This window comes from Bradyrhizobium sp. AC87j1, from assembly GCF_002936975.1.
Taxonomy (GTDB): Bacteria; Pseudomonadota; Alphaproteobacteria; order Rhizobiales; family Xanthobacteraceae; genus Bradyrhizobium; species Bradyrhizobium shewense.
In genome coordinates, this window is record NZ_PTFE01000059.1 from 1 (window position 1) to 50,595 (window position 50,595).

At 60.7% G+C, this 50,595-nt stretch carries 41 protein-coding genes and 6 pseudogenes; 16 read left to right on the plus strand and 31 right to left on the minus strand.

Annotation, left to right across the window (positions count from 1 at the left end; translation table 11 throughout):
- Positions 1-108: 108 nt before the first annotated feature.
- Positions 109-1,293 (minus strand): D-alanyl-D-alanine-carboxypeptidase/endopeptidase AmpH, encoded by a 1,185-nt coding sequence (ampH, locus tag CV770_RS26155; protein WP_245453865.1) that lies wholly within the window; start codon positions 1,291-1,293, stop codon positions 109-111.
- Between the two features lie 255 nt (positions 1,294-1,548).
- Here ampH and CV770_RS26160 point away from each other — a divergent pair, with 255 nt between their 5' ends.
- The gene (locus CV770_RS26160) at positions 1,549-2,286 is read left to right on the plus strand and encodes a response regulator transcription factor (protein WP_245453866.1); all 738 of its coding nucleotides are present in this window, start codon (positions 1,549-1,551) and stop codon (positions 2,284-2,286) included.
- A gap of 66 nt (positions 2,287-2,352) precedes the next feature.
- On the opposite strand, the gene CV770_RS42205 is transcribed toward CV770_RS26160, so the two are convergent.
- Entirely contained in the window at positions 2,353-2,538 is a 186-nt protein-coding gene (locus CV770_RS42205; protein ID WP_161500029.1) for a hypothetical protein, read from the minus strand.
- A gap of 205 nt (positions 2,539-2,743) precedes the next feature.
- Here CV770_RS42205 and CV770_RS26165 point away from each other — a divergent pair, with 205 nt between their 5' ends.
- From CV770_RS26165 to CV770_RS43450, 3 genes and pseudogenes are all read left to right on the plus strand, one after another.
- Positions 2,744-4,138, plus strand: a complete 1,395-nt coding sequence (locus tag CV770_RS26165) for a sensor histidine kinase (protein ID WP_210203161.1) — start codon at positions 2,744-2,746, stop codon at positions 4,136-4,138.
- Between the two features lie 601 nt (positions 4,139-4,739).
- Positions 4,740-4,955 carry a hypothetical protein gene (locus CV770_RS26170; protein ID WP_104464404.1) on the plus strand — a complete coding sequence of 72 codons (216 nt, stop codon included), beginning with the start codon at positions 4,740-4,742 and terminating at the stop codon, positions 4,953-4,955.
- 690 nt (positions 4,956-5,645) lie between these two features.
- Positions 5,646-5,792: pseudogene (locus CV770_RS43450) on the plus strand (oxidoreductase); the annotation flags it as partial.
- Positions 5,793-5,820: 28 nt separating this feature from the next.
- On the opposite strand, the pseudogene paoC reads toward CV770_RS43450, so the two are convergent.
- The 5 genes and pseudogenes from paoC to CV770_RS26205 all read right to left on the minus strand — a co-directional run bounded on the left by paoC (position 5,821) and on the right by CV770_RS26205 (position 11,250).
- Positions 5,821-8,038 (minus strand): annotated as a pseudogene (paoC, locus tag CV770_RS26180) (aldehyde oxidoreductase molybdenum-binding subunit PaoC).
- Positions 8,035-8,412: pseudogene (locus tag CV770_RS26185) on the minus strand (FAD binding domain-containing protein); the annotation flags it as partial. The pseudogenes CV770_RS26185 and paoC, both read right to left, overlap by 4 nt.
- Positions 8,413-8,742: 330 nt before the next feature.
- Complete coding sequence (locus tag CV770_RS26195) at positions 8,743-9,618, minus strand: beta-keto acid cleavage family enzyme (protein ID WP_104464405.1); 876 nt, start codon at positions 9,616-9,618, stop codon at positions 8,743-8,745.
- Positions 9,619-9,640: 22 nt separating this feature from the next.
- Positions 9,641-10,174: a cupin domain-containing protein gene (locus CV770_RS26200; protein ID WP_104464406.1), complete on the minus strand. Its 534-nt coding sequence runs from the start codon at positions 10,172-10,174 to the stop codon at positions 9,641-9,643.
- A gap of 77 nt (positions 10,175-10,251) precedes the next feature.
- The gene (locus tag CV770_RS26205; RefSeq protein WP_104464407.1) at positions 10,252-11,250 is read right to left on the minus strand and encodes a fumarylacetoacetate hydrolase family protein; all 999 of its coding nucleotides are present in this window, start codon (positions 11,248-11,250) and stop codon (positions 10,252-10,254) included.
- A gap of 234 nt (positions 11,251-11,484) precedes the next feature.
- On the opposite strand from CV770_RS26205, the gene CV770_RS26210 reads away from it, so the two are divergent.
- Entirely contained in the window at positions 11,485-12,123 is a 639-nt protein-coding gene (locus tag CV770_RS26210) for a TetR/AcrR family transcriptional regulator (protein ID WP_283811370.1), read from the plus strand.
- Positions 12,124-12,140: 17 nt separating this feature from the next.
- Here CV770_RS26210 and CV770_RS26215 read toward each other — a convergent pair whose 3' ends face one another.
- The 11 genes from CV770_RS26215 to CV770_RS26270 form a co-directional block, all read right to left on the minus strand.
- On the minus strand, positions 12,141-12,626 hold the full coding sequence (locus CV770_RS26215) for a PaaI family thioesterase (RefSeq protein ID WP_104464409.1): 486 nt from the start codon (positions 12,624-12,626) through the stop codon (positions 12,141-12,143).
- 25 nt (positions 12,627-12,651) lie between these two features.
- Entirely contained in the window at positions 12,652-13,875 is a 1,224-nt protein-coding gene (locus tag CV770_RS26220; RefSeq protein WP_104464441.1) for an MFS transporter, read from the minus strand.
- A gap of 272 nt (positions 13,876-14,147) precedes the next feature.
- Positions 14,148-14,906, minus strand: coding sequence for a SphA family protein (locus CV770_RS26225; RefSeq protein ID WP_104464410.1), 759 nt, complete (start codon positions 14,904-14,906; stop codon positions 14,148-14,150).
- Between the two features lie 719 nt (positions 14,907-15,625).
- Positions 15,626-16,831: an MFS transporter gene (locus CV770_RS26235; RefSeq protein WP_146101352.1), complete on the minus strand. Its 1,206-nt coding sequence runs from the start codon at positions 16,829-16,831 to the stop codon at positions 15,626-15,628.
- A gap of 59 nt (positions 16,832-16,890) precedes the next feature.
- The gene (locus CV770_RS26240; RefSeq protein ID WP_104464413.1) at positions 16,891-18,024 is read right to left on the minus strand and encodes an FAD-dependent oxidoreductase; all 1,134 of its coding nucleotides are present in this window, start codon (positions 18,022-18,024) and stop codon (positions 16,891-16,893) included.
- A gap of 89 nt (positions 18,025-18,113) precedes the next feature.
- On the minus strand, positions 18,114-19,565 hold the full coding sequence (locus tag CV770_RS26245) for an NAD-dependent succinate-semialdehyde dehydrogenase (RefSeq protein WP_104464414.1): 1,452 nt from the start codon (positions 19,563-19,565) through the stop codon (positions 18,114-18,116).
- A 13-nt stretch (positions 19,566-19,578) separates the two neighbouring features.
- On the minus strand, positions 19,579-20,547 hold the full coding sequence (locus tag CV770_RS26250) for a dihydrodipicolinate synthase family protein (RefSeq protein WP_201760048.1): 969 nt from the start codon (positions 20,545-20,547) through the stop codon (positions 19,579-19,581).
- A gap of 123 nt (positions 20,548-20,670) precedes the next feature.
- Entirely contained in the window at positions 20,671-21,669 is a 999-nt protein-coding gene (locus CV770_RS26255) for an ornithine cyclodeaminase family protein (RefSeq protein ID WP_104464416.1), read from the minus strand.
- 165 nt (positions 21,670-21,834) lie between these two features.
- Positions 21,835-22,533, minus strand: a complete 699-nt coding sequence (locus CV770_RS26260) for a FadR/GntR family transcriptional regulator (protein ID WP_104464417.1) — start codon at positions 22,531-22,533, stop codon at positions 21,835-21,837.
- 75 nt (positions 22,534-22,608) lie between these two features.
- Entirely contained in the window at positions 22,609-23,010 is a 402-nt protein-coding gene (locus CV770_RS26265; protein WP_104464418.1) for a Rieske (2Fe-2S) protein, read from the minus strand.
- A 130-nt stretch (positions 23,011-23,140) separates the two neighbouring features.
- Positions 23,141-24,064: a VOC family protein gene (locus CV770_RS26270; protein WP_104464419.1), complete on the minus strand. Its 924-nt coding sequence runs from the start codon at positions 24,062-24,064 to the stop codon at positions 23,141-23,143.
- A 161-nt stretch (positions 24,065-24,225) separates the two neighbouring features.
- Here CV770_RS26270 and CV770_RS26275 point away from each other — a divergent pair, with 161 nt between their 5' ends.
- The 3 genes from CV770_RS26275 to CV770_RS26285 all read left to right on the plus strand — a co-directional run bounded on the left by CV770_RS26275 (position 24,226) and on the right by CV770_RS26285 (position 27,100).
- The gene (locus tag CV770_RS26275) at positions 24,226-25,131 is read left to right on the plus strand and encodes a LysR family transcriptional regulator (protein ID WP_245453867.1); all 906 of its coding nucleotides are present in this window, start codon (positions 24,226-24,228) and stop codon (positions 25,129-25,131) included.
- A gap of 86 nt (positions 25,132-25,217) precedes the next feature.
- The gene (locus CV770_RS26280; protein WP_104464421.1) at positions 25,218-26,096 is read left to right on the plus strand and encodes an ABC transporter substrate-binding protein; all 879 of its coding nucleotides are present in this window, start codon (positions 25,218-25,220) and stop codon (positions 26,094-26,096) included.
- Positions 26,093-27,100: a fumarylacetoacetate hydrolase family protein gene (locus tag CV770_RS26285; protein WP_104464422.1), complete on the plus strand. Its 1,008-nt coding sequence runs from the start codon at positions 26,093-26,095 to the stop codon at positions 27,098-27,100. Before CV770_RS26280 ends, CV770_RS26285 begins: the two co-directional genes overlap by 4 nt.
- A 98-nt stretch (positions 27,101-27,198) precedes the next feature.
- Here CV770_RS26285 and CV770_RS26290 read toward each other — a convergent pair whose 3' ends face one another.
- The 5 genes from CV770_RS26290 to CV770_RS26310 form a co-directional block, all read right to left on the minus strand.
- On the minus strand, positions 27,199-28,524 hold the full coding sequence (locus CV770_RS26290; RefSeq protein ID WP_104464423.1) for an MFS transporter: 1,326 nt from the start codon (positions 28,522-28,524) through the stop codon (positions 27,199-27,201).
- Positions 28,521-29,228 carry a TetR/AcrR family transcriptional regulator gene (locus CV770_RS26295; RefSeq protein WP_283811369.1) on the minus strand — a complete coding sequence of 236 codons (708 nt, stop codon included), beginning with the start codon at positions 29,226-29,228 and terminating at the stop codon, positions 28,521-28,523. Before CV770_RS26295 ends, CV770_RS26290 begins: the two co-directional genes overlap by 4 nt.
- Before the next feature lie 17 nt (positions 29,229-29,245).
- Positions 29,246-30,622: an MFS transporter gene (locus CV770_RS26300; protein WP_104464425.1), complete on the minus strand. Its 1,377-nt coding sequence runs from the start codon at positions 30,620-30,622 to the stop codon at positions 29,246-29,248.
- A 23-nt stretch (positions 30,623-30,645) separates the two neighbouring features.
- Positions 30,646-31,677: an amidohydrolase family protein gene (locus CV770_RS26305; protein ID WP_104464426.1), complete on the minus strand. Its 1,032-nt coding sequence runs from the start codon at positions 31,675-31,677 to the stop codon at positions 30,646-30,648.
- A gap of 935 nt (positions 31,678-32,612) precedes the next feature.
- Complete coding sequence (locus CV770_RS26310; RefSeq protein WP_161500031.1) at positions 32,613-33,416, minus strand: adenylate/guanylate cyclase domain-containing protein; 804 nt, start codon at positions 33,414-33,416, stop codon at positions 32,613-32,615.
- A gap of 723 nt (positions 33,417-34,139) precedes the next feature.
- Between CV770_RS26310 and CV770_RS26315 the strand changes: the two genes are divergently transcribed.
- Positions 34,140-34,934 (plus strand): GntR family transcriptional regulator, encoded by a 795-nt coding sequence (locus CV770_RS26315; RefSeq protein ID WP_104464428.1) that lies wholly within the window; start codon positions 34,140-34,142, stop codon positions 34,932-34,934.
- Between the two features lie 31 nt (positions 34,935-34,965).
- On the opposite strand, the gene CV770_RS44070 is transcribed toward CV770_RS26315, so the two are convergent.
- From CV770_RS44070 to CV770_RS26335, 4 genes are all read right to left on the minus strand, one after another.
- Complete coding sequence (locus CV770_RS44070; protein WP_349627982.1) at positions 34,966-35,442, minus strand: Bug family tripartite tricarboxylate transporter substrate binding protein; 477 nt, start codon at positions 35,440-35,442, stop codon at positions 34,966-34,968.
- Positions 35,443-35,444: 2 nt separating this feature from the next.
- A complete protein-coding gene (locus CV770_RS44075; protein WP_104464430.1) occupies positions 35,445-35,936 on the minus strand; it encodes a Bug family tripartite tricarboxylate transporter substrate binding protein in 492 nt (163 codons plus the stop codon).
- A gap of 115 nt (positions 35,937-36,051) precedes the next feature.
- Positions 36,052-37,434, minus strand: a complete 1,383-nt coding sequence (locus CV770_RS26330) for an amidohydrolase family protein (protein WP_104464431.1) — start codon at positions 37,432-37,434, stop codon at positions 36,052-36,054.
- Between the two features lie 130 nt (positions 37,435-37,564).
- Positions 37,565-39,040 (minus strand): aldehyde dehydrogenase, encoded by a 1,476-nt coding sequence (locus CV770_RS26335; RefSeq protein ID WP_104464442.1) that lies wholly within the window; start codon positions 39,038-39,040, stop codon positions 37,565-37,567.
- Positions 39,041-39,223: 183 nt separating this feature from the next.
- Between CV770_RS26335 and CV770_RS26340 the strand changes: the two genes are divergently transcribed.
- Both CV770_RS26340 and CV770_RS44260 read left to right on the plus strand, forming a co-directional pair.
- The gene (locus CV770_RS26340; protein ID WP_104464432.1) at positions 39,224-40,903 is read left to right on the plus strand and encodes a thiamine pyrophosphate-binding protein; all 1,680 of its coding nucleotides are present in this window, start codon (positions 39,224-39,226) and stop codon (positions 40,901-40,903) included.
- A gap of 83 nt (positions 40,904-40,986) precedes the next feature.
- Positions 40,987-42,073: pseudogene (locus CV770_RS44260) on the plus strand (TRAP transporter substrate-binding protein).
- Positions 42,074-42,133: 60 nt separating this feature from the next.
- On the opposite strand, the gene CV770_RS26350 reads toward CV770_RS44260, so the two are convergent.
- Entirely contained in the window at positions 42,134-43,072 is a 939-nt protein-coding gene (locus CV770_RS26350; protein WP_104464433.1) for a LysR family transcriptional regulator, read from the minus strand.
- Between the two features lie 132 nt (positions 43,073-43,204).
- On the opposite strand from CV770_RS26350, the gene CV770_RS26355 reads away from it, so the two are divergent.
- The 4 genes from CV770_RS26355 to CV770_RS26370 are packed head-to-tail and all read left to right on the plus strand — an operon-like array spanning position 43,205 to position 46,698.
- Positions 43,205-44,245 (plus strand): LLM class flavin-dependent oxidoreductase, encoded by a 1,041-nt coding sequence (locus CV770_RS26355; protein ID WP_161500032.1) that lies wholly within the window; start codon positions 43,205-43,207, stop codon positions 44,243-44,245.
- A gap of 37 nt (positions 44,246-44,282) precedes the next feature.
- On the plus strand, positions 44,283-44,912 hold the full coding sequence (locus tag CV770_RS26360; protein ID WP_104464435.1) for an NADPH-dependent FMN reductase: 630 nt from the start codon (positions 44,283-44,285) through the stop codon (positions 44,910-44,912).
- Positions 44,909-45,688, plus strand: coding sequence for an alpha/beta fold hydrolase (locus CV770_RS26365; RefSeq protein ID WP_104464436.1), 780 nt, complete (start codon positions 44,909-44,911; stop codon positions 45,686-45,688). Before CV770_RS26360 ends, CV770_RS26365 begins: the two co-directional genes overlap by 4 nt.
- 35 nt (positions 45,689-45,723) lie before the next feature.
- Positions 45,724-46,698 (plus strand): Bug family tripartite tricarboxylate transporter substrate binding protein, encoded by a 975-nt coding sequence (locus CV770_RS26370; protein ID WP_104464437.1) that lies wholly within the window; start codon positions 45,724-45,726, stop codon positions 46,696-46,698.
- Positions 46,699-47,519: 821 nt separating this feature from the next.
- Here the strand turns inward: CV770_RS26370 and CV770_RS26375 are convergent.
- On the minus strand, positions 47,520-47,906 hold the full coding sequence (locus CV770_RS26375; RefSeq protein WP_104464438.1) for a hypothetical protein: 387 nt from the start codon (positions 47,904-47,906) through the stop codon (positions 47,520-47,522).
- 455 nt (positions 47,907-48,361) lie between these two features.
- On the opposite strand from CV770_RS26375, the pseudogene CV770_RS43455 reads away from it, so the two are divergent.
- A pseudogene (locus CV770_RS43455) lies at positions 48,362-48,559 on the plus strand (transposase domain-containing protein); the annotation flags it as partial.
- 531 nt (positions 48,560-49,090) lie between these two features.
- On the opposite strand, the gene CV770_RS41750 reads toward CV770_RS43455, so the two are convergent.
- Together CV770_RS41750 and CV770_RS26390 are read right to left on the minus strand one after the other, a co-directional pair.
- Positions 49,091-49,603 carry a hypothetical protein gene (locus CV770_RS41750; protein WP_146101353.1) on the minus strand — a complete coding sequence of 171 codons (513 nt, stop codon included), beginning with the start codon at positions 49,601-49,603 and terminating at the stop codon, positions 49,091-49,093.
- 400 nt (positions 49,604-50,003) lie between these two features.
- Positions 50,004-50,533: pseudogene (locus CV770_RS26390) on the minus strand (transposase).
- Between the last annotated feature and the right edge of the window lie 62 nt (positions 50,534-50,595).

Consider the following 50,595-nt stretch of genomic DNA (forward strand, 5'->3'; position numbering starts at 1 on the left):
TGCGGAGACTGCCCCCGACGTCCATAGACCAGCTTCATGGCCTGTTCCTGGTTTGCCGCTGCCGTTTCCAGTTTGCTGGAGAATTGCTCACCGCGGCTGCTCGCTTGCCTAAGGCCCGGCCGGCGCAAGCTCGGCCGCAAGCCCGCGCACCGCCGTCCGCAGCCCCTCGAACATCGCGAAGTTGACGCGGCTTGCGGCCACGAAGATTCCCAGCTTGCGGTTCGGCGACAGCACCACATAGGTCATGAAGCCGCCGATGCCGCCGCTCTTGCCGAGCAGCAGCGGCACGCCGTCGCGCGGACGGCTGACGATCCAGCCAAGCGCCATGCCGTCCGACCCCGTCACTTCGGCGCCGACCACGCGCGACAGGCCGTCATGCGGACGCCAGAGCGCATGGGCGAAAGACAGCGCCGCGCGGGATTTTTCGTCATTCGCCAGATGCCAGCGCATCCAGCGGACCATGTCGTCCGCTGTCGCATACACGCCCGCGCTGGCGAACATGATCTGCGGCACCTCCCAATTCGGATCCGGCTTGTTGAAAGGATCGAGGCCGACCATCAGGCGCGGCTTCTGCCGATCCGACAGGCGCGTGGTGGTGTCGCTCAAGCCGAGCGGACCGACGACCTTGTCCCGCAGCAGGTCGGAATAGGGCCTGCCCCCGGCCTTCGCCAAGGCTTCGCCCAACAACCCGAAACCGAAATTCGAATACATCGCCGTAGTGCCGGGCGTGTAAGCCGGCGCGTTCTGCTCTAGCCATTTCCAATAGTAGTCCCGCCGGAACGCCAGGAAGGGATTGCCGTCGTCCTCCTTCACGGACGGATCGCGCAGTTCCCGCGGCAGACCCGCCGAATGAGTGGCAAGGTCGAGCAGACTGAACGGCTGGTCGCCGAACGATTTGATCGTGACGCCCACCGGGGCGTAGCGCGACAGCGGATCCGTGAGACCGACGCGCCCTTCGGCCGCCATCGCGGCCAGCAGATCGGTTGCGAAGACTTTCGAGACCGATCCGAGCCTGACGATGGATTTTCCATCCGGCTCGACCTTGCTGCCGGGCGCGGTCTCGCCATAGCCCTGGACGACGCTATCGTCTCCGCGCACGACGGCGACGATCAGGCCCGGCGCGCCGGAATTGAGGAACATCGCTACGCCCGTCATCGATACGGCGTCATGCAGGGCGAGATCCTCGGCCCGAACGGCGACGAGCGAACCACCCAGCTCCGCGACCACCGCAACAGCCAACACCGCAATCTTCCACATGCGCGCCCTGCTCTCCACCGCGCGCCGAAGCGGCACGGCGCCTCCACCTGACATCGTCTCGCACCGACGCCCGTCGTCCGGCCGGACCTGTGGCGCAAGGCGACATGCGAGGTCACTGCAAGATCGAAGAATAGCTGCCGACAGATTCGGCCAACCTCGCTCAAATTTCCATAAATCCAAAAAAACGAAATACCTGAAATCAGGTAGGCATCTCTTGCCATCCAAGTAAGAATAACAATTCGTAAACGCCGCTCCGTGGCTTCTGTTTCCTGACAGATCATGTAGAGTTTGATGCGGCTTCGTCACCGCAGCTTCTTGATCCAGAGCAAGGCAAAGATGAGCGCGCGCGCTCCAGAGAATTCCGACCCGCTGCTTCCGAGCCCGCTGCTGCTCGTCGAAGACGAGCCGGTCATGCATGCGCGGCTGAAGTCCATTCTCATGGACCTCGGTTATGCCGAAGAGGCGCTGCGCTTCGCCGTCAGCATCGCGGACGCCCACACCTGCCTTGCCGACCAGCCCTTTGCGATGGTGCTGATCGATGTCGGCCTGCCCGACGGCAATGGCATCGACCTGATCCGCGATCTGCACGGGCAGGATGGCGCCCTGCCGATCCTGGTGATCTCGGCCTGGAGCCACGAGCATGTCATCCTCGAGGCGCTGCAGGCCGGCGCCACCGGCTATCTGCTCAAGGAGCGAGACGATATCGAAATCTCGCTCTCGATCCGCAGCACGTTGCGCGGCGGCGCTCCAATCGACCCCTTCGTCGCCAAGCGCATTCTTGGCATGATCAATCCGGCTGTTCACGCACCCAGCCGACCGGCCACGGCCAAGCGTCCGATCCTCACCGCGCGCGAGGTCGAGATCCTCGGGTTCGTCGCCAAGGGGCTGACCAACCAGGAAATCGCCTCGGCGCTGACGCTGTCGCGGCTGACCGTCGAGTGCCACATCAAGAACGTCTACAAGAAGCTGGCTGTCGGTTCGCGGACTGAAGCCGTGTACGAAGCGCGGATGCATGGCCTGCTCGCCTAGCCGGTTCTTCTTCCTCATTGTGGCATTGCTGATCTTCGGTGAGATCGCTTTCGCCGGCGAGCTGCCTCAGCCCTCGTTCAAAGCCGTCGAAGCGGTGCAGTCCGGCTGGGACGCGGACACGCCTCCGGCCAGCGGTTGGGTCAAGGTCACGCTGCCGGACGACTGGAGCCGACGCTGGCGGGGTTTCGACGGCGTCACCTGGTATCGATTGACCTTCGACCATGCCGACAGTTCGCGGCCGATCGCGGTCATGTTCGACTACTGGACACTCGCCGGCGCGGCATGGTTGAACGGCGCGATGCTGGATCGGGACGCCAGCCTGGTTGAACCGCTCTCCCGCTCCTGGAATGTGTCGCGCTACTTCCGATTGCCGGCCGAGCTTCTGCGCGACAAGGACAACGTCCTGCTCGTTCGCATCTCCGGATTGTCCGCGTATCAACCCGGGCTCGGCGAGGTCATGATCGGCGACGCCGCCGAGCTCAAGTCCCACTTCGCCGGAGCCGAACTGCTGCGGCATGACCTGCCGCTCGTCAGCCTTGCCGTGACGCTGACGCTGGGCGGATTTTTCCTCGTCGTCTGGACGATGCGCCGTTCTGAGACCGCGTACGGCTGGTACGCGCTGATGTCGATCGCCTGGGCGCTCTATAGCTATAATTATGTCGCGATCAGCCCATGGCCGTTTGCGACGACCGACGGATCGGCGCGGTTCACGATGATCGCTTTCATGGCGACCGTCGCCACCTTCGCGATGTTTTGCATCCGTTTTGCGGGACGGCATTTTCGCTTCGTTGAGGGAGGTTTGTGGCTGGGTTTTGCCGCCGGCACCCTCTGGATGGCGCTCGCACCGCCGCACCAGATCGCGACCACGCGTATCATCCTTTCGCTTGCGGCAACCATCGTTTATTTCATCGCATGCTTCCTGTTCCTAGGTCTGACGTGGAAGAGCCGTCGCATCGACCATATCGTTCTCAACATCGTCAACATGATCATCTTCGGCGGCGGCGTCTATGACGTCGCCTTGTTCAGCGGCGTCATCAGCGGGACCATGTACGCTTCCGCCGGCCTGTCGCAATTTCGGCTCGCCAGCATGGCATTTGTCCTGGCCTGGCACTATGTCGCCAGTCTCAAGCGTATCGAGCGGTTCAACGAGGAACTGGTCGGCAAGATAACGGCGACGCGGGAGGAACTCGCGCTCACTCTGAGTCAGCAACACGAGCTGGCGCTCGCCAATACGCGCCTCGATGAACGTGCGAACCTCGCGCACAACCTGCATGATGGACTGGGCGGCACACTGGTCAATAACATCGCGCTGCTCGAGCACTCGCCGATGACGATGAGCGGTGATCGCTTTCTTTCCGTCCTGAAGGAGCTGCGCGAGGAACTGCGCGCCGTGATCGACGTCTCGACTGGATATCAGACCGAGGAGCAAGATCTCTCCGAATGGCTGGCGCCGCTGCGCAGTCGTTTCACGCTGCTCTGCGAAAGTCGCGGTATCGCCTGCGTATGGGACACGGACGGGCTCGCGACCCATCGTTTGCCATCGCGGCTCGGCCTGGACTGGATGCGCATCCTGCAGGAGAGCCTGACCAATGCGCTGAAGCACAGCGAAGCAAGCCGCATTCATATCGGGCTGCGAAGGCGGGATGACCGGCTGCGCCTGACGATCGAGGACAACGGCCGCGGCTTCGATGCCGCGCAGCCGAGGACCGGCGGTACGGGCCTCATCAGCCTGCGCAAGCGCGCAGGCAGGATCGGGGCGACATTCGACATCCGCTCCGGATCAGACGGAACGACACTGACATTCGATATCCCCCGATCAGGCTCTGTCGCTGAGTCCGCGCGGCGCATCTGAGCTATCTGGCCTGCCACTTGAGCTGGGCCACGAGGCGCCGACAAATGCAGCTGGCTTGCCGTCACAGCCGCTGACCAGCTTGTTGGAATGGCGAATCCCAGATCAGCTGTAAGTGCTTGATTTCGCGATGGTGGGCGCACCAGGGCTCGAACCTGGGACCCGCTGATTAAGAGTCTCATGTTCTACGAACACAAACAGGTACTTAGCTGTAAAATGATCATTCAATCGGCCTATATAGATCAATAGGTTACACGTGCATTGTAAATCGCACGCGCAACCCGCGAGCCCTGCGTCCCGAACGTCACACCCTCGTTGGGAAATTCACATGGATATTTGATCTAGGGTCGCGCTTCACGGCGCAACTGATCATCGTTGACAGCGGCGGTTGCGAAAAACTCGTCGACGAGGAGGGCAAGCTTCGAGGCGGTAACGTTGATCACGCGGCGTTTCCTTGGTCGCCCGAGCTCCACGCCGAAACGTTGAGGGGGATCGACGTCGCAAGCCCGTTATTGCCGTTAGCTACGACCGCACGGAATTGACGATCGGGGAATAGATTGTCGCCGCACATGAAGCAAGTGACCAGAGGCTTGGAAGCGCCTTCTTGCTAAAGCCTCGCGACGGCGAGAGACTCACCATAGAGTTGATTGCGGAGCTCGCCAGATCGCTCTCGCTTTTTGATATCGTCGGCGTGACGGAGAAGGAAGCCGGCGGCACTTTCTTTGAGAGGTTGACATTCGTTGCCCGTCTGCGCGCGTTGCTTGATGCGAATGACGTCTACAGGCCCATCCACGTCTTCGGCGGGCTCGCCCCTTCATGATACCTCTCTATTTTTGCCGGAGCCGACATCGTGGACGGCCTGACGTCGTTCCGCATGGTATTCTCCGACACGGGCGCGCGCTATTTGCCGGCACACGCCGCAATGACGGAACCCATGGTGAGCTTGGAAGAGGCCGAATGGCGGAGCCGGCGTAGCAACTTCAGACCTTGGGGTAGACATGCAGACGTCGATCTGTCGTTTCCTACGCAGCGGCGACTACGATACGTTATCCGCCAACAGAAAGATTTGCACCAACGGCCGCTTCAATCGCTGAAGGACTGATCGGCGGCGATGAAGCGCTGTCGCTGGGGTGGCTCGTTCACCGGCGTCATGTTGTGCGATCGGTTTGGCCCCGGAATTTGATCTGCGACCGTTCCGGATGTATCAATGAGACATCCCTCGCGTCGAAACATCGATCGGCCAAGCCTGGGAAATCAAGGGGTTACGCTGGATTTGGTAGCGGGAGAGCGCTACCGCCCTTCCCCACACCCATCGGAGCTGAGATACCTTATTCAGTCTTCGGCGTGGGGGCCCTCACAAAGTGAGCCAAGTGAATTCTGAGAGGCCTCGCCGCCTGGATCGCGACAAAGTCGAGAATGTCGACGATCGGGCCGGCGCGGACGTTCCGATTCTGACCGCCCCCGCGAGCGAAGGATTCCGCTAGAGCCGCTGATTAAGAGGCGTGTGATGGGTCCCCAACAGTTTCGCGGCGTCAGAGGCGCTTCAGGGGAGGCTTTCCGATCGGCCGAGGCGCTTGACCCTGCGCTTGCGGGGCGGCTTTGGGATGTATCCATAGCCCTGACCGGTATCGATCCAGGTCTGTCGCCGGCTGAATGACGCACGAAGCGTACGCTAGTGATGCGAATCATGACACCGGCGGCAGAGCCTCAATATGTTTATCCAGCGTCACGGGATAGTCGCGAATGCGCACGCCCGTCGCATTGTAAACAGCATTGGCGACAGCGGCGGCCACCCCGCAGATGCCGAGCTCGGCGACGCCCTTTGCCTTCATCGGGGAAACCTGGTCGTCAGCCTCCTCGAGGAAGATTACCTCCTGATGCGGTATGTCGGCATGAACCGGCACCTCGTAGCCGGCGAAGTCGTGGTTGACGAAAAAGCCGCGCCGCTTGTCGACGGCGAGCTCTTCCATCAATGCGGCGCCCGCCCCCATGGTCATGGCTCCGATCACCTGGCTCCGAGCGGTCGTGGGATTGAGGATGCGGCCGGCCGCGCACACCGCCAGCATGCGGCGGATCCGGATTTCGCCGGTGAAGCTGTCCACGGCGGCCTCGATGAAGTGAGCTCCGAATGTCGATTGCTGGTAGGTCTTGTTGAGATCACCCCACTCCATCTTATCCTCGACTACGAGCTCGCCGTCGCGGGCAGCATCGACGAGTCGGGCGGAACGGTTGCCGCCGCGCACCTCTCCGTCGGCGAAGGTCGTATCCTCGGAGTTGAAACCCAGCTTCTGCGCGACGGCCTCTCGCAGCTTAACGCACGCGGCATAGATGCCCGAGGTCGAACTATTCACGCCGAATTGGCCGCCGGACCCGGACGAGACCGGGAAGGATGAATCGCCAAGCCGGACCGCCACCCGTCCGATATCGACGCCCATCATCTCCGCCGCGGTCTGCGCGATGATCGTGTAGCTTCCAGTTCCGATGTCTGTCATGTCCGTCTCGACCGTGATCTGCCCGTCGCGCCCCAGACGAACACGTGCGCCGGAACCACGAGAAGATTGTTCCGGAAGGCGGCCGCCACACCCATTCCGACGAGCCAATCGCCATCGCGCCCCTTGCCGGGGACCGAGTTCCGATTCTTCCAGCCGAAGCGCTCGGCACCGTCACGCAAACAGCGAACGAGGTTGCGCTCAGAGAACGGACGCTTCGTGTTCTCGGGGTCGACTTGAGTGTCGTTGCGAACACGGAGCTCGAGCGGATCCATACCAAGTTTTTCGGCCAGCTCGTCCATGGCGATCTCGAGTGCCATCATTCCTGGCGCCTCGCCGGGAGCCCGCATCGAGTTTCCTTCGGGGAGATCCAGGACGGCGAGCCGCATCGATGTGAGACGATTGGCCCCGCGTATAGGAGCCTAGTCTGGTTGATCGCCGTTTCCGGCTGCCCGCCCGGCTGGTCGCCCGATCCGCTTTCATGGGCGATCGCCAAGATTTGTCCGTTCTTGGCGGCACCGATGCGTATGCGCTGGCTGATGGCAGGCCGATGCGTCTTGTTGTTCGGGATCATCGGCCGCGGCAGCGCGACCTTGACGGGACGACCGGCCGCCTTCGCCCCGAGAGCCGCCATGACGGCATCGGAACGCAGGAACAATTTGCAGCCGAAACCGCCGCCGATATAGGGCGAAATGAAGCGGATGTTCTCCTTCGCGATGCCGAGCGTGGCCGCGAGATCTGTTCTGCCCCAATCTATCATTTGGCTCGACGTCCAGATGGTCAGCTTGTCGCCGGCCCAGTTGGCAATCGACGCGTGCGGTTCCGACATCGAATGACTCTGATCCGGAGTCGTGTAATGCGCGTCCAGCTTGACCGGAGCCTCAGAGAAAGCTTTTTCAAAATCACCTGTGCGGTTTTCCGGCGGCGCATCTTTGTCGGTACCGTTTGGATCGGTGGCGAGAGCTGCATTCTTAAGCGCCTCATCGAGATCGAACCTGCCTGCTGTAGGTGCGTAGTCGACCCGGACCAAAGCGGCAGCGGCACGCGCATGTTCGAAAGTTTCAGCCACGACCACGGCGATTGCCTGGTGGTAATGGTCGACCTCAGGACCGCCAAGCAGCTTGGCGGTATTGAACTTGCCCTTGCCTATCTTGCCCGCGTTCTCAGCCGTGACGATCGCGAGGACGCCAGGCGCACGCTGCGCCTCATCCAGATGAAACTTCTCGACGCGCCCCTTCCCGATTGCGGAGCCCACGATGGCACCGTAGGCCGGATGGCCAACGACATCATTGTGCTCGTAGGCATAGGTCGCCCTGCCGGTGGTCTTCAGCGGACCATCGATGCGCGGGTGCGGCCGCCCGACGACGCGCAGACGATCGATGGGATTGGTTTGCGCAGGTGTATCGAACTTCATGGCTGCCTCGCTTCGTTCATGGCTGCGGCAACGGTCCGCTCCACGAGCGGCACCTTGAACGCATTGCTCTGGGTGGGCCTCGCATCGGCAAGCAAGCGGGCAGAAAATCCCTTGGCTCCGCGCGGCAGTTCGGTCTCGGCCGCCTCGACGCGCCACGGCTTCGGAGCGATGCCGCCGACCGCCACGTGGCCGGTGCCGTCGCGCTGGAGCACCGCCGCGACGGAGACCAGGGCGAACGCATAGGATGCGCGGTCGCGGTAGACGCGCCGGCCGCCGATCGGAGGCGGCAGTGTCACCGCGGTGATCAGTTCGCCCGGTGCAAGCGAGGTCTCCAGGTGCGGAGTATCTCCGGGAAGACGATGAAGATCTGCCATCGCCGAGCCCGCGGATATAGCCCAATCGGCCAGCCGTTTCAGCGACATCTTCCATCAGCCGGGCGCGAATATCAGTGAGCCGCAGCGCTTCGTCGGCGGTCCAGATTCCCGCGATGCTCCACGCCGCCATCTCGCCGACGCTATAGCCGGTGACGGCGGTCTCCTCAGTCAGCAGGTCCGCAATGCAGGCATGGATCGCGAGCGTCGATGTGACGGTGAGGATCCGCGAGAAAAGGATCGTCCACCTGCACCAGCAGACCAGCGTCGACGATCGCGCGTTGCTCCTTGTTCAGCCCGGCAGTGAGTGCGTGGATCGCGCGCGCAAGCGAGTTAGCTGCCGAGCAACAGCTTCCTCGCCTCGCTAGGCGAAGCCGGCCTCGATCCGTGCCGCGTCACAATCCGAGCCGCCTCTTCGACAAGCTCCGCGTTGCTCCCGGCAAGCTTACCTTTGGCGATGTAGAGATTGTCCTCGAGGCCGACGCGCACGTGCCCGCCAAGCTCGCACGCCGCGGCGGCGATCTTGAACTGGTCATGCGAAATGCCGAAGGCACTCCAGAGCGCTCCGGATGGCAGCATGCTGCGCATCAGCTGCAGCACGTCGGCTTGGGCCGGCGCGCCCCAGGATACGCCGAGACAGAACTGGAAGAAGGTGGGAGCTTTCAGCACCCCAATTTCCAGCAGATGTTTGGCCAATCGTATGTGGCCGAGATCGAAGACCTCAATCTCCGGCTTGATGCCGGCGTCGGATATCGTTCGCCCCATGAACTCGAGATCGCTCACGAGGTTGACCATAGCTATTCGTCCGAAGTTCAACGTCGCCACGTCGAGGCTGCAGATTTCCGGCTTGAGCTTGAGGATATGGTCAAGCCGCTGCTGTGGCGTCATGGGTGGGTTGACTCCAGGGGCTGGCTGCAGCCGCAAACCATCTGGAGCATATAGGGAGCCCGGTCCGCTGGTCAGGTTGATGATGACACCCGTCGAGGCCCCCCTGATGCGCTCCACGACCTCCGCGTAAAGGTCGAATTCGACCGACGGTGCGCCCGTCGCGGGGTCGCGCACATGAATGTGCACGACCGCAGCTCCGGCATTGGCCGCATCAATGGCTTGATCGGCGATCTGCTTTGGCGTGACAGGGACCGCCGGACTCCTGCCGACGGTGTCCCCCGCACCGGTCAGAGCGCAGGTAATGATGGTCGGATTGGACATCGACTCACGCTGCTCCCAACTCTTACTGGTGCTCGGCGTCGATCAGCACGAAGGCGACCCTGGCGATCCTGTCGGAACGATTGGACCACGCATGGTTGGTACCGCGCTGGATCAAGACATCGCCGGGCCGCATCAGCGTCTCGCCCTCGTCGAGCAAGGCCCAGATCTCTCCCTCCAGCACGATCGCGTAGTCGAGCGTATGCGTCTTGTGGAAGAAGAAGTGCCGCGCCTTGGTGTCGAAGGCTTCGGGGCTGCCGATCCCCGCCCTGAACCTCTCGAGTTCGTCGCGAGAGTAGAGGCTGTCCGGCGGGAATTCGGCGATACGCAGAACGTTCCCTCCGGCCGGAGGCTCGATGGGGAGAGTGCGATCCCCTGGAGCGGTTTCCTCCTGCTGCACGATGTCCGCGGGAGTTTTGTCGGCAACCCAGATTACGGTTCCTGCCAACCCCGGTGTCCCCGGCACAACATGCACGTTGGGTGCTGCACCATCGAAGACAATGACCGACCGGCCATCGGCGCGATGGCCGGTCACGATACGGCGAACGGGTTTTGCCATGATGATGTAATTCTCGATTGGATCTGAGCGGATTGGGTTCGGGCGCTACCAGCCCTGACCGGGCTGTCTCAGGCGGATCACCAGAACTTCTGGCGCTTCTCGGGCCACCAGCGCTTTTCTTCCGGAGGTCCGATCTTGGTGCGAAGCGTACCGATCCGAGAGACCTCGAGTTCAAGGACGTCGCCGGCTTCAAGTTTCCGGCCGATCTCCAGACCGGATCCGTTGCCGACGGTGCCCGAAGCAAACAGGTCTCCCGGCTGCACGTATTCCGAGATCGACATGTAAGCCAGCGACTCACCGGGCGTCCAAATAGTCTCGGCACTATCGCCGCGCGAACATTCCTTGCCGTTGATGCGAACCGCCATCTCAAGATCATCAAGACGGCCGATCTCATCCATCGTTACGATCCACGGACCGATACCGAAGGCACAATCCTTGCCCTTTCCGGGGCCCATGCCGATCTTCATCTCGAGCTTCTGGATGTCGCGCGCGCTGAAATCGTTGAAGATCGTCACGCCGAAGATCGCCCGCTGCGCCTCGTCGGGCGTCAGGTTGTGGCAGACGCGCCCGACGATGTAGCCAAGCTCCAATTCGTAGTCGAAATAATCGGTATAGAACGGCTTGGGCACTTCGGCATCGTGCCCGACGGCGGTGAACGGCGTACCCTTGAAGTAGCCCGGAATCTCGAGCAGCGCCTCGGTCGGCTCGGCCCCAATGCGCTCATGGAATTGCTTGATGTGCTTGACGAAGGTGAGGCCATCCCGGATGACTGGCGGATCGATCGCGCTCAGCCAGTTCACGCTTGAGATTGCGGTAGAGGCATCATCGGCGCGCGCCTGTACGGCCTCGTGAGCAGTCTCCAGGAAAATGTCGCCGAGAGCGATCGCAGCCGACATGCTGCCGGGGAAGATCGCGGACGCGAACCGCTGGGCAGCTTCCTGCGTGGCGCCCTTCGCCCGCAGCCGCAGGATCTCCGCGGTTGCAAGGTCGATCACCCTGCTCTTCGCGATGTCCACCGCGACAAGACGGGTCACGGATCCGAACGGCGTTGCGACTGAAATTCGTCCGAGTTTCACGTCTTTCCTCCGATATTATTATACGATACGGATCGTATCTATTGTCGGATCGGATGTCAAGTTCGCCCCCGTGCCGGCTTTCAACAAGACTCGCGGGGACCGTTTGTCGAAAGACATGACGCCGTGCTACGGAAACGGATAGGCTCGATTTTCCATTTGAGTTGCTCGACACTGGCCATGGCATCAACCGTTCAAGCAAAGCGCGCGTCCAAGGGGGCTGCCGCACGCGGACCAATGAGTCCGCAAGACCCCGAGGCATCGGATCCAAGACCAATCGGAAGGCCGCGCGATCTCGCCTCCAGGCGGTCGATACTGTCGGCTACGATGAGCCTGCTACAGACCGTGTCAGTCGGCGATCTCGCCATCGAGACTGTCGCGCGGGACGCAAGGGTTTCCAAAGCAACGATCTATCGGTGGTGGGACAGCAAAGGCGCGCTGGTCATCGACGCGTTCATGGAATCCCACTTCAGCAATACGCCAATGCCGACCGCAGTTGACCCGCGGACGGCGATCAAGCGGCACCTCACCTCCCTTGCGCAATATTTCAGCGGGCGGGCCGGAAAGCTGGTCGTGCAGATCCTGTGCGAGGGTCACGACAACAACGCGCTGTTGGCAGAATTCAACGAGCGCTTTGCCAAGAACCGTCGGCGTCTCGTTCAGGAAACCTTCGAGCGGGGACAGCAGGAAGGACTGTTCAGGCCGGACATCGATGCCGCATGGGCCGTCGAGATGCTGTACTCGCCAATCTATCGACGCTTGATTTTCGGCCAACCCCTCGATGGAGAGTTCATCGAGCTTCTTTGCGGAACCGTCGACTCGTTATTCTCGACCGATGTCAAATCGAAGACGTCACGGCCGAAATCAAGAAAATAGTTCGCGGGCCCGCACGTCTACGCAATCTCCGCGCCAGCGAAAGGTTCATTGATCTGCTTGCGACGCGGGGCCACGATGGCCAGCGAGGACACTGCGGTGGCCACGGCCTCGTTCTCGCGGTCCAGAAGCTGCGCCCGTGCGAACACGACAGTTTTTCCGCAGCGCTCGACCTCAGCAACTGCCCTGAAGTCACCCGGTCTTGCTGATCTCAGACAAGAGATATTCATATTGATCGTGGCGACCGAGAGCCGGTCAGGAATTGCCAACAGCGCCGCATAGGCCATGGCGAAGTCCAGCATGGTCGCAACCATGCCGCCGTGAACGACGTCCTCGGCCTGCAGGAACTGCCGGCCGACGACAAACGACAGTTCGATGCGAGATCCTGCGATCTCGATTTTTTCGAGTTTGGTACCTAGCGATTCGGCGAGAGCGCTCGACTTGACCGTGGCCGGCAACCCATCTCCCGATTGGTGTTGGCGTAAAAGTATCTGGTCCAGGTTCATCGTTGATTCCGCGTTGCTATCGAGATTACGCAGCGCTCGGGGCGATCGCACGGTCACGGAAGACCGAGAAGCGACCGACCAGGCAAAGAGCGAACGCGACGAGCAAGCAGGTTACCGCGACCGCAAACCAGGGGAGATAGTTACCGGCCCGGTCGTAGAGCGTCCCGGCCAGAATCGGTCCACCCCCACCGCCGATCGACACCGCGAGATAGATGCCGCCAAATAGCGTGCTGAAGTGAGAGGGCGGGAAGCGTCTGCCGACCAGGAAAAGAGCTAGATCGAACTCCGATCCAATGGTGAAGCCCATGGCCAGAGTTCCCGGCAAGATCAGTTCCGGGCTACCCGATGCCAACATGAGCACCCCGCAGGCGGACAATAGGAAGATTGCGGCCGCAAGCAGGTTCGTTTCGACGATGTCCAGGAGGAATCCCGTGATCAGTCGCCCGGCAATGACTGCGAAGCCGATCAGGCCGGCCAATCCCACAGCAGTTGCTGGCGCGATACCACGGTCCGTCAACATTGGAACGAAGTGGACGATCGTACCGAAGATGCCGGTCGAGGCCAGCAGGAAGATGGCGGCGAGCAGCATGAAGCGCCGGTCGACGTACAAGCCCCAATTCCGCTTTGTCGCGCCGGGATCAGATTTTTCGCGCCCCGCCTGACTCTTCAACAAGAGCGTGATGATCGGAATCGTGCCGAGGGTCAGCGCGGCCAATCCCATGTAGGCGCCCCTCCATCCGTACGCACCGAGTAGCCGGCCGACCAGAGAGGGAAACATCAGGGCGGCAAGTCCGGGTCCGCAATAGACAATCCCGTACACGAGCCCCAAGCGCCTCGGAAAATTGCCGACGACCATGCGCCCGTAAGAAACCGGGGTCGTCGCACTGCCAAGAATAGCAAGCACCAAAGTGAGAAGAAGGAAGCTGACCAGCCCCTCGGTCGCAATTCCCAATGCCAGGAATGAGAAGGCCAACCCTGCTGCCGACAACAACGCCATCCGCAAAGCGCCGAAACGGTCCACCAGGCGCCCCGCAAAGGGACTCGCGACGCCAATGGTCAGAATTCCGACCAGCGGCCCGAGCGAGGCCATTCCACGAGTCCAGCCGAACTCCGCGGCCAGCGGCTTGAGAAACAGGCCCGCGGTGTAGAAATAGATCGATGAGACGCTCATCATCATGCCGAGCAGGCAGCCTGCAATCAGGTTTCGGCCGCGCCAAAGCTCACTTTGCGAACTAGTTTCGCCCTCCATCCCTTCCTCCCGCGAACTCCGCATCAGGTTTATTTTTATTTACTAATCGTATCGTTTCGAAATTACGCGGTCAAGGCGTCCCGCGCTCCAATGCATGGGCAAGGCGGCTTGAAGCTCGAAGCGAGGACGCGGAAGTAGCCGAGGCTCTCTAATGTTCAAGCGAGCCTAAGCCGCCACATCGTACCTGGCAGGCGGGCTCGAAATAGAAATCCCTGGCAGGTCAAACTACCCGAGGGCGTCGCGATGACGACGCCCTCGGCCGAAACAACGCGCTACTTGTGGAAGCGCGGGAGCGCCGGAGAAGCCGGAGCGTCAGGCGCCCAGATGCGATAATTGAGCTGGGCGAAGACGGAGAAGCCCTTGGTGATCGAAGCCGTGTCTATTCCCGGGGGACCCGCTGTGCCACCCGAAGCGGTCGATGATAGCTCCTGTGTGCCCCAGACCGAGATGCTCGCCGGGCCGAAATCGTACCCGACCATACCGCCGGCAGCCCAGATGTTGTAGCGATTGACGTTGATGGCGCCGCCGTAGAAGGCACTCGACCTGTCGTCGGTTATTTGTCCCGCGTAGTATGCAACCGGGCCAAACGTCCACTTCCCGATGGTCTTTGTTGCCGTGAATTCCGCGTGGAGCACATCACCGCTGCGGTAGCTCGTCCGAGAATTTGCCGTGTTGATCTCGTCGAACACGTTGACCGTGAGATTCCACCCATCTTTCAAGTAGGAAACGACCAAGTTCGGCTGGAATGTCCACCAGGGGTTCCCCACATTGGAGAGGCCGGCCGGCCCCTGCAGAGTGCCCGTCGGCACATACATGCCTAAGCCGGCTTTCACGAAGAAACCGCTATCACCCAGTCTCCAGCTCAACTCGTTCGCCAGGAACATGTTGTGCAAACCCGACGGGTTGATATCGATCGGAGGACCAACGCTCGCTGAAATGAATGGCACCACCCCAACGACGTTGTAGGAAGCGCCGAGAAAATTCCAGCCCGGCACCCAGAGCAGGCCTTGCGCGAAGACGTCGGCCTTCACGCCGGTCGACGCCCCCCCGGGTTAACCGGAGCTCCCGGACCGACCAGCTTCGATTGATAGGTGAACATCTGATCGAAGCCGTAAAGCCCTGGCGGCGGTGCCGCGGCGGCAGCTCCGAGAACGATTCCGGGCTTCTGAGCCCAACCGGATGATCCAAACTCATACGCGTTTGCGACCGTAGCAACAGCCGACAATGTCAGCACTCCAGCCACGACTGCTGCGTTGCGCTTCTTCATCATTCCCCTCCCGCGTTCTTGAACGTCCGTTTCAACGGAACTGTGCGCCAGTTTCCGCCAAGCGGATTGCGGGGGTACAGCAGTACAAAATTTGCGCCTCATCAATATCTACGGCGCATTAATACTTAAATATTCCAAGACGTTACTTTACGACAACGAACTTGTATTTTAGGTACAAGTAATAGATTGCAGCATACGATTTACTTTACTTGGGGCGTTGCAACACTCGTTGACGGTCCGGCAGAGAGCCTCACTCCCGGGCTTGGGCTGCCCAGAAACTCGATCCCCGCGGCTTCGAATGCTCGACGTATCTTCGTGACGGTCTCGACATGCGCGCCCAAGGGCGCATCCTTGAAGCCTTCCAGCCGGCGGACGGTCGAGATGGCCACTCCCGACCGCACCGCGAGATCATGCTGCTCCCAACCGAGGAGCGACCGCGCTGCTTTGATTTGACGCGCGATCAACAACATCGGCCCGGTCGCCCTACTGTGCTTCTGCCAGTTCAAGCCTGATGGTCCCGCCCAACGGAGTCAGGCTGCAGACCAGAGCGATGAGCGCGGCCGCGCCGGCGGTCCATCCAAATATGCCGATGGCAGCGTCGAGCCCGCCGAGCCCCGCGGCGAGAACGCCCGCGATAACCGGACTGAAGAACTGTCCGATATAGAACGCGCCGGCGAACCCGCCAGACCCGAGCCCCCGTTGCTCGAAAGGAAGCCTGGACATGATCCACGTCAAATGGAGCGGGATGACGAGGCCTCCCCCGACGCACGCGATGAACGCTCCAACGACTGTAACCTGAGGAGACGCGGCCGCCGAAACGATCGCGAATCCACCTGCAAACAAGACCAACCCGCAGGTCAGCAGACGCATTACGGGTTGACGCGCGAAAGCCTGGAAAAGATAGGACCCGAGCGGAACGCCGAGGTTGGCAATAGCGCTTGCGAAACCGATGCTTTCGGGCGTCGTGAAGCCGCGCGAATTCAGAACGAAGCTAAGCTGAACGGGAACCACATAAAAGGCGATGGAAGCGAACATCGTCATCACCCAAAGCGGTGCGATGTTTCGCCAAGGGAATGCCCCCGATGCCCGAGCGCCTTCGGTAAACTGATCGACCGGATTGGTCGGCTCCCACAGGAAGAAAAAGAAAAGCGGTAACAGCAAGATCATGGAGCCGTAGACGAGAAACGGCGTGTGCCAACCCGAAGCCAGCCCGCCCAAGGCGCCGCCCAAGCCGAACGCGAACACAGCGATCACGGACGCAGAACCGAACTGAAACGCGAGCCATCGCTCACGTGCCCGACCTGAAAAGTAATCCACGGTCAAGACGGTGGCAACCGCGGTCAATATCGCCTCTGTAGCGCCGACGATCATGCGGCTGGCGATGATGTGATAGATGTCGTTGAGCCAAAACGGTGCGGATCCCGCGATCGCGTAAACGACAATGGCAGCCATTAAAGAGTGCTTGCGCCCGAATTTTCTCACCAAAACCCCAACGAAGGGGGAAAGGAGCGCGATGATTACCGCAGGCCCGGCAAGCACCGTCGTAACGAGCAGTTGCGCATTCGGTAGATGTGCGAAATCCTTCATCATGAAGGGCAGAACTGGCGATAGCAGAACCACTCCGAACACGGTCATCCATGGTGCAGTGGTCAAAATCCAGCCCTGCAACGCCCCCGCTTGTCTCGTCACGCATCCCTCCTCTGATAATGTTTTTTTTCGATAGTCGAGAATTCAGCTTGGTCGCTGATTCAGACAGGCGCGGCCAGGAACGCGTAGCCTTCGCGAAGAAGGCCCATCGAATAGTCCCGACCATGCTCCGGTTTGCGTTCTTCCCGGCAAATGGCGTATGCGATGTCGTATACGCGCCTCGCCCTTTCCTCGCGCCGACGGCAATAGCCCACGAGCGCAGTCTCCAGATCGTCGTTCCGATCCAGCTCCTGAGAGAGAACCAGCGCATCCTCAATCGCCATACCGCCGCCGGACGTCATTTGCGGCGTCAGCGAATGGGCGGCATCGCCCAGCAGCACGACACGGCCACGGTGCCAGGGAGCCGGCATCATCAAGACATCGAATGGGCGGTAGCTTATGTGCTTGTCCGCGCCGACCATTTCAGCAGCCGTGACCAGTTCGGGCGCCGTAAAGGGGGCGAGCAGATTACGGAGATAATCGCACACCTGATCTTGCGGGATGCGAAGCTTTTCATCCGTGCTTTCCAGGAAGAACAGGTAGCACAATTCCTTCGACAGCGGCAGCGAGCCCACCATGCGACCTGTCGGAAGACGGTATAGGACGAAGCCATTCATGGCCTCGGTGCGGGAGACCGTGTAACGCCATACCCCCTGGCCGGCATAATGCGGCTTGAACTCTTCGCCGAAGATTTTCTGGCGCATCTTCGAATAAACACCATCCGCGGCAATCAGCAGATCGGCGCGATCTGTCTCGCCGTTCGATAGGTGAACCGTCACCCCATTGTCGTCCTGATCAATCTGGGTGACCGTTGTATTGAAATCGATCTTCGCGCCGCTCTTCGTCGCAAAGTCCTCCAGGACCTGCCCCAAACGCGGGCGCATGATCCCCAGCGCAGCCGGACGATTGGGGTCCCAAATTCTTGGCGATGATTGCTCGCTCAGGACCGTTCCCGCACCATCGCGCACCGACACGATGTCCCAACCATAGCCGCCTTCGAGGCAGGCATCCACCAATCCCAGTTCGGCGAGTGCTCGCAAGGCATTCCCTAGCAGCGTAATGCCGGTGCCGATCCGGTCACGCCTGTCGCCCATTTCAATGACTCTGGTGGATACACCTGTCCGCTGAAGCGCATGGGCGACCGTCAAGCCGCCGATCCCGCCGCCCACGACGAAAGCCTTCTTCACCGCGCCCATGTTATCCTCCTCCTCGTGGTATTCTATTTTTTGGCTCGCGCGTCCTACACGGGCCACGCAATGATCAGCAAACCACTCCTCATCGCTCGCTACAGCGAGACCGCGATGTACTTGGTTTCGAGATATTCCTTGATGCCTTCGGTCGAACCTTCGCGCCCCAGACCGCTTGCCTTGCTGCCGCCGAAGGGTGCGGCAGGGTCAGACGCCAGCCCCCTGTTGAGCGCAACCATGCCGCTCTGCAGTTGCCCCGACAGGCGCAAACCTCGCTTCAGATCCTCGGTGTACAAATAGGAGATCAGTCCGAATTCGGTGTCGTTGGCGAGTTTCATGGCGTGCGCCTCGTCGTCGAACGGCACGATGGGCGCAACGGGTCCGAAGATTTCGTTCTTCAGGATGGCTGCATTCTCAGGGACGTCGGCGAGGACTGTGGGTGCATAGAAATGGCCTGGGCGGTTGAGCCGGTGCCCGCCGGTAACGACGCGCGCGCCGCGCGCGATGGCATCCCGGACGAGTTCGTCGATCTTCAACACGGCCTCGGCATTCACCATTGGGCCGAGCTGCGTATCCTCGTTTGCCCCGTCACCGATCTTGAGCCCCGACATCCGTCTGGCCAGCCCTTGAGTGAAGTCTTCGTAGAGATTGCGCGCTACGTAGAACCTGTTTGCTGCCGTGCATGCTTCTCCGCCGTTGCGCATCTTCGCGACCATGGCGCCGTCGAGGGCGGCGTTGAGGTTCGCATCATGACAAACCAGAAACGGGGCGTTGCCACCAAGCTCCATCGACGTGGTGAGAACCTGGTCGGCGGCCTCTCTCAGCAGAATACGACCGACGTCGGTTGAGCCAGTGAATGAGACAGTCCGCACGCGCGGGTCGTGCAACATCGCACCAACCGACTTGCCCGACTGAGAGGTCACGATCACATTGATCGCGCCCTTTGGGACGCCCGCCTTCAGCATGATTTCAGCGATCGCGAGTGCGGTCAGCGGAGTTTCCGTCGCAGGCTTGAGCACGCAGGTGCAGCCGGCAGCAAGGGCCGGCGCCATCTTGCGCGTGGCCATGGCTGCGGGAAAATTCCAGGGCGTCACCAGGACGGCAATGCCTACGGGCTCATAGGATACGAGAATATGGTTCTGTCCCGAAGGCGCCAGGCTCATCTCGCCGATGATCCTCGGCGTTTCCTCGCTGTACCAGCGAAAGAACTCGGCAGCGTAGCGTACCTCCCCCAGCGCGTCTGAGTAAGCCTTGCCATTCTCGAGCGAGATCAGGCGCGCCAACTCCCTCTCCTCTGCTATCATCAGTTCGAAGCATTTGCGCAGGATTTCGGCCCTTTGGCGCGGCGACGTGGCGGCCCACGCCGGCGCGGCGGCCGCGGCGGCATCTACGGCAGCAAGCGCGTCCGCCACGCCGGCGTTGGCGACATGAGCGATCACTTCATCATTCGAGGGATTTCGGACCTCGATCGTCGCGCCAGTTTCGCTATCCCGCCAATCTCCGATCAGGATAGGGTGGCGGCCGGACTGATATTTCCTGGCAATCGTCATGTCCTCACCCTGGTCAGGAGGGATTGCGGCCAATGAAGTACTCGTGGAGCGGATCCTCACTGGGATTGAGACCCGAGGCCCGTTGCGCGTTGCGCAGCGCAAGCATGTGATTTTCGTGCAACCTCGGCGTCGGCCCCCGCAATGGGCCACCATTGTAGCCCTGCAACCAGCCCTGGAATTTCCACTGCATGCGGTTCAGCATGAACGCGCCCGTCATCGACTGGGTCATCTGGTTCTTCACCTTGCGAGCCGGATGCATGCGCCAGTAGATTTCGGTCGCCTCGTCGAATTTGCGCTCGCGCAGCAGCTTCATGACCTGCGGGATCAGCGGGCCCCAGAATTCGTGGTCCGAAGTCGCCGAGAGCTGGATTGGAAACAGCTGTGACAACGGGATGAGATCCCATTCCAGCGGCATCGAGATCACCACTTCTTCGCCGAACAGCCGATGGCATTCGATCACGCTCATGATCGAGGGATGGCCGCCCTCCGCCTTGATGGCGCCGATGTTCGGGCAGGCGTCCAGCATGCGCCGGATCAGACTCGATGAGATGTCGGCCGGATGCAGCCGCGAAAATCCCCAGATCGCCATCGGAAACAGCAGGACACCGAGATTCGTCGCATCGCAGAACGCCTTGGTGTACTGGAAGATCTCATCTTCGGACTGCGGATAAAAGTTTGCGGGATAGGTCAGGAGCACGTAGTCAGCTCCGGCGCGCTCAGCGAGCTGCACGGCCTCGATGTTCTGCTCGAGCGTATTCCAGCTTGCATGATGCATGACGTAGAAGTCCTTGCCGGCCTCCTCCTTCATGATCCGGACGAAATCGACGTATTCTGGGAGCGTGATGCTGACTTCACCGATGGCAAGCGACCCGACGAAACCGTGCTTCTTGGCGAGCGCGACATCGTGGCGAATCGCTTTTTCGTTGATGCGGTTCAGATCCGCGGTGAAGGAAGGGATGGTGCAGTTCACAGCACCGATCATCCTTTCGCGGGTCCAGCCGCGTGTTTCATTTTTCGAATAAGAAGCCACTTCTATCTCCTCCCGGACTGCCGAACATGCACGGCCAGTCTCAACCCTCCACCAAGAGAGACGCAGAGCCCTACGCTAGATCGTCTTCCTGTAGAACTCGATCGGCAACGGAACGAGACGACCGGCTTTGTCCGCAAGCTCATAAGCAAGCTCGGCGCAGACGATGTCCTGGATACCGGCGCCGACGCTCTTGAACATCGGCATTCGCGCACTTCTGACCCTGTCCGCGACCTTTCCGCACAAGAGATCATTGAGCGATACGCATTTCTGTTCGAAGGTGACGCCGGCTTCCTTCGCCGCGATCATGTCACCGGTTTCGTGCATGACCTCGTCATGCACGTCGCACACGATCAGATCGGAGCGAGCGACCACGCTGGTGTCGATTTCGCGCTGTTCGGGCACGGTTGATCCGACCGAGACCACGGCCCGGCAATTATCCAGCCAGTCACCGTACAGGATCGGCGACTCGTCGCGCGAGCGCGCTGCCGCGACCACGAGGGTCGCCGGCCTTACGGCATCCTCAGGCGTGTCTGCCGCGACGCAAGTGACGCCGGTCTCGGCCTGAAATGTTTTTGCAAAGCGCGCCCTGCTTTCCGGCGTGGGGCTAAAGATGCGCAGCTCGCGAATCTTGCGAATGGCGTGAATCGCGCGGGCATGGGCTACGGCTTCCTGGCCGCTACCAATCATGCCAACGACCAAATCCTCTTTCGGTGCAAGCACGTCGAGCGCTGCCGCGGAGGTGGAGGCGGTGCGGAAGCTGGTGATGAACGCACCGTCGACTAGCGCGCGCAGCTCGCCGGTTTCCTGCTCGAACAGTGGGATCAGATAGTTGATCGCCGGCTTCGGCCCCATGCCGAACAGCTTGCCGCCCATGAAGCGCGCACCCGGTGGAATCGCCGTCAGGCTTCTGAGCCAAATCCGGCCATTCCGCGCCACTGTCCGAAGCGGACTGACCATCGGCCCGTGCGGCACGGAATAGGCGCGAGACAGGCTTTCAATGACCTGGTTCCAGTCTAGGATCTCCAAAACTGCCGAGGCCGGCACGAAGCTCACGGCCGCATTTGATACCGTCAAAGCGCAATCCTTGCATAACCAATTTCCACCCAATTCAGATCAATAATCGACCAATTTGGAAGAGTCAATCAACCAATTTGAGCGTTAGCCTAATCGGAAATAGCAATCGGCAGGCCTGGAGCCCGATGCCGACACAAGGATGCTGCGAGGCTTACGTTTTTGGGGTCAGATCGGCGCGAACGGGCCCAGCAGGGCCTTGCGCACTTCCTCGAGATGTCGGCGCATGAGAACCGCAGCATCGCGAGCTTCTCGCGACTGGATGGCGTGAAAGATCGCATCATGCTCGTGCGTAATATGGCTGCGCCTAGCAATCGCGGACGGCAAGTCGGAGAGCCGCCCCCAATTTCTCTGGGTCTGGCTTTCCTGAATCATCACCAGAATTTTCAGCAGCAGCTGGTTCTTGGAAGCCTGCGCGATGGCGAGATGAAACGCCTTGTCGAGTTCGCGCCACTCCTCCCAAGCCTCTATTTCCTTCGATTTTTCGAGGATTTCCTCGATCCTTTCGACATCACTGCCAGTCGCGCGCTGCGCCGCAAGGAAGGCAATCTGCGGCTCGAGCGTAAGCCTGGTCTCCAGGATCTCAGCTGGGTTGGTTTCCAGGGTTGGGCCGGCGTCCGCAAACTGAGCCAAGCCCTGCGATTCCGCCCGCGGGCTCATGAACGTACCCTGCCCGACATGCCTCCAGATCACTCCCTCACGTTCAAGCCTCGCCAGAGACGTGCGCAGGCGACTACGTGTCAGGTTCAGGTCTTCGGCGAGCTGGCGCTCGGGAGGCAATTGTTCGTTGGGGCGGAAGCCGCGCTCCTTCAGATAGCTACGGAGGATTTCAATAGCGGGTTGACGGGAATCAGAGATTTCATCCATTCGCCCAATATCAACCAATTCCGGCCGAATGACAAGGCCGCGCCTTGTGAGCGAACGTGATCACCGTCAGAAGGGTCAGCCGGTGGCAACCGGTGTGCGGATCGGGCCATCCCCCGGTTCGAGGAAAAGCCGGATCTCCCCCGCCTGGGAGATTGCGACCTGCACTGAGGTCAGCGATTGGCCTACGCACGGGCCCAGCGTGCAAGTGCCGGTTTCAATATCGAACGTTGCGCCATGCGCGCTGCAGAAAATGTGCTGCGCGTCTCTGGTCAGATAAGCGTTCTTCTTCCAGGGAAGCGGCGTGCTGCCATAGTGCGGACATACGTCCAGATAGGCATAGACCTTGTCGCTCCTGCGCACGACAAACACGGTGTCGTGCCCCTTTTTGAACGGGTCAAATCCGCGAGCTTGTCCATCCTCCAGATCCGAAAGACAGCATAGCACTTTGGTCAGCGGCTTCGTTTTGTACGCGCTCAAATCAAGCCCCGCGCAGAGGCAGAGGAAATTCCCGCATCATTGTGTCAACATCCTACCTCGCAATTTCACGGAACAAGCATACGGCCGCGGGAGCCCCCTTCTCCCGCGCCCGTTGGTACCAGGCCGCGACCTAGCCGCCCGGAGCCCATTTTTCCCGATGCTCCAGCAGGAAGATCTGAGAATGCTCGGTCCTCATTGGCAAGACGCGCGGCTCCCACTTGTCATCGAAGACATCCATGTCGGCGTCGAATTCAGCGTGGGTGCCCATTGGGCTGTTGAAATACCAGAACCAGTTGGAGCCGAACTTGTGGCGGCCCGGTCCCCAGAACGACTGGTATCCCTTCTTCACCATTCGCGATCCGGCAAGCATCAATTCGGTCGGACCTTGCATGTGGAACGCAAAATGCTCGATCCCCTTCATGTATTCCGGAGTTTGGATCAGGAATAGCGTGTGATGATCGGTGTTCGAAGCTGGGCGCAGGAATGGACCGCCCCCGGTGAACCGGTCCATCACGGCAAAGCCGAGACGCTGGATGTAGAAGGCCTCCATCTTTGCCGCATCAGGCACGAAATAGACGACGTGCGACAGGGTTCGCGGCAACGCCGCGGCGTCCTCATTGGCGCCGATTTCGTTGAAGCCACGCTGGGGAGCAGCACCGGGCGAATTGATGCGCTCCGGCAGCAGGGTCAGCTTGCGGCGCCGCGTAATGCGGAAGCCCAGCGCGAACCCTAAGTCGTCCACCGCTTCAACCGTGCCATCCGGCTGAACTTGGACTTGACCGTCCTTGCTGAGTTCATCCTTGATTTGATCCAGTGTCTGCTGATCCTCGACGCCATAGATCGTCTTTCTGAGCATGTTGCTGGTCGGCAGCGGCGGCGGCAGGCTGGGATCATCCTTGGGATAGATAGACAAGCCCGTTCCATCCAGGGCCTCGTAAAGCCCGGAGCCGTCCTTCTCACCGACATGCTTCAATCCAAAATCGGTGATGAACGCGGCGCACGCCTCCACGCTATCAACACCGAACACGAGCTCATCGGGGCCGACGATTTTCACGGTTATCCTCCTCAATTATCTTTTTCGGAACCCGCCAATCCAAAGAACGCATTGCGCGGGAGATGTGAAATCAGCATATGCTCTGGCAATTCATCAAGAAAATGGATAGTTTCAATCATACCTATTCATTAAATCAATAAATTGAGGAGGTGAAGTTGCGGTTGAACAATCTCGATCTCAACTTGCTCGTCGCGCTCGACCACCTGATCGTCACAAAGTCCATCAGCCAGACGGCAGAGCGCATGAACCTCAGCCAGTCCGCGATGAGCAACGCCCTTGGCCGGCTTCGGCAATATTTCGACGATCCGCTGCTCGTTCGCGTTGGTCAAAAAATGGAACTGACCGTGCGTGCGGAAATACTGCGCCCCGAAATCGCCGACGTGCTCACGCGCATCGAGGCCGCTTTGGCCAAGAAGCCTGATTTCGATCCCAAACAGGCGAGCCGTGAATTCCGCCTGCTCGTCTCCGACTACTCGCTTCACACCATCATTCCGCCGGTACTCGAGCTCACGGCCCCCTTCGGCGATCACATCCGCTTCCATTTCTTGCGGCAGACGGATCGACCCAACGTCTATCTGGAACGGGGTGAGGCGGATCTTCTGCTCGCGCCACGTATCGTGTGTTCGCCGGAACACCCCTCGATCAAGCTGTTCGACGACGATTATTGTTGCGTGGCATGGCGTCGCGGCAAGTACGGCCGGGGACCGCTCACCCGGAAAGCGTTCGCAGCCGCAGGTCACGTGCGATATCTTTCCTCGCCGACGGGAGGCGCTCTCGATTCCGTTCTCCTGGATCAACTGGGGATCACGCGGCGGACGGAGATCTCGACCTTCGCTTTTTCTTCCGTACCGCACCTTGTTGTCGGGACCGATCGCATAGCGGTCGTCCATCGCCGCACCGCGCAACTCTGGGCACGTCACCTCTCCATTTCAGTCCTCGAGCTCCCGTTCCCGATGGAGCGGTTCGAGCAGCAAATGCAGTGGCACCACTATCGCAGCCGCGACCCCGGCATTATCTGGATACGGGACATCTTCAAGCAAGCCGCCGCTAAGATGCAGAAGAAGTAGCCGAGGGCAGCAAAGCGGTTCAGTCGCGCTCTTTACAAAACGATACGTCTCGTTTAGATATCCCGGGGCGGGAGGAGTAACGAGGAATGCAAATCACCGTCCATTGGTTTGTCGAGCCCGCAATCTCGATCCTCGCGCGCGCCAGCACGCAATCGATGCCGATGCGACCGCGAATTGACGGCACTACAACAAAATCCTCCGACGAGCAGTTTGTGGCCCTCGTGAGCGGGGCCGCAGATGCAGTCGTCACCGCCATGGACAATGTGATGGACTGGAGGATGCGCGACTTCGGACGGGATCTCTGTATCATCGCGCAAGTCGAGCAGACGACTCCCCTCTCCCTGATTGCCGGTGGGGACCTTTCCGAAATCGAAGACTTGAGAGGCGGCATGCTTCTCGTCGATTCGTCGGCGAACGGTTTCGTGGTGGCAGCCAGAGCGTTGCTGGACGATGCTGGATTGCCGAGCGGATCGTATGCACTCAAAGCTGCCGGTGGCGTGCGTGAACGATACCAGAGTTTATTGGCCGGAGGCGGGGACGCCACCCTGCTCGGCCCCCCCTTCGACGGCATGGCTATCGCACAGGGGGCGCGGTTGCTGTCACGCGTGAACGATCGCTATCCTGCATTTCCCGGACAAGGGTTGGTCGTGCGGCGCAGCTCAGACGATCGCGTTCGCGCCGGTCTCATCGCTTGGCTCGCGGCACTGGATCACGCGCGGGCGCTGGCGCTGACAAGCAGGAAAATCGCGGTCTCGCATCTCATTGAGGCCGGCATGTCGAGTCCCTCTGCTGAAGCAATGATCGAAATTCTACCCAGGTCGCTCGTTCCGGACCGGGACGGTGTCGCCCTCCTCATTGCCCAACGCGAGCGTGCGAGGTTGCGCGGGGCCAATGTTACCTATTCAGATCTGGTCGATTCCAGTCTCTTCGACAGTTCCGGCTGTTCACGGGAGCCCAACCGATGACGCTGCAGGAATACGCAGTAGCAACTTTCCGCCGTGGTGCCGAGACGCCGCGAGCGGGCTTGGCCATCGACGAACGTGTTGCAGCGCTCGACGATCTCGTTCGCATCTGCCCCGCAACCAGCCGCGAGCGCCTGGCGGGCAAGAGCGTTCTCGAGCTTCTTCAGAATTGGGATTCTGCTCTGGAAGCTCTCGGCAATTTGCGGGCGGCAGTTAACGAAGCGGTGATCCAGGATCACTTCCACGAGTTCGCCGAAGTCGTCATCTGCCCCCCCGTTGATCTGCCGCATCAAATCTTCTGTACCGGCGCCAACTACCGCAAGCACGTCGTCGATCTGACCCTCGATATGGGCGTCGGTCCCGAGGGACTCGACGCGGTCGGTCTCAGGCGCTGGGCAGAGAACATGATGGACGAGAGGGCCGCGACGGGCGAGCCCTATGTCTTCACCAAGCCTGTTTCCACGATCGCCGGCGCATATGACGCGCTGGTGCTGCCTCCGGCAGACGAAAAACCTGATTGGGAGCTTGAGGTCGGCGTCGTCATCGGTCGGAGCGGCCGGAACATCTCTCGGACAGATGCAATGTCCCACGTTGCCGGCTATGCTATCGTCAACGACGTGACCTCGCGGAGCCTGATCGCCCGTACCGACTACAAGCAGCTCGGAACGGACTGGTTTCGCGCGAAAGGGCAGCCGGGATATCTGCCGTTCGGGCCGGTGTTAACCCCAGCACAATTCATCAGCAATCCCTGTGATCTGCACCTGAAGCTGAGCATCAACGGCAAGGTCATGCAGGATGAAGCCGCAGCCGACATGATCTTCGATATCAGCCGACAGATCGAGTACATCTCGCGCTACGCGCTCTTGATGCCGGGCGACCTCATCTGCACCGGCTCGCCCGCAGGAAACGGCACCCACTATAACCGGTTCCTGCAGCCCGGCGACCTGATGGTCGGAGAGATCTCTGGTCTGGGCCGGCAAACCATCCCATGCATCGCACGGCCATAGAGTACGTTGGCGCACTCAGCGCGACGTGGTCAAGGCATAGTCCTGCTGAAACATTGACCGGCTGCGAAGCCGCTACTGAGAGCCCATCCTCTGATCGTTCAGCTGGCTGGCCAAGCCTCATTTCGCAGGCGGGCATATCGAGACTGCGACAATACGCAGACTACAAACGCGACCAACGCGACCGGCACGAGGACCACGAGCAGCGAGTATCGGATCGCATCATCGCTGCCGAAAACGAAATCGGTCACCAGCGCGATAGCGGTCGGTGCAACCCCAAGCCCCAGAACGCCGGATAGCATGAAGTAGAGCGCCTGGACCTGCCCCCTCAATTGGTTCGGCGTCACGTCTTGAAACGTCGGCGGACCAGCAACCAGACCCAATCCGCTCCCAAAGAGGACAATCGCCTCGCCAGCAAGAGCGAGTGGAAGGTTCGCAGCGAGGCAAAGGCAGATGACGCCGGCCAGCATGATCGGCCACGATATCAGCGGTATGCGAAAGCGCGTACTGCCCTTGCCGACCAGCCAATCCCCCAGCACCCCGCTCGATAATGAACCCGCAGTGCCAAACAGGATACCGATCGGGCCGGTCAGCAGGCCGACTTCCGCTGGGCTCAGGCCAAACCGCCGCGCGAAGAATGTCGGGCCCCAGGAAGCGAACGTTAGTCCGACAAAGGCGTTCAAGGTAAAGACCGTATAGAGGGCGGAGTAGACCGCAGCGTGCCGCTGCAGGTAAGCGCCAAGGCGCACCACCCCGCCGCTTCCCGCGGGCGGCGCAACCTCTTTGCGGGACGCCTCTTTGACAGTCAGCAACAGGAAGGCAACGACGAAGCCCGGCGCTGCGGCCACGAAAAAAGCAACCTTCCAGGCCGCAATCGCGCCCACGATTGGCAGAGCCATCGTGGCCGAGGCGGTGAGACCTTTGAGAATGAAACCGCCGATCAGCAGAGATGCTCCGCCGCCAAGATAATTCGACAGGTTGTAGACACTCATCGCTCGCCCACGTCGTTCTCGGCGGAAGTAGTCCGCAATCAGGGAGAAAGCCGCCGGCCCAAGACATGCCTCGCCGATGCCGACGCCCAACCGGGCTACGAACATCTGCGCGAAGGTCTCCGCCAATCCGCAGCCGACAGTGAAGACACTCCACACCAGAACGCCAATGAGAATGACGTTGCGACGATTGGTTCGGTCGACCAAACGGCCAAATGGCAGCCCGGCGGCGACATAGAAGAGCGCGAAGGCGAGCCCTTGGAGGAGGCTCACCTGCGTATCGCTAATCTTCAGGTACGTCCTGACGGGACCGATGAGCAGTGCTAGGAGGTAACGGTCGAGGTACGAGGTGATGCCGGCCAACAGCAACACGAAAACGACATACCAGGCGTACGTCGCGCTGGGATAGATTATCGATGTTGAGCTGGCATTCTTCATTGCTTGGCTCTGACGATCTTGCTGGTCGCAGTGTAGGATCCAGCCCGAGGAAGTTTGCGAAGCCGACCTCCGTCATGGAACTCGACCCCGAACACACGAAAGAAATCCACTGGAAAGGTCCGGATGAATTCTCGGTCGATCGGATGGTGCCGTAGCAACAGCCGCGTGTGGATGGGAGAATAGAATAGCTCCATGAACCTCTCCTCCGCGATGCGCTCGCGGATAGATGGAACGGCGCGCATCAGCCGCTCAACGGTGTCCCGGGCCATTGCGGCTCTCTCGACGTGAAACTTTCTCAGGAACTCAGCCATGATCACCGGTTCTGATTGCCCCGCGGCTATGATCTGCGAGGCAATATCGCCAGCCTTGCCGCTGTATTGTTTAGCCATCATCCGCCAATGCTTCAGTAGCGCCTCGGCCGGATGGGCGTCTTTGTCCATCGGCGTGTGAAGGAGTTGATGTTCGATGAACGCATCAATGACCACGGACACTTTTGAAGGCCACCAGCGATAGATCGTCGCCTTGCCAACTCCAGCCTCTGCAGCAATAGCCTCACTGGTGACAGATTGAACCGTTTGATGTTCGAGAAGCTTCATTGCAGCGGTGAGGATCGACCGCCGGTTCGCCTCGCTGCGAGGTCGGCCCCCGCTCCTCGGTTTGCCCGGAAGTAACTTGATATCGCCCGGGCCGTCGCATGTAGCCACGTGTGATCGAACTCCTTCTAGATGGATCGCGGCTGCTCGCGTTCGAACTCCGCCTCATCATGCGCGGCCCGGCCGGCGCCGGTGAGGAACGGAACGCAGAATACGACCAGAAAAGTTGGTAAAGCCAACAGCGCGAAATATTGGATCTGCAACCCCGGCGCGGCGACGAAGGGTGAGAAGATGAGCGGCGAAGCGATACCTGCAAGGCGACCCACGCCAAATGCCCAGCCAACACCAGTCGCGCAAATCTTCGTCGGATAGACCGTGGCGACGAAAGAGTTCAACGCGCCTTGTGCCCCGGTCATGGCCGCACCGGCCAAGAGGATGGCTATGTGCCCGCTTGCTTCACCATTGACGTTGAAGGCGAAAAGAAGCCAACAGGCCGTGGAGCCTGCATACCAAAGCGTAAGCCCTGCTTTGGGTCCAAGACGATCCAGCACGAAGCCGCTCACCGCGGTTCCCACCAGGCCTCCAAGCGAAAATGTCACCATCAAAGAGCCGGCGGTCTGCAGTGGCAGATCCGCGGTCAGGTTGAGGATCACGGGCCCGAGCGCAGCAAAGCTCGAGAGCGAAACGAAGCTCAGAGCGAACACCGACCACATCAGCAGCGTCAAGTTGCCACGCGCCCCCTCAAAGAGGGCCCGCAGAGGGGATCGGCCTGTCTTCGGCGAAGCCTCGCCGGCCTGCAGCAGAATCGCCGCGTCGATATCACGATCCGGGATGATCCTGCGTAGCTGCCGCATTGCCTGCGCGTGTCCCCGCTCCCGGGTCGCGAGAAAGCGGATCGACTCGGGGAGCAAGACAACGACAACTATGAGTATCAGGAAGCCTGCGGCCGCTGCCGTTACGAAGATGGCCTGCCAGCTGAAGTCTCGGAGAACAGAACCGACTGCCAAGCTCGCCAGCGCTGCACCGACGGCGTAGCCGGAAAAAACCAGACTCACGAAGCCCTGTCTGAACCTGAGCGAACTCATCTCGTTCGTCAGCGCGATCGCGTTGGGGATAACCCCGGCCAGGAAAAAGCTGGTCACCAGGCGCGTCGCCGCGAAACTCACGATATCGTGCGTGAAGGTGGATACCAGCGTACAGGCCGCAAATGCGCCGATGCTGAAACTCAGCGTCTTCTTGCGTCCGTACCGATCGGAGATGATTCCTATCATCGCCGTTCCCAGCGCCAGCCCGAGATTCTGGAGGGCCAAAACCGGGGTAAGGGCGGCTGGTTTGACCCCAAAACTCGCGGCGATCTTGGGCAGGGCCATGGCGACCATGAAAAGATCATAGCCGTCGATGACCATGACTAGAAAGCACAGGGCAACGACGAATAGCTGGTAAGCGGTGACCTTCTGCTGATCGAGCAGTTCGCCTAGATCACCCCTTGCTGCCGGATTGCTCATTTCGCCAGGTGCCTCGGGCTAGATTAACGAGCGGGCGCGATATGGAAGAGCGCTTCGGCATTCCTGTAGGCGACCTTCTTCTTCACCTCGGGATCAAGCGGCGCTTCCTCGATGAATTTCGTCGCGGACGCCGAAGCCTCGTAAGGATAATCGATCGCCCATAACACCCTGTCTGCGCCGAGTTTTCGGATCGAATATTCCAGCGCCAGCGGATCCTCCATCCCGCTTGTGGTAATATAAACGTTGCGAAGGAAATACTCCTGCATGCTGAGCTCGGTCTTCGGACAAAGCCCCGCGCGCTGACCCTTCGCGTTGATATTGTTGATCCGCCACAGCCAGAAGGGGATCGCTTCGCCCATATGGCCGATACAGATCCTGAGTTTCGGGAAGCGATCGAATACGCCAGAAGTCATCAATCGAACGACATGGGTGCCGACTTCGACGCCGTAGCCCCACATCGCCGATTCGATGCCGTAGCTGTGCAAGGCGCCCGCCATAAGATCCGAAGGCGCGCGCGGATGGATGTAGAGCGTGGCGTCATGCGCTTCGGCCGCCTCGAGAATCGGATAGAACTTCGGATCGTCGAGATATTCGTTGTTCGTGTGAGAGTTCACGATCAAGCCATTGAGACCGAGCTGTCCGATCGCGCGCTCGATTTCCCGCGCCGCGCGCTTCGGCGCGTGGGGCGCAAAGGCGGCAAGTCCGGCGAAACGATCCGGTCGACGATGCACAATGTCGGCCAGGCGGTCGTTGATGATTTCCGATACCTCGCAAGCAGTATCGGCATCGAGCATCTGCACGCCGGGGCTCGTCACGGACAGCACCTGCATGTCGACGCCCAGCCGGTCCATCTCCGCTAACCGCTGATTTTCCACGTCCAGCAGGTCTTCCAGTACGGGGCGCTCACGCAGACGCAGCTTTCCTCCGTAAAGCGGACCGAAGAACAGTTTATCCAGGCTGAGCGAAGGACTGTTGCTGAAATCCCGTAGACGCTCAGCTAATTCCGGAACGATGAAGGCTTCCTCCACTGCAATCTTGCGAAGGTGATCAGCCATGGTCAGGAACTCCTCGGGTGAATTTGCCGTAGACAACGTTGTCGCGATTTATGATGCGAGAGCCGGTCGGATCGCCGGAGCGCGGCTTGGCAATGATCGGGGCGATCGAACCACCCGCCATACTTCCGCGGCTGAGCGCATCTTGCGAGCGCTCTAACATCGCGACTTGTTCAATTTCGGAGAGAATCGAATGGGCTGACGGGATCCCATCAAGCCCGACGCCTAGGCGGCTACACTTTGCCGCGGAATTACTGCGCGAATTCGCGGAAAGGCCAGGGACGCCCCACACGCAAGGGACGTCATCACTGCCTCGGAGACCGCCGGTCTGGAGCACAGGTGCGGTCAGCGTAGTCTGCGGCGATTCGATCTGCCCCGCGCACATGGGCGCATCACCGGAAACCCTCGGATTCGCAAGGACTGGCTTCTGCTGGCTCTTGGAGCACCAGGCTATCGGCGGCAGCCGCTCGGCTCCCGAAGGCGCTGAAGCCGAGTCGGCGCCCGGAGGAACGTGTGATTCGGACGCTCCTACAGGCCATGACCCGATAAGCCCCTCAACGACAGCCCAATATGCTGCTGCAATGTACCGCAACCTTGTCGTTCCCTCGAAGCGGTCCGTCTAACGCTTCCCGCATTACAATACTGTTCGTCTCGTTTCGTATTGTCAATGGGTTGTGAGCGCCGGAAACGCGATGCAGCGCAATCTGCGCTGGTTGCTCCGCTCAATTCCCTTGGTGAGGGAAGACGAATGGCGCCAATGGCCGAAGCAGCGCACCAATTGGTGCGGATCGCTGCTTCGTCGGCGACGGCGGCTGGCTCTCGAAAAGAACTGTGGCTAGGCGTTTCGAGGTGTGCACAGCGCGGCAGGCAGGGAGCCGAATAGCGTTCTCTCCGAAGAGAGAGATGCTTCGGCCCCCAAGCGGGCCGCCGCTCGACGATCAATCTGTCGTCGACAGCACCAGCGGGAACTCCACACCGCGCAGCTCAAACGTGCCAAGCTGCCTGAAATCAGAACGACAGCGCCTCGCAAACAAATCTGACAAGAGGAGATGCACGCCCAGTTGCCCGCAGAACCCCTCTATACGTGAGACTTCGTTCACAGCCCGTCCAATAGCCGTGAAATCCAGCCGCCGCGACGTCCCGACATTGCCGTAGACCACCTCTCCGAAATGCAGCGCAATATCCAGGGGAAGTTGGGGCTCGCCCGAGCCTTTTCTACGAGCATTCACCGCATCATTGCGTCGGATAGCTTCTCGCGCCACCCGGGGTGCCGCTTCGCATGCACCGCACGGCTCCCCGGCGACCGCTGCGGCCGGGAAAACCGCAAGCAAACCATCCCCTAGAAACTTGAGAATTTCGCCGTTGTTCTCGATGACAGGATCGCCGATCGCTTCGAAGTGTTCATTCAGCCATCGCACGACATCCAACGGGTCTTCGCGATCCGTCAATCTGGTAAAGCCTGACAAGTCTGCGAGCAGTATCGCCGCAGAGATGATCCTGCCTTGCCCACGGACAATCTCTCCGGCCATCACCCTCGCGCCACTCATGCGGCCGAGATAGCTGTCGAGCATCTGACCGGTCGTCAAGAATAGAACGAGGCGGTAGATCGCAAGACCGAGCACTGGAACCAGTTCACGAAAACTAGTCAGATCGGTGTCCTCAAAGCCTCCCGCACGATCGGTCGCGATCGAAATCGCAGCCCCGGTTATAGACGTCCCAGGAGAGAACTCGACCAGAAACATGGCGTAGTCAGTGCCGCCTCGAAGCAAAGATCTCGCAAACTCGGGTGAACGTCGCATCCTTCGCCCTTCGCAAGTCTCCAGCGTCCAAACCTGGCGCCTTTTGACTGCAGCGCGAAAATCGGGCTCTGCTGAAACCATTCATCAGTCTCGACGCCGTGAGGAGCCGTTTCAAGTTGGATTGCGCTGTCTCGCCGCCAATGCAGCGTCGCGCCACGAAATTGCGGGTCGAGCGTCGGAATTGCGACACCGACGCGCCACAAGGGGACGCCACCACGAACGAATGTACTGCAGACACCGTCGAGAAAATCTTCTGCTGAGTCGCTCGTCGTAGCGTACTGAACTATCCAACCCGGAAGGTCGACGATTTGATCCGGAGTAGCAGGCTTCATCGAAAACCTCATGGATTGAACCGGCCTCGGAGCGTAGCGGGCCATTATGCCCACATTGCAGCGCTCAAAGATGCAAGAGCACGGGAGGCCAGAGCAAACGCGCCATGTCCGCCTCATCGAGGAATGAACGTGCCACTCTCGACGTGTCGGCCTCCCAGCGAGTCCTGGTCCTCTTTGCTTCTGCCTTCCGGGCCTGTAGCGCGAGAACCACGACAACGGGCCTCAGGACGGGCGCCGTCCCCTTGCCGAGATAGGCAAGAGGTCCGCTGGATAACGAGATAAACTAATAGTATGGTATGATCGGATTTGTTTAGCCAGAACAAGGAATTGTTAGGTGAAGAGCTCGAAAGTTCAACGCGTGCCGGTCACGGCTGCGCCGCTTCGGCAACAGGTCGCAAACAATCTGCGAACCGCAATCATCGACGGCCGTTTCCAACCGGGTGAGCGGTTGAAGGAGGGCGAGCTGTGCACTTGGACGGGCGTCAGCAGGACGGCGGTACGTGAAGCCTTGCGGCAGCTTGAGGCGGAGGGCATCGTCGACAACATCCCCAATCAGGGACCCGTGGTGGCGCGCGTATCACCCGATGAGGCGCGGCAACACTATGAAGTGCGGGGCATGCTGGAAGGCTTGACCGCGAGGACAGCCGCCGAGCGGATTTCCGAGCCCGATATCAAGGAGTTGCACAGGCTGAAGCGAGATCTGGACCGCGCGTTCAAATCCAGCAGCGTCGCCAAGGTGCTTGAATGCAAGAACCAGCTCGACGAATTCCTGATGAACGTTTCGGCCAATAATGTCGTCAAGGGCTTCGTGAGCGTCATTCGCGCGCGCCTGAGCTATCTTCGTCCCATCGTCCTGTCGCAGCCTGAGCGCCTCAAGGAGAATGCCGTCGAGGTCCATGCGATCATCGATGCCATCATCGCGCGGAAGCCGCAGGCGGCGTGGCAGGCCGCCGTGAACCACGTCAACATGGGCGCGAAGGCGACACTGAAGGTGCTGGAGCAGCTCGAAGCGGCTGCGGTTCATCAGGCCGCGCTGGACGCCGAAGCCGCGCTTCGGGCGAAACGTCCGCGCGGCAGACCGAGGCGCGATGCGATGCCGAGCAATCCGGTTGGACGCGTAACGGTGTAAGGACCGACTCGCAGGCGATGGTGGCAGCCCGCTATCCGCCTTCGGCCCTGAGGCCATTTTCCCGCACCACCTGTCCCCAGATCTGCGCCTGCTCCGTATAGAACTTCCGCATGGTCTCCGGATCACTCGCGACGATCGTCAGCCCCATCGCCTTGATCCGCTGCGTGACGCCCTCCTCCTTCAGAGCTGCGGTCATCTCCGCCTGGAAGCGATCGATCATCGGCTTTGGCGTCTTCCCCGGTGAATAGAGGCCCCACCATGGCGTCGCGACGAGGTCGGGAAACCCGATTTCGACGAGCGTCGGGACATCAGGGAGCGTCGGATGGCGCGTCGCGCCGGTCTGGGCGAGAGGCCGCAGCAGCTTGGCGTCGATCTGGCTGTTGAGCACCGTCGTCGCCGCGATGATCAGGTCGATATGCCCGGCGATCGCGTCGTTCACCGCGGGGGCTGCCCCCTTGTAGGCCACGTGAGCCCACTGCGCGCCGGAGCGTTTTGCAAGAAGCAGCATGGTCAGGTGGCCAAGACTGGCCGTCCCCGCCGATGCGAATGCGAAGCCCCCTGCTTGGCTTTCGAGGCCGCGATCAGCTCGGCCAATGTCTGGTATGGGCGTGACGGCTGGCAGGCGATGATGTTCGGGGCCGTTCCCACCAGCATCACTGGGTCAAGTTCGGTCTCGGAATTGTAGGACAGGCTCGGCTGCGTCACCGGATTGGTGGCATGGGTATCGAACACGAACAGCCAGGTGCGGCCGTCCGGCGGCGACTTTGCCACCGCTGCCGCGCCGATGCTGCCCGCGGCGCCCGGACGGTTTTCGATTATGATCGTCGTTCCTAGTCGTTGCTGCAAACCCGGCTGGACCAGGCGGGCGATTGCGTCCAGCGTTCCACCTGCGGGGAACGGGACGATCAACTTCATCTGGCCTGCGGGCCATTCCTGCGCCCTGGCAGCAAAGGGCACGGCGAATGCACCGGCAATCACGGCGCGTCGAGTGAGCTTTCCCATGAGTTCCTCCCGAGACGAACATGTAGAACGGGACCTCCGGCCGATGCAGTCTTTGTAGAGACGCGGAGCCGGAGACGGCGACGGCGCAAGCGCGCACCGTCGCTGTCCATCCTTGTTATCGTTGCGCAAACGTCGCGATCGGTCCTGCTACGGGCTTCCCACGATGCCAGACCGCAGAGATCTTGTGGACGTTGGCGATATCGGTCGAAGGGTCGGCATCGAGCACGATGATGTCGGCGAGCTTGCCAGCCTGCAGCACCCCACGGTCGTCCAGCTTGAGCAGCTTGGCTGCGCCGCTGGTCGCAATGGTCAAGGCCTGCATTGGCGTGAGACCCCCCACGACCATGAGATCGAGCTCGCGATGTTCGGCAACGCCGGGGAAGCGCAGGCCGACGCCGGAATCGGATCCGAACCCGATGCCTATGCCAGCCTTGTAAAGCGTCATCAGATTCTTCTGGTTCATCGCCAGCGCCTTCCGGGCGCGGTCCGAACCGGGAGCGTCATGAACCTTCTGCTGCCAGGCCAGATCTTCCAATTGCGTCTTCACCGCCGGATCCAGCGCCCTGTTCACGAACGGATCAGCCGAGACCTGCGGCTTATCGGCAAAGATGAAGTTCGAATCGTCGAGTGCCAGCGTCGGAACGTACCAAGCGGCATTCTTCTTCATGAGCGCGATCGTGGGCGGATCGACCTCCTTGTCGCGGATGCCGTGCGCCAGGATGTCCGCGCCGGCCTTCAGCGCCGCCTGGGCGTCTTCCAGATCGTTAATGTGGAAGGCGACGCGAAGCTTGTTCTTGTGAGCCTCGTCCACGGCGGCGGTGTAGACCTCAGGCTTGACCTTGACCGGCAACAACTTGCCGAAATCGTCGAGCCAGATCTTGATCAGATCGGTCTTGCGTCCAGCCATCTCCCTCACCGCTTCGCGCGCGGCATCCGGCGTATCCGGACGATAGATCTGGCTCGGGCCGACCGGAACGATCGCCACCGGCGGCGCCCCCATGGCAACCCCGATGCCGCGGTCCGCGCCGAAGATATCCGCCCCCGGTGCCTTGCCGGCATGCAGGTCCGCTCGCAGATCGTAGAATTCGGGTGCGTTCAGCCCCAATGACGTGATCGTGGTGACGCCATAGGCCTCCCATTGCCGAAGCTGGGACAAGATGTAGTCGCGATTGTAGTTGTCCGGACTTGCCTTGAGGCCCCTAACGATGCCGACATGGGAATGATCCGAGATCATGCCGGGCATGATGGTCTTGCCCTTGAGGTCGACCACCTCGGCGCCGGACGGCACCTTCACCGCTGTCGCGGACCCGACGGCCGCAATGTGTCCGTCGCGAATGACGAGGACGGAATCGGCGACCGGCTTTCCACCCGATCCGTCGATCAGCGTGGCGCCCTTCAGGACCACCGCTTTCGAGGCGTCCTTCACTTGCGCCTGTCCCGGCATGCCAGACAGACACAGGCCCGCTATGGCCCAGGCGACGACCGATGCTGCTCTCATGGCGTAGCTCCCTCCTTGTTTCGACGTTTCTTGATGCCCGCGGGTTGGTCCCGAAGGTCATTAAATATCATAGTACTATATTACGATTTGTTGCAATTGATCCCGAGGCGACGCCCCGGGATCAATTGGCCTATCGCAGCACGAACGGATAGGGCTCGTCGCCGCTGCTCATCCAGACGGTCTTGGTCTGCATGTATTCGTTGATGGCCTCGATGCCGTTCTCGCGGCCGAGCCCGCTGCGCTTGTAGCCGCCGAACGGAGCCATGTAGCTCACCATGCGGTAGGTGTTGACCCAGACCATGCCGGCCTTGAGCCGGTCGGCCATCACGTGGGCGCGTTTCATGTTCTGCGTCCAGACACCGGCGGCCAGACCAAAGAGGATGTCGTTGCCGATCTCGATGGCCTCTTCCTCGTCGCGGAACGGGATCACGGACAGGATCGGACCGAACACCTCCTCCTGCGCGATCCTCATGCTGTTCTTGACGCCGGTGAAGACCGTGGGCTCGACGAAGAGACCCTTGCCGCATTCCGGCCGATGGGCACGATCGCCGCCGAGTGCCAGATGCGCGCCGTCCTTCTTGCCGATCTCCATATAAGCGAGCACCTTGTCGAACTGCGGCAGGTTGGCGACCGGCCCGACCTGGGTCTCGTTCTTCATGGGATCACCCATCTTGATCGTGGCCGCCGCTTTCAGCAGCTTCTCGACGAAGGCATCGTGAACCGATTCCTGCACCAGCATGCGTGAACCGGCGATGCAGGCCTGGCCGACGGCCGCGAAGATGCCGGCGATGGCACCGTTGACCGCATTGTCGAGGTTGGCGTCGTCAAACACGATGTTGGGCGATTTGCCGCCGAGCTCGAGGCTGACGCGCTTGAGACCGCGCGCCGCGCCCTCGTAGATCTTCTGGCCCGTGGCATCGGAGCCCGTGAACGCGACCTTGGCGACCTGGGGATGCTCGACCAGCGCCGGCCCGACTTCGTTGCCGAAGCCGGTGACGACATTGATGACGCCGGGCGGAAAGCCAGCCTCCTCCACCAGCGCCATCATCTCGAGCAGCGATGCGGAGGTGAATTCCGAGGGCTTGAGCACCACGGTATTCCCCGCCGCCAGCGCTGGAGCGAGCTTCCAGGCCACCAGCATCAGCGGCGAGTTCCATGGAATGATGCCGACGACGACACCGACCGGCTCGTGCTTGGTGTAGGTGAACATGTTGGGCTTGTCGATCGGGATGACCGAGCCCTGAACCTTGTCCGCGAGGCCGCCGAAGTAATAGTACCATTGCGGAATGTAGTTGAGTTGCCCCCGCATCTCGCTGATCAGCTTGCCGTTGTCCCTCACCTCGATCTCGGCAAGGCGCTCCGCGTTCGCCGCGATCAAATCACCCAGCTTGCGCATCAACGCGCCGCGCTGCGTCGCATTCAGCTTCGGCCACGGCCCCACATTCATGGCGCGATGCGCGGCCTGGACCGCGCGCGCGACATCCTCTTCATTGCCGCGCGGAATCAGAGCCCAGGGCTCCGCGGTATAGGGGTTCATGGTCTCGAACCACTCGCCCGAGGCCGAGTCCTCCCACTTGCCCCCGATATACATCTGATACTTTTTCACGGACGCACCTCCCTGCGACATTAAATATGACTCTTCGTATTATGGTATTATTGATTTTTGCAAGGCGTCAAGCCGCGATGGGGCCGCGCGAAGCCGCGATTGACAAAATATATTTTATCATAATACTGTATTACATAATTTAATGACCAACTGGCCGGTGAGCCTGCGGGTGGGAGGAACCAGATGACGAACAACGTGGCCACCGACATCGCCATTGCGCTCAAGCATGCAGGTGTCGAGGACTTCTTTCTCCTCACCGGCGGCGACCAACCCTTGTGGATCGCGCTTCGCGATGCCGGAATTCGAATGGTGGTCGCACGCAGCGAGGCCAGCGCGGTCTACATGGCGGACGGTTATGCGCGCGCGAGCGGGCGGGTCGCGCCGGCCTATGGGCAGGCCGGGCCCGGCGCCGCCAACGTCGCCGCTGCGCTCGCCGATGCCGTGTGGGCCCAATCGCCGGTCTTCGCGCTGACAGGCGCGACCGCGACGCAAGCCGTGCACATGAACGAGTACCAGGACCTCGATCAGCACGTCATCTTCCAGCCGGTCACCAAGTGGAACGGTGCCGTCGCCGCTCCCGAAATGACTGGAAGTCTTGTTTCGCAGGCGCTCCACATCGCGGCGACGCCGACATGCGGCCCAACCCATCTCGACGTGCCGAAGAATTTCTTCGCGCTGCCGGGTGTTTCGCAAGCCACGAATCCGCCCGGACGTCATGTCGCAAATGCGGCCAGCAAGGCAAGGCCGCTCGATACCGAGCTCGCCTCGGCCCTGGACATGCTCAAGAGCGCGCAGCGTCCTGTGCTGTTCATCGGCGAGGGCGTGAGGCTGGCCGGCGCGTGGACCGAGCTTGCGCTGCTGTCGGAGCTCTCAGGCATTCCGATCGTTGCCACGGCTGGCGGCAAGCCGGCCGTCCTGACCTCGCATCCGAACTTCTGCGGCATTGTGGGCCGCTATTCGTCGGTGACGGCCAACAAGCTCATGGCAGAGGCGGATTGCGTCCTGGCGCTCGGGACCCGATTGGGCGGCCTTGCGACCAACGGTTACACGCTGCCCAGTCGCCGGGCGACCGTAATCCAGATCGACCATGATCCGGCTTCCCTCATCAACACCTACGCGCCCCGTCTCGGTGTTCGCGCCGACATCAAGATTTTCCTCACTGAACTGCTTGGCCTCGTCAAACAGCAGCGCCTAAAGGGGCCGTCCGATTGGCTGGAGCGTTGCCGCAGTGACGCCGCCAGATGGACGGAGCATCACCGCGAGCAACTTGTCGCCGCGTCCGGCAACGCCGCCCTCTCCCCGTTGACGGTGCTTGACGAGCTCTCCCGCTATGCCAGCGAGATCACCCTCGTCGCGGATACCGGCTACATGGCCGCCTGGACGGGTGTGCTGTTTCCGACGTTGCGTTACGACGCCTTCTTCCGCGCGGTCGGCTCGCTCGGCTGGGCCCTTCCCGCCTCGCTCGGCGTCCAGATCGCGCGAAAGGAGAAAGTCGTGTGCGTGATCGGCGACGGCGGGGCCGGCTATCATCTGGCCGATATCGAGACGGCGGTCCGATACAAGCTGCCTGTCGTGATCATCGTCATGAACAACAGCGCGCTCGCCTTCGAGTACCACGAGCAGAAGTACCGCTGGAACGGCAACGTCGTCGCGGAAGCGAACGATTTCGGGCGGGTCGACTTTGCCGCAGCCGGTATCGCCCTCGGCGCCAGGGGCGCCCGCGCCACGAGCCGCGAGGAGTTCGCGGCAGCCATGGCGCTGGCAATGAAGGCCTCCGATCCATTCGTGATCGATGTCGTCATCGACAAGGAAGCCTTTCCGCCCGTTACCAATTTCGATGCCGTGATGGAACGGAAGCTCTAGATTTGCGGACGGCGCGCCGGAAGAGCGGGCGCGCCGATCCAACATACGAAAATCATAACAATCATAAAGAACCGGGGGAAACCATGAAGACTCGTCGAGCTATTGTTGGAGCAGCTGCGGTTGGTTTGTTGCCGCTGGCCGCCCCTTCTGTTGTCAGCGCGCAAAAGGCCACGATCCGCTGGCGCCTGGCATCCAGCTATCCCAAGAACCTCGACACCATCCACGGCATCGCCGTTCGCCTTGCCAGGCACGTCGCGGAGATGACGGATGGCGGCTTCCAGATCCAGGTGTTCGGCCCCGGCGAAGTCGTGCCCGGCCTGCAAGTGCTTGATGCCGTGCAGAGTGAGACGGTCGAGCTGGGACATACCGCATCGATCTACTACAGCGGCAAGAACAAGACGTTCGCGATCGATACCGGGCTGCCGTTCGGGATGACGCCACGCCAGCATCTGTCCTGGATGTATCGCGGCGGCGGACTCGAGCTGTTCAGGGACTTCTTCAAGACCTATGGCATCGTGAACTTCCCCGGCGGCAGCACGGGCGTGCAGATGGGTGGCTGGTTTCGCCGCGAGGTCAATACGCTCAATGACCTGAAGGGCCTCAAGATGCGCATCCCCGGCATCTCCGGCGACGTCGTCGCGCGCCTCGGGGTCGTTCCCCAGAACATCGCGGGCGGCGAATACCTATCCCGCGCTCGAAAGGGGCACGATCGACGCGGTCGAATGGGTCGGCCCCTATGACGACGAGAAACTCGGCTTCAACAAGGTCGCCAAATATTATTATTACCCGGGCTGGGGGGACTGCACGGGGCAATTGGCCTTCTATGTCGGGGCAAAGGCATGGTCTGCGCTGCCGCCGCACTACCAGCGCGCATTTGAGGTGGCGGCCGCGGAAGCCTCGTGGGACATGCTATCGCATTACGATGCCAGCAACATGGCGCCGCTGCGTCGGCTGATCGCGAACGGCACCGAGCTCAGGCCGTTCTCACGCGAGATCATGGAGGGCGGGTACCGCGCGGCATTCTCGCTCTACGCCGAAGAAGCGGAAAAGAATCCCGACTTCCGCAAGATCTACGGCGAATGGCTGAAGTTTCGCGAGGATATCGTGACCTGGTTCAGGGTGGCGGAGGCGAGCTTCGAGTCTAGCCTCTATAACCTCTACAAGACCTAAGCGAAGTTTCAGGCTCGTCGCCAGCTTACGAGGTGGAGCAGTGAGGTTCTAGCCTGCTCATTAACCAATTCTCATTTTCGCAGCCGGAGTCCGTTCAACTTCGGCAGCAACGCCGGTTATGATCTCGCGCAACCACATCAGTGCGGGATCCATGTGAAACGACGCGGGCCATTGCAGCGATTCCCGAAATGCCGGGAAGCGGACCGGCACGCGCAGCAGCTTTAGCGGGAAATTCCGCGCAAAGATCGCAGCAAGGCGATGATGCATCGTTGCAATACGGTCCGTTCCGATCACCATCGCGGCCATCGCGGTGAAGTTCGGGGCAATGACTTCGATGCGGCGCCTATGACCCAACTGCGCGAGCGCCCGCTCATCGAAGGACAAGCCGCGAATGGGCCCGAGCTGGGCCGTGATATGGCCGACCTGAAGGTAGCGGCGGAGCGAGATCGAACGTCCGATCTGGCGACTTCCGCTCCAGGCCACGCAGCAGAATTCGTCTGCAAACAGATGTTGGCTCGGATGGCCGTCAATAAGGCTCGTACTGGGAATGACGACAAAGTCGACTTCCCCCCGCTGTAGCTGGTCCTCGACCCGGTCACTGAAGGCCAGGATTTCAAGACCAACGCGCGGTGCCGTCAGATAGACGCGCTTCATCACGGCATGCATCAACACGATGCTCGCATAATCGGAAACAACCAGCCGAAATCGGCGCTCGGAACTCTCCGGGTCGAATTTCGGCGGCGAGATCAGGTTGGACCGAATGCGCAGCAAGATGTCCCGCGTCGGCTTTTCCAGCGATTGCGCCAACGGCGTCGGCCACAGCTTGCGCTGTGAGATCGTGAAGATCTCGTCGTTGAAATACTGACGCAGTCTTCCGATGGCGGCGCTCATCGCCGGCTGGCTGAGATGAAGGCGCCGACTGGCGCCCATGACACTGCGTTCTTCGAGAATCGCATCGAGAGCGATCAGAAGATTGAGGTCCAGGCCCTCGAACCGCATTTGTTGGCATCCATACTGCGAATATCACAAATCAATATAATCGATTTTTCAAATTTCAGGAACCATGCAACAAAATTCAGCACGCGCAAGCAGCCGCTAATCAAAAACAATCGCGCTCCGGGAGAGACCACCTTGATCAAGCCATGGATTTTCGAGTTCATGCAGGCCCCGAATCCGAGCGATGGGGACACCCTGCCCGGGGCCGTGACGGCCGCGTTCAACGACAATTTCGCCTTTTGGCTCGAAGCCGAGCGGCTGGGCTTTGAGGGCATCTTCTTCAGCGAACACCACTTCGCCCACTCGTTGAGCCCTTCCCCCAATCTCCTGATCGCAGCGATCTCTCGCCACACCACGAGGCTCCGCTTGGGGACGATGGGAAACGTCGTGCCGCTCTATGAGCCGTGGCGCGTCATCGAAGAGCTGACGATGCTCGACCATCTGACGAGCGGGCGCCTCGAGATCGGCTTTGCGGCCGGCGTGCCGCAGGAGCTGGCGCGGATCGGTCTCGGCATGGCGGAGGCCCGCGAGCGCTTCAACGAGGCTCTCGACATCCTCGATGCTGCCCTGGTCAACCCCGTCGTCAATCACAGCGGAAAATACTGGAAATTCGAGAACCTCACCCTGATGCCGGGCGTCTTCCTGCAGCCTGCGCCACCGAAATGGACGACCGTGGTCAGCTCCGCATCCGCGCAGAAATCCGCCCAGCGGCGATCCAAGATCTGCACCGGCTTCGAGTCGGTCTCCCGCATATCGGAGATCTTCGATGCGTACCGAAGCGAGTGTGCCGGGCTGGGATTGCCCGCAAGCCCCGATCAGCTCGCAATCCGCCGCAACATCTCCATTTCGCGCGACGCCGCCGCGGCGCGGGACGAGGCGCGTACCGCAAAGGCGGCGACCTTGAAGATCGTCGCCGGCGATCCACGCGTCACCGACCGCGCATCGTCGACACTCGATGCGCCGAAGGCCGGAGCCGGGTTTTCGCTGCATGACGACGACTACATTGCGGGCACGCCGGCGCAAGTCGCCGAGCAGATCATCGATCAATGCCGCAAATGCGGTGCGGGCCATTTTCTCGCGATGCTGAGCCGGGGCAGTTCGGCACGTCGCCTCGAATCGCTCGCTCTCTTCGGCGAGGAGGTCCTTCCCCAAATGCGGCGCGCGCAGATCGGTTGAGCGCCTGCCCCTGGAAGCACAGCGACTGGAGCAGCGAATGATTCAGGACAGGCCTCTCATTGTCGGAATTGGCGGAACGCCACGACGCGGATCGTCGTCCGAAAGCGCGCTGACGTTCAGCCTCAAGGCGGCCGAGCAAAGAGGCGCGAGGACGGTTCTCCTCTCCGGCGCAGACCTGCTGCTGCCGATGTATGTGCCGGGGCAACCACCATCGGATCAGGCTTCGCGCCTTTTGGCCGCGCTTCGTGCCTGCGACGGCCTCATCATCTCCTCCCCCGCCTACCACGGATCGATATCAGGATTGATGAAGAACGCGCTCGACTACGCGGAAGAACTCAGGAGCGACGCGCGCGCCTACCTCGACGGAATTCCAGTCGGCTGCATCGCATGCGCCGGCGGGTGGCAGGCCGTTGGCCAGACACTGGCCGCGCTCCGAACGATTGCCCACGCGCTCAGAGGGTGGCCTACCCCATTCGGCGCGATGTTGAACACCTCCGCGGCGCTGTTCGACGCCGATGGGAACTGCACCGATCCGGCAGCCGGGCGTCAGCTCGAGACGGTCGGCCACCAGGTGGTGGATTTCGTGCGCATGCAACGTCAGGGAAGACCACCATCGCTCTCCGTTGCGACAGACGCGAGGCAGGAGCCTGCAAGGAGTTTGACGTGACATTCGAAACGGTAAGGCTCGACATCGCCGGCGTCGACACGGTGATCAAGGTCATCGGCGAAGGTCCCGCCGTCCTGGCGCTCCACGGCGCAGCAACGATCGAGGGCCATGAATGGGCGCGCGGCCTGGCCGACAGGTTTCGCGTCTATCTGCCGTTTCATCCCGGGTTCGGCGAAAGTGGCCCTGCCCCGCATATATGCGGGATGCAGGATATGATCGTTCACAACCTCCGGCTCGTCACGGCACTCGGGCTGGATCGACCGCACCTCGTGGGGCATTCCATGGGCGGTTGGATGGCGGCGGAAATGGCCGTCGTCGCCGGCGAACGTTTTGCGCGTCTGGTGCTCAATGCCCCCGCCGGACTCAACCACCCCGATCATCGCGGCGCCAATCCCAGAGAGATCCCTCCGCAGGATCTGCCCCAATACTTCGCGCGTCGCCCAGAGATTGCGGCCCGATACTTTCCGGGAGGCTCGCTTGCCCCGCCACAGGAACAGTTCATCGCGGCAAGGGAAAGAGAAGGCAAGGCGCTTGGCAATATCATGAAAGCTCACGGCATCGGACACCCGAATCTCCGCCGATGGTTGAGCCGGATCCCCAATGAAACGCTCCTCCTCTGGGGCGACAGGGACAGGATAGCGCTCGCCAGCCAGGCCGGGCTTTGGGCGAAAGAAATTCCGAAAGCGCGCATCCATATCGTGCCTGATGTCGGGCACTTTGCCATGCAGGAAGACCCGCGCTGCGTCACGGCGATCGGCGATTTCCTTGCGGGTTGAACGCGAGATCGGCTACGAAACCCAGGGAGAGAAATATGAGGGCCATCGTGATCGCACTCGCTGTGGCAGCGAGCATCATATCGACATCGCTGGCGCAGCCTTCGCCGCCCCCTTGGCCGAACCATCCTATTCGCCTCATCGTCAACTTTCCGCCGGGAGGCGCTGCCGATCTGCTTGCCCGTCTCATCGGCCAGTCACTCAGCGAGACCTTTGGTCAGCCGGTGGTCGTCGAAAACAAGGCCGGCGCGAACGGAAATCTCGGCGGCGACGCCGTGGCCCGATCGGCGCCAGATGGCTACACCTTGCTGATGTCGTCCGGCAGCATGGTCGCGATCAATCCTCACATCTATGCCACCATGCCATTCGATCCCGCGAAGGACATCGTTCCCGTCGCCTCTGTCGCGCGCGTCCCGTTCTATCTCGTCGTTCGAACAGACAATCCGGCAACCGATTTGAAGGCGCTTGTCGCCGATCTCAAGGCTAATCCCGGAAAACGCAACTTTGGATCACCCGGTGTCGGCAGCTCTCCGCATCTCGCGGCGGAACTGCTCAAGAAGATGACCGGTACCGACGCCGTGCACGTGCCCTACCGTGGCGCAGCACCTGCGCTCAACGACCTGCTTGGCGGGCAACTCGACTTCCTGTTCGACCCGGGCATTGCCATCGAGCATGTCAAAGCGGGCAGACTCCGCGCCATTGCGATCGGCAGTCCGCAGCGCTCACCTCAGCTCCCCGACGTGCCGACACTGGACGAGCTCGGCCTCACCGGCTTTGATGCGGACGCCGTTTTCGGCATCTACGCACCTGCCGGAACGCCCGCCGAGATCATTGCGCGCCTTAACACGGAGATTAACCGGGCCCTGACAACCGAAGCGCTCAGGGAACGCATCATGGCCGTTGGCAATGTTCCGGCGGCGATGTCTTCCGATGAATTCGGAGAAAGAGCCCGCGAGGATTCCAGGCGATTCGGCGCGATTATCCGCGAACGTGGGATTACGGCCGGCAACTAGTGCTGAGAGGTCAACTCCCGACGTATAGGGCCTCACCAGCCTTGTTAGACGTCCGTTGCGGGAGGACGAGCTGGCCGCAAGTGACACGAGCGTTTCTCAACACGAAGCGTCGAAGCAGGTAGCGATAGTTCGTCAGGGTCTCGGGTTTTGTCGTTTCTGGATGAAGGGCTTTCCTCGAACGAGGCGAAGTAGGGATCGAGGCAAGGTAGTCTGGACGAAGATTTCCATTGCTTGTGCTCCATGTTGATGGAGCGACAACGATTATGCCGAATCCAAACAGAACGGGTGCCTGCCTCGAAGCGAAGAAGACTGCTCATGCGGCATAATCCGGCTTGCGGCATAATGAGCGAGTTCGCGGATTAAAAGCGGTGATCATCACTGCTGCAGACTGCGAATATGAACAACGTCGATCATTCGCATGATCACCACAACGCTTCAGCGTATCCCTAATGGCTGGCCCAGAACAACAATCGAGGCGCTCATGCCAAGGAACCCGCGCCGCCAGCGGCCTTTAGCTCGCGGCTTCCGAGTTCTTTCTAGGTGCGCCTGCAGCCACGGTGCGGACCGGCACATAAGCAATGCTGTCGCTGCTCCGATCGTGGCCTTATAATACAAATTGCGGGCACCAGGCCTTCGTGCTCTTACACCCGCGTCCGTTTCTAGCAAACGGCGACAATGAGCTGACGACCGGCCGCTCGAAAATGCTTTGCTTTACCGAAGGCGCATTGCCATCAGAGCTGGCCGATCAGACGATTTTGGGAAAGTACTAGGCGACGCCCCAAGCTCGTCGTCGCTTATATCATATACATCGATTCGACTGATCACCGCTGATGTTGTTGTATCTTGAGATTATCCAACAACTTCGAGCCTTCACTGAACGATCGCGACCAAGATCGTTCTGCCAAGTCCAGATAGCTTTTCAGCAACTCGGAGGGCGTTTTGACCTCAGCAACCACTTTTAGAAAATTGGCGTGATCGTGCAAAGAGGAAGCAGTCAATCTCAAACCGTCTTTCAAAGCCGCCGCGAAGAAGTTTGTCGTTGCTTCGATCGACTTCTGCCATTCTGGAAACACGAATGAAGCGCGCGTGGCTACCGTCGACTGCTTAGTGTGCTCGGCGGCGCCACTTGGCCCAGCAGCCGATGCCTGGGTCACTTGCGGCCCTTGCTGTGTACGGCGTTTTTCGTCTTCAGCTACGCTCGATGCCATTGGACGTCTCCTCTCTGAACTGTAACGTTGTGATTGGTTTCGCGGCTCAGCTCCAATCAACCTTCAGAGGGTAACACGATCTCCAATATGTCATACCTGCCACTTTTGGTAGCTTTGATCGCAAGGACCTGACTTACGACGACATTTAACGTGACCAATGCTGGAGGCGGATTATTCAGTCTGCCAGATTCCCGGTAGATCCCCGATGGCTATATCTCGCGGAGAGTCCTGAATCGGCATGTCGCAAATAGCCGTGTAGAGGACGGCCTGATTTGGGTCTATGGCGTCGGCGAAGATGGTGTTCAGGCGTTCACCGACTTTGACATCGAAAACCTGATCGAGCTCGTCAGGTTCCACAAAGAAAACCCCAAGCTGCTCAGCGCTGGCACGGGAATGAACCAACCAGCCTGCGGCCTACACCGGATGCGTACGATCTGTCCCATCAGGCTCAACCGGAAAATGTGCTGTTCGCAGGTTCCGACGGCGGCGCCGAGCACTGGGCCATCATCGCCTCTCTGGTCGCAACCTGTAAGCTGAACAACGTCGATCCGCTTGCCGAACCTGACTAACGCCCTCACCAGATCGTCAACGGTCATCAAAACAGCGACATCGATCAGCTGCTTCCGTGGGTATATTGCCGTCACGACCTCTAAGCTGTCGCCTGAGAACGACGCTTGCCTACTTGGCTCAGCTCATGCTTGAGGTGCCGCCCCGCCGATTGTCGGGCCAGTATCACGAGAAGTAGCTGTAGCAGACAATGCTTATAGACGGCGCTGCGTCAACCGTATGTGAAACTCAGGTCGCGTCGCCGGTAAGCCGGGGGGCGATTATTCGCCGGGCTTTGCCGTGCTCTCGGCCCTCCATACTCTCTCATGATTGAAATGGACCCGCGGAGCGGGGCCGCTTGAACCGGTTTGTTTAGTTGGTAACTGACTTCCTATCACGCTGCCACAGACTCTATCTGCTCCAGTTGCTGCGGGGCACGTGGTCAACGCGTCAGAGACTGGGGAAGAACGTCTCGCAAAGCCTGACATGATAAGTCGAAGTCGGGGCCGCTTACGGATCTACGGCAGCCTCATTCTCTTGGAATCGCGCCTGCGCTCGCAGCTACCTGGCTAGGCTTGCGATGAACCCCTTAATGCCGAGTATGCTCAGTACCCGGGTGAAGTTATAGCTCAGCGCCATCAGGCTCCACTCACCGCGCACCACGCAGCAAGAAATGTCGGTACCCAGCACGACACTTGAGTGTGCCGAAGGGAGTGCTCGACCACCGCGGAACGGCGCCGCATCATCGCACCGGCATCGCGCATTCGGGCCAGATCGCGCTCGACAACGTTCTCATGCTCCCAGCCGTAAACAATCCGTAGTTCCGCCTTTTCCGCCAGGCAGGCCGCGCAAGAAGCAGGAACCACAAGCAGCGATGCGGCCGCATAACGGATCTGGAATTTGCCGGCAGCATCCTGTTTGCGACCATTCATCGGCTTGAGCCGTTCTCCTGCCGGACAGTGGTAATCATCGGTATCGGCGTCATAGAGGAAATCACCGCGACCAAAACGTCCTTGTGCAGCGAGGCGCTGATTCCGTTCCGCGGGTGGGACATAGGCGGTGATTGCATCCGTTTCGCATGCCTTCAACGTCTCGCCAGCGTAGTATCCGGCATCAGCCACTGCCGTCAGTGTAGTGACCCAGAGGGCCACCTTAGCCGCCGCTGCCATTGCATATAGTTGGCCACTGTCATTGCCGTCATTTCACCTCGCTGGCGACGATCAGCTTGTGCTTTTCGTCGACAGCGAGCTGCACATTGTATCCGGCAATTGTGTATCCGCCCTTCGTCAGGAGGCGAGCATCGGCGTGGGTGCGCGACAGCTGCAGCGCACCGTTCTCCTCCAGACGGTCGAGATCCGCCTTGGTGCGGGTTCTTCGCCATCAGTGCTGCCAACTTTTCGGGTGTCGGTAGCTCTCGTATGTCGTCGCAATCGATCGTCGAGGGTCTGCGCGGCTTCAGCCGCATCGTTCGACTCAAGTGCGTCTACATAAGCTTTTATGTCGCGTTCAAGTGCCTTGAAGGGTACCGTCCAGAATGTTTCGCACTTTTGATCAGGCGACGGCTTCGTTTTCAGAGAGTTGTGGCTGATAGAGCGGTCGCATGTTCATGTAACATTTTGTCGACCACGCCGTTCCGGCAATGTGCCGCAGCCGGGCCGCCGCCAAGTTGAGACAGGATTGGCCGTCGGGGAAGGCGCCGACGACAGGGGTTCGTCGCCGGACCTCCTTCATGACGCGCTCGAGCGGATTGTTCGTTCGAATTTTCCGCCAATGGATGTCCGGAAAGGCATAGTAGGCGAGCGTCTCGTGAACCGCCTGCTCGACGAGATCAGCAGCTTTGGCCATACGGCTTGCCCGCAGATCCGCGATGACGGTCCTGGCTTTCTCGTCGGCCGCGGCGCCGCTCTCCTGGGCATGAATGGCCTTGAGCATGCGGCTCACCGCGCGGACCCGGGTCGACGGCAGGTGGCTGAAGATTGCGATAAAAAATGCACCATGCAGCGTTGATAGCGGGCCTCCGGCAGATAATCCGCAACGCTTTCGACAAGACCTCGGCACGCGTCGGAAACCACCAACTGCACGCCCCTGAGACCGCGATCGACGAGATGCCGCAGAAACGATGACCAGCCGGATTTGTCCTCCT

Excerpts from the sequence above, each read along its gene's own strand:
- CV770_RS26160 (WP_245453866.1), top strand. The coding sequence starts at position 1,549 with ATGCGGCTTCGTCACCGCAGCTTCTTGATCCAGAGCAAGGCAAAGATG.
- CV770_RS42205 (WP_161500029.1), bottom strand. The coding sequence starts at position 2,538 with ATGACCGCGATCGGCCGCGAACTGTCGGCATGGTCGAAGGTCAATCGA.
- CV770_RS26165 (WP_210203161.1), top strand. The coding sequence starts at position 2,744 with ATGATCGGCGACGCCGCCGAGCTCAAGTCCCACTTCGCCGGAGCCGAA.
- CV770_RS26195 (WP_104464405.1), bottom strand. The coding sequence starts at position 9,618 with ATGTCCAATCCGACCATCATTACCTGCGCTCTGACCGGTGCGGGGGAC.
- CV770_RS26200 (WP_104464406.1), bottom strand. The coding sequence starts at position 10,174 with ATGGCAAAACCCGTTCGCCGTATCGTGACCGGCCATCGCGCCGATGGC.
- CV770_RS26210 (WP_283811370.1), top strand. The coding sequence starts at position 11,485 with ATGAGTCCGCAAGACCCCGAGGCATCGGATCCAAGACCAATCGGAAGG.
- CV770_RS26215 (WP_104464409.1), bottom strand. The coding sequence starts at position 12,626 with ATGAACCTGGACCAGATACTTTTACGCCAACACCAATCGGGAGATGGG.
- CV770_RS26220 (WP_104464441.1), bottom strand. The coding sequence starts at position 13,875 with ATGGAGGGCGAAACTAGTTCGCAAAGTGAGCTTTGGCGCGGCCGAAAC.
- CV770_RS26240 (WP_104464413.1), bottom strand. The coding sequence starts at position 18,024 with ATGGGCGCGGTGAAGAAGGCTTTCGTCGTGGGCGGCGGGATCGGCGGC.
- CV770_RS26245 (WP_104464414.1), bottom strand. The coding sequence starts at position 19,565 with ATGACGATTGCCAGGAAATATCAGTCCGGCCGCCACCCTATCCTGATC.
- CV770_RS26250 (WP_201760048.1), bottom strand. The coding sequence starts at position 20,547 with ATGATCGGTGCTGTGAACTGCACCATCCCTTCCTTCACCGCGGATCTG.
- CV770_RS26260 (WP_104464417.1), bottom strand. The coding sequence starts at position 22,533 with ATGGATGAAATCTCTGATTCCCGTCAACCCGCTATTGAAATCCTCCGT.
- CV770_RS26280 (WP_104464421.1), top strand. The coding sequence starts at position 25,218 with ATGCAAATCACCGTCCATTGGTTTGTCGAGCCCGCAATCTCGATCCTC.
- CV770_RS26285 (WP_104464422.1), top strand. The coding sequence starts at position 26,093 with ATGACGCTGCAGGAATACGCAGTAGCAACTTTCCGCCGTGGTGCCGAG.
- CV770_RS26290 (WP_104464423.1), bottom strand. The coding sequence starts at position 28,524 with ATGAAGAATGCCAGCTCAACATCGATAATCTATCCCAGCGCGACGTAC.
- CV770_RS26300 (WP_104464425.1), bottom strand. The coding sequence starts at position 30,622 with ATGAGCAATCCGGCAGCAAGGGGTGATCTAGGCGAACTGCTCGATCAG.
- CV770_RS26305 (WP_104464426.1), bottom strand. The coding sequence starts at position 31,677 with ATGGCTGATCACCTTCGCAAGATTGCAGTGGAGGAAGCCTTCATCGTT.
- CV770_RS26310 (WP_161500031.1), bottom strand. The coding sequence starts at position 33,416 with ATGTTTCTGGTCGAGTTCTCTCCTGGGACGTCTATAACCGGGGCTGCG.
- CV770_RS44070 (WP_349627982.1), bottom strand. The coding sequence starts at position 35,442 with ATGCTGCTTCTTGCAAAACGCTCCGGCGCGCAGTGGGCTCACGTGGCC.
- CV770_RS44075 (WP_104464430.1), bottom strand. The coding sequence starts at position 35,936 with ATGGGAAAGCTCACTCGACGCGCCGTGATTGCCGGTGCATTCGCCGTG.
- CV770_RS26330 (WP_104464431.1), bottom strand. The coding sequence starts at position 37,434 with ATGAGAGCAGCATCGGTCGTCGCCTGGGCCATAGCGGGCCTGTGTCTG.
- CV770_RS26340 (WP_104464432.1), top strand. The coding sequence starts at position 39,224 with ATGACGAACAACGTGGCCACCGACATCGCCATTGCGCTCAAGCATGCA.
- CV770_RS26350 (WP_104464433.1), bottom strand. The coding sequence starts at position 43,072 with ATGCGGTTCGAGGGCCTGGACCTCAATCTTCTGATCGCTCTCGATGCG.
- CV770_RS26360 (WP_104464435.1), top strand. The coding sequence starts at position 44,283 with ATGATTCAGGACAGGCCTCTCATTGTCGGAATTGGCGGAACGCCACGA.
- CV770_RS26370 (WP_104464437.1), top strand. The coding sequence starts at position 45,724 with ATGAGGGCCATCGTGATCGCACTCGCTGTGGCAGCGAGCATCATATCG.
- CV770_RS26375 (WP_104464438.1), bottom strand. The coding sequence starts at position 47,906 with ATGGCATCGAGCGTAGCTGAAGACGAAAAACGCCGTACACAGCAAGGG.